This window comes from Streptomyces sp. H27-C3 (assembly GCF_030063415.1).
Classification (GTDB): domain Bacteria; phylum Actinomycetota; class Actinomycetes; order Streptomycetales; family Streptomycetaceae; genus Streptomyces.
Genome location: NZ_JASITA010000036.1, coordinates 1 through 56,445 on the forward strand (window position 1 = coordinate 1; position 56,445 = coordinate 56,445).

Genomic DNA, 56,445 nt, shown 5'->3' on the forward strand with positions numbered 1-56,445 from the left:
GGGTACCACATCGCTGCGCGATGTGCAAGCGAACACCCGGGCTGCGCCCGGGTGTTGCGCTCCCGCTCCGCGGGAGCGCTGGCGGGTGGCTGCGCCACCCGCTCACCCTGCCTGCTGCGCAGGCAGGGTGACGCTGCGTTTGCTGCGCTCCCGCAGCGGCGAGGCGTTGCCTCGCTCCCCAGGCTTTCGCTTCGCTCCAACCTGGGGCCGGCGGGTCCGCTGCGCTCCCCCGCCTCAACGGCCCTTCCGGCTGCGCCTCCAGAATCTTGGGCCCGCTGACGCGGGCCTGGCTGGCTACGAGGGGTGGGGGTCGCTCGTTCGTGTGGGTTCCGGTATAGCGTGTGCATCAGCTAGATGCAGCATGTAACGTTGGCGGAAAGATGGGACACTCCTCAACCATTCGGGAACGCTCCATAATTCCGAGAGGAACGGCCGTCGATGACCGGTCACCACGAATCTACCGGACCAGATCCCGTGCTGAGCAGCGATTCTCTGCGCAGGGTGACGCAGTATCAGACGGCGGGCACCAACGCCCGGTTGAGGGGGTTCGCCCTCCTCCAGGCCCAGGGCGTGCCCGCGAGCGAGGCGGACGGCCTGGTGGCCGCGCTGGAGGCCGGTGCGGTCGCCGGGGCTCGGAGCGAGGTGGTCGAACTGGACGGGATGGCGCCGGCCTCTCGGGGCCCGGTGTTCGAGGACGGCTGGGATGACGGCGTGACGGCGGTGAGCGAGGCCCTGGTGGGCATCGCGGACCGGGACTGGGTGCGGCGCGGCGGCCGGTCAGCCGGGGCCGCTGAGCTGGCCGTACATATCGCGGACGTGCGGCAGCGTGAACGGGCCGACCTGGTGCGGCTGGAGGCGTTCGTCCGCAAGACCGTGCTGCCGCGCACGCACCCGAACACTACGCAGCGGCGCCGGGTGCTGGAGGCACTGGGCGAGGCCGGCGGTCTGTGCACGGCGCGGACGGTGGAGATGTCCAGCGGTGACGTCATCCACTGCACCCGCGAGTCCGGGCACTACGACCCGGACGACCTGCCGGGGTTCAAGCATGGGAAGTCGGACGGGACGCCCGGCGGCTGGCACCTCACGGGCGGGTCGATCTGGAGTGACGCCGGTGCGGCCTGCTATCCGCACGCGGCCGTCTGAAAACCACAGGAATTAGGAATCGGGGAGGCAAGGAAATGTCAGCGATTCAGCTCAAGGAACACCAGGTCGACCAGAAGTCAGCGTTTCGTAAGTGGGTGGGATTCCCTGCAAGGTCATCCGTGCCCCCACAGGGTGCCCGAGGCACGATCGTGTCCGCGACCGGCTCGGGCAAGACGATCACGGCCGCCGCGAGCGCGCTGGAGTCGTTCGCGGACGGCCGGATCCTCGTGACCGTGCCGACCCTGGACCTGCTCGCGCAGACCGCCCAGGCGTGGCGCCTGGTCGGCCACCGGGCCCCGATGGTCGCGGTGTGCTCGCTGGAGAAGGACGCGGTCCTGAACGAGCTCGGGGTGCGCACCACCACCAACCCGATCCAGCTCGCCCTGTGGGCCGGGCACGGGCCGGTCGTCGTGTTCGCCACCTACGCCTCGCTGGTGGACCGCGAGGACATCGACGCACCCGTGAGCCAGCGCAAGGTTCGCGGGCCGCTGGAGACCGCTCTGGCGGGCGGGGAGCGACTGTACGGCCAGCGCATGGCGGGCTTCGACCTCGCGATCGTGGATGAGGCACATGGAACCGCTGGTGATCTTGGTCGGCCGTGGGCGGCGATCCACGACAACGCCCGCATCCCGGCGGACTTCCGGCTCTACCTGACCGCGACCCCGCGCATCCTGGCAGCGGCCCGGCCGCAGAGGGGCGCGGACGGCCAGGAGGCGGAGATCGCGACCATGGCCGACGACCCGGAGGGCACGTACGGCGCGTGGCTCGCCGAACTCGGGCTCTCGGAGGCGATCGAGCGCGAGATCCTCGCCGGGTTCGAGATCGACGTGCTGGAGATCCGCGACCCCTCGCCCGTCCTTGGGGAATCTGAGGAGGCCCGGCGGGGCCGGCGCCTGGCCCTGTTGCAGACCGCGCTCTTGGAGCACGCGGCGGCGTACAACCTGCGTACGGTCATGACGTTCCACCAGAAGGTGGAGGAGGCAGCCGCGTTCGCGGAGAAGCTGCCCCAGACCGCTGCCGCGCTGTACGTGAATGACGCCTCCGACGACGACCTGGCGGCCGCGGGCCGGCTGCCGAAGTCGTCGATCAACGCGGAGTTCTACGAACTCGAGGCCGGCCGCCACGTACCCCCGGACCGGGTCTGGTCGGCATGGCTGTGCGGCGACCACCTCGTAGCCGAGCGGCGCGAGGCCCTGCGCCAGTTCGCAGGCGGCATCGACGCCAACAACCGCCGGGTCCACCGGGCGTTCCTCGCGAGCGTTCGCGTCCTCGGGGAAGGCGTCGACATCACCGGCGCGCGGGGAGTCGAGGCGATCTGCTTCGCCGACACCCGCGGCTCCCAGGTCGAGATCGTGCAGAACATCGGCCGGGCGCTGCGCCTCAACCGCGACGGCAGCACCAAGGTGGCCAGGATCATCGTGCCGGTCTTCCTGAAGCCGGGCGAGGACCCGACCGACATGGTCGCCAGCGCCTCGTTCCGCCCTCTTGTAACGGTCCTCCAGGGCCTACGCTCGCACGATGAGCGCCTGGTAGAGCAGCTCGCTTCCCGCGCGCTCACCAGCGGGAAGCGCAAGGTCCACGTCAAGCGGGACGACGACGGGCGGATCGTCGGGGCCGGCGGCGAAGGCGAGGGGGACAGCGGGGACCAGGAGGAGCAGGCCGACACGCAGGCCGCCGCCGAGGCCGCCCTGCTGCACTTCTCCAGCCCGCGCGACGCCGCCACGATCGCGGCGTTCCTCCGTACGCGGGTCTACCGGCCCGAGTCGCTGGTGTGGCTGGAGGGCTACCAGGCCCTGCTCCGGTGGCGGAAGGAGAACGAGATCACCGGCCTGCACGCCCTCCCGTACGACGTGGAGACCGAAGTCGGTGTCACCAAGGACTTCCCGCTGGGCAGGTGGGTGCACCAGCAGAGGAAAGCGCTGCGGGCCGGAGAGCTGGAGGACCGGCGCAAGACCCTGCTCGACTTGCCAGAGGCCGGGATGGTCTGGGAACCCGGCGAGGAAGCCTGGGAGAACAAACTCGCCGCCCTCCGGTCCTACCACCGGGCCACCGGACACCTCGCACCCCGCCAGGACGCCGTATGGGGCGAGGGCGAGGGCGAGGCCATGGTGTCCATCGGGCAGCACCTCGCCAACCTCCGCCGCAAAGGCCAGAAGAACGGCCTGGGCAAAGACCCGGAACGGGCCGCCGTACGCGCGCAGCAGCTGACCGCGATCGACCCGGACTGGAACTGCCTCTGGCCGCTCGACTGGCAACGCCACCACCGCATCCTCGCCGACCTCCTCGACGCCGACGGCGTACTGCCCCACATCAAGCCCGGCGTGCTGATGGACCGCGACGACATCGGCAAATGGCTCCAGCAGCAGAAACAGCCCGGCACCTGGGCACAGCTCTCCACCGGGCAACAGGAGCGGCTGACCCGGCTGGGCATCAACGCCCCCGCGGCCCCCACTCCCGACCCGGCGGCAGTCGGTGCAGCGAAAGGGTCCGGAAAGGCGCAACAGGCGTTCCAACGGGGTCTGGCAGCCCTCACCCAATGGGTGGAACGGGAAAGCGCCCACCGGCCTGTACCCCGCGGCCACAGCGAAGAGATCATGGTTGACAGCGAGAGCCAGGCCGAGCCGGTGACCGTGAAACTCGGCGTATGGATCTCCAACACCAAAACCCGGCGCGACAAACTCACCCCCGAGCAGCTCGACGCACTACGGAAACTCGGCATCGACTGGGCATAGAGGTCACGTCCAGGCGGTAGTTGAACCAGCCGGTCAAGCGAAGTACAGGAAGGCCCCGGGGACGTCATGGCTGATCCTCCGGGGTCTCGCGCCGCTGACCGTCGGTGGGGCCGGCCGCCCCATCGGCGGTCAGCGGCAGGGATCCGCAGGTGCGCGGGGGCCCCGCACCGTGCCCGGTCCGGGCACGGTGCGGGCACGGTGCGGGCACGGTGCGGGCACGGTGCGGGCACGGTGCGGGCACGGTGCGGGCACGGTGCGGGCACGGTGCGGGCACGGTGCGGGCACGGTGCGGGCACGGTGCGGGGCGTGTTGTACAGCTCGCTCAGGGTTCGCGGCCCGGGCGGAAGGTGGCGCGGGTCAGCAGATGCGGATGTTGTTGGAACCCGCGACGCCGTCGGCACCCGGGGTTGACGCCTGCTACGCCCCGTGCACTGTTCAGCAGGGGAGAGTGGCGTGTCCGGCAGCGCCGGTGGAACCGGTGATGCCGTCCGCGGTCAGCGTGGCGGCGGTGCCATCGCCGCCACGCTGACCGGGACACACCGGGCTTGCCGCGCCGCCAGCGCCACCGGTGCCGCCCTTGTGGGTGCCGCCGGCCGTGGAGGCACCGCCCTGGCCACCCTGGCCGCCGGTGATGCCGGTACCGGCATCACCTACGCCGCCCACACCGCCCTTGCCGCCGGTGCCGCCCTGGTTGGCAGCACCCCCCGCGCCGCCCGCGCCGCCGTCGCCGTTGGCCCCGCCCGCGCCGCCCGCACCACCGGCTCCGCCGGTGCTTCCGATGCCGTCGCCGTTGCCACCGCCGCCACCGATACCACCGTTGCCGTTCGCACCGGCCGCTCCACCGGTGCCGCCCAGGCCGCCGAGGCCGCCGTTGCTCCCCACGCCGTTGGCGCCGTTACCACCGGGGACGCCAAGGGCGCCCAAGCTGATGGAGGTCCGGGAACTGCCCGGCTCGGGGTGGGCCGCCGCGGAAGCCAGGGTGGGGGCGGCGAGGCCGGCCACGGCGATCGCGCTGATCAGAAAGGTCCGGGCAAGAGCGTTGGTGCGCAGGATGCGCATGAGGTACGCCTTTCGGTTTGTGCGCTCGGAGATACTCCCCGACCGGCACACCCATCAACGTAGGCGGCGATGGCCCCACCCGCGCAGCACCAGATGATTAAATGTCTAGAAATAGAGAGATTCAATGAATTCTGGCTGTAATTGCCCGCTCCGAGAAGGTCGCCGCCTGGCCGACTAACGACCTCGGGGGCAATAGAGCGTGGATCGGCGAGCGGCGTCATGCGGCTTCGCATCCAAGGCGGAGGAGGGAGGCGACGCAGAGCGTCGTCGGCCGACGACAACGCCGGAGGCGGAGTCGCATGACGCCGGGAGCCCGCGCACTATTGCCCCCGAGGTCGTAAGCACGCTCCGCTACGGCCAAGCGGTAGCCAGCTCGAATCTGCCCCCTGCTCTGCAAGGGGGGCTGCCGGGGGATCTCGACCGATGCCTCGTCGTGCGGCCTCATCTGCGACCTAGGAAAAGCGGAAACTTGCCCAGAGCCGTGCCGGTTCGCCGAACGTGCGCAGGATGTTCGTCTTTTGAGTCCTCGTCATATGGCCGAATCTCATTCGGCCTGCGTGAGAGTGCGGAAGGGGTGCGCGTGTGGTCGGCTCTGGTGGGGCCGACCGTGGCCTGCCGTATGACAAGTAGCCATCGCCTGCCGCGTGGTGGTGGGCCCGCTCAACGAGGCATCGATCCGGCTCTGATTCTGCCCGGTGTTGGCGCGTCCCTTATGTGTGAGGAGTTCCCTGCATGAAGCTTCGTCGTTCAGTCGCTACGTCCATGATCGCTTCGGTCCTGGTAGTCAGCGGCGGGTTGTTGACCGCGCCGCCGGCCGCCGCCGACCCCGTTCCCCCCGATGCCGCAGCCTGCGTGGGCCTGCTCCAGGACGCGGCCACCAAGGCCGCAGCCCTCGCGGCCGCCAACGTCGCTGCGGCGGCCAGCATGGCCGCCGCCCTGGTCATCGCTGCCAACCCCGCCGCCGCCCAAGCCACGGCAGCGGAAGCCCTCAAGGCACAGAAGACGGCAAACGCTGCGGCTGCCGACGCCCTCAAAACCGCAGCCGCCGCAGCCGGCTGCGTAGTGCCCGCTCCTGTCCCGCCGCTCCCCACACCCTGACGCCCCCCCAGGAGCACGACGCCGCGCAGCACGCGACGCTCCGTATGAGAATTGGCCCCGCCGCGTGCGCTCGGACGCGCTGCGGGGCCGCTCCCGGCACTCATACGTTCCCGCAGCTGGCAACCGATTACTTTGCCGCGGATGCCAGCCCGGGTACACCCCCGCCACTGAGAGCCGGTGAACCGGCTCTCAGTGGGGGGGGTCAGGGTGCGGCCAGCACGTCCCGAGAGGTCACCAGGTGACCTTGCGGCGCGATGGGGTGGGGCGCCTGGTGGGGCAAGGTCACGGTGTTCCGTTGGCTCCGTTCGCGCAGGGGCTGCCGGCACCGAAGGTTCCGCCGGTGCCGCCGGTCCCTCCTTGGAAGAGCACGCCCCCGGTAGCGTTGCCGCCGGCGCCGCCGATACCGCAGGTGCCATCAGCGCTCGCACCCGACTTCACACCACCGTTGCCGCCGATGCCCCCGTTACCGCCCGAGTTGGCCATACCTCCGGAGCTCACACCACCGGCCCCCCCGATGCCCGCGGCACCACCCGGGTAAGCGCCACCGGAGCTGCCGTTGCCGCCGTTTCCGGCGTTACCGCCCTTGCCGCCGTTTCCGGAGGCGTTGATGCCGCCGGCGCCGCCGTTGCCGCCGGTGCCGCCGCCGTGGCCGATGCCGCCTTTGCCGGCGTTGCCGCCCGCACCGCCGGTGGATCCACCGACGCCACCCAGGCCCCCCTTGCCGCCGGCTCCGGCGCTGGCACCGGAGTTGCCTCCGGGACCACCGGTGCCGCCCGCAGCGACCTGGGTGCCCGCACCACCAGCACCGCCCGCACCGCCCGCACCGTTGAGGCCGCCGGTAGCACCGGTGCCACCGCTACCGCCCGCCGCACCGTTGGGGCCACCGTTACCACCGACAGCACCCGCTCCACCGGAGCCGCCGCCCAGCCCGAGCCCGCCGTTGCCGCCCGCACCCCCGACCCCGCCCAGCACACCGTTACCGCCCGGACCGCCCGCACCGCCGGCGCAGTTCCCGGTCCCGGTCGCGGCGCCACCCGCGGTCCCGGGAAACCCGGCAGGGTGGGCAGCGGTGCCGTTGGCACCCGCGACGCCCGCGGTGCCAGCGGTGCAGGCCAGGGCCGAGGCGCCGGCAGGAGCGCCGAGGAAGAGTGCAGCCCCGGCGAAGAGGGTGGGAAGGGCGAGGAGAGCGGTGGTCTGTTTCCTGTTCACAGGGTTCCTCTGGCTCAGGTGAAGCGAGGGTCGATCCGAAGCGCGAAACCAGGTGGCACGGCACCGAGAAAAGAATAATTCTCTCGAACAGCTCTCCGTGCCGCATGCACGGCAGTTCGCCAAGGCAGTCCGTGAAATTCCGCGCAGTTACATGGGACACGCATGTCCCGATATTTGTAATGGTACGAGGAGTGCGATCCTCATCAATATTTGCCCAACAGGGCCCTACATCACCTGCGGTAGAAGAACTCCCTTGAATTTAGGCGTTTAGCCACTATTCACTGATGCGGCTACCAAATATCGACGCGAATTAGCCAGTCCTCGAATTTCTGGAGCGCGTAGGCGCTGAGCTGCAGGTTCTGGCAGGCTGCGGCAGCCGAAGGGCACTTCTGGCCACCCGGCGCCCGGGGCCCGATGAGCGCGCCGGCGCAGCGCCAGGGCAGATGGGCTGCACAGCGGCGGCACACCGCGCCGATTGCTCGCCTTCTCCTTGCTTGAGCCGAGATGGCCGAATGCCGAGATTTTCGACATTTTCGGCCACCCGTGGTCAGCGGAAAATTAACGGCCTCAGTATCTCGTACGAAATCGCGATGGAAATACCGAGTCGGATCATCGGCACCCCACAAGCACCAGCCCACGAACCGTGTTCTGTCGGGCCCCTCCCCCTGTCGACACTGCTGGCGCCGTCACGGCTACTAGCGATGAAGAGGGGGGCACAGCGTGAACACCGAGCAGCCGGGCGCGAACGCGAACGGCCAGGAGCTGGCCCGCATCAGAACCCATCTCTGAGCCTCGAAGTTGATCGCCGTCTACTGGTAGGCCTGGTCCAGCGCCCAAATCGCCCAGACGATCACGACCAGCGGAATCACGACGGCCGCGGTGCCGAGCGCGACACCCGCCCGCGCCCGGAAGCGATCGGCTCCCTCCCAGCTCCGCATCCTGCGCAGAGCGACGATGCCTGAGACGACCGCAGAGATCCCCAAGGGCACGATGGAGCACACGAGAAGAAGGCGGACCCACATCGGGACCGGGGCGGGCAGCAAGGGGCAGACCATCATCGCGACGGCGACAGCACCCAGTACAAGCGACGTCGTGCCCCGCGACTGCTGCCGCGCCGCCACCTGTTCACTCGATCCGGCCATCTGCTCAACGGAACTCATGGTCGGAATGCTAGGCAGCAGGTACCGCGCTCCGCTTGGGCGCGAGTACCTAAGGGCTGTCCCGTAACTGCTGTTCACGGGTGAGATGATCTTGTGGTGGCTGGTGTGATCACGGCGTCGGAGCCGTCCTGGATAGCCCCGTTCACCGGGCTGAGCCCCCGCCTGTTCGGGAAGTTGGTGACGGTTCTGCGGCGAGAGGGCGCGGACACTGTCCGCAGGGGCCGGCCGTGGCGCCTGCCGCTGGAGGACCGGGCACTGCTGGTCGCGGCCTACTGGCGCACGAACCTGACCATGCGCCAACTGGCCCCGCTGTTCGGGGTTTCCAAGTCCGCGGCGGGCCGGATCATCGATCACCTCGGACCGATGCTGGCCCTCCAGCCCCGCAAGCGGTTCGCGAAGGACACCGTGCTGATCGTGGACGGCACCCTGGTGCCCACCCGCGATCACACCGTCGCCGAGCAGTCGAAGAACTACCGGTACTCCACCAACCACCAAGTCGTCATCGACGCCGACACCCGCCTCGTGGTGGTCGGCCGGCCTCTGCCCGGCAACCGCAACGACTGCAAGGCGTGGGAAGAGTCCGGCGCGAAGGCCGCTGTCGGCACGACCATGACCATCGCCGACGGTGGCTATCCGGGCACCGGGCTCGTGATGCCCCACCGGCGCCACAAGGGCGAGGAGCTGCCCGACTGGAAGCAGGCTCACAACAAGTCCCACAAGCAGGTCCGCGCCCGCGTCGAGCACGTCTTCGCCCGCATGAAGACCTGGAAGATCCTCCGCGACTGCCGCCTCAAAGGCGACGGCGCCCACCACGCCATTCGGCATCGCACGGATGCACAACCTCGCCCTCGCCGAATAACCCACCCACCGCACAGCAGCCCACCATGCCCGAGGCCACTCAGAGATCATTTACGGGACAACCCTTAGACACTCCCTCAACCCTCGAAGGGCTTCGGGCACATCAGGATGGTTGGGCGAGGGGAACGGTGACTTCAAGAACACTGTCCTGGTCCCCGCAGGTGAGGCTCCACGTGATGGTCACCGAACGAGCATCGTGCGAGGGCCCCGGTTGCAGTGAGAACGACCCCTCCGTGGCTGTGCCGTCAGTGTTCACGCCGTACGCGCCGCCGCCGTCGTCGTATTCGTTCCCCAGGTCATCGACGGCTTCGGCGCTCAGGAAGATGGAAGGGCCCGCGACGCCCAGCGTGTCGTCGGGTTCGTCCTGCCACTGCTCAGGCAGCGGGGGCGTGATCCGGTATGCCAGCTCGATGGAGTCCGTCGTCGCGCTGAACTCCAGGAAGGTCAGCGCGTGGCGCCCTCCAAAGATGGAGAACTTTTCATTCATTGGTCGCGCGCTCATCAGTTTCCCGATCTCCCGAAACCTCACCCGGCGACGCCGCACGTGGCACCGCCGGGTGAACTGTCTTCTCCACTGCAAACTCCGGTGCGGCGTTAGATCAGCTGCTGCCCTTGGCGGGGACCTTACAGGTGATGTATCGGGTGGCGCCGCTGCGGGGGTTGGATCCCTTGATCAACCAGGAGAACGTGACTTTGTTTCCCGTGGCAATGACACCACGGTAACTGCTTCCGACACGCTGGTACTTGTTCATGGAGCCGTGAAAGTTGTAGGTACTGAGCTTCCTGTGCAACTGGTAAGGCGGGTTGATCGCCTTGTCGTTCACGTAGGCGTACGGCATGGATACCGCAGCGACAGAGCCGAGAGCCGCACGAGCGCGCGCCGTCAGCTTGAAGCCCCAGCGGAGCGTGCCGCTCGGTGTCCGGTCATAGTCCACATTGGAGACGGCGTGCTTCCACACGCCCGTGCATTTCTTGTCCGCCGGGGTCCTGACATGAAGCACGGCGGATCGCGTGGCGACCCGCTTCACTGTGTCGGCCGTGCTCTCCCCTACGGGGATCGAAATGAATTCACCGGTGTTGGCGCTCTCAGCCGCATGAGCCGGAGTGGACAACCCGCCAACCAGAACAGCGAGGCTCAGTGCGGAACAGGCCGCGAGATAAGGACGCGCTGGCCGTTGCCTGCTGACCACGTATGGCCCTCCATTCATCTGCACAAGGACGATTGAGTGTTGAGGCGCCGTCAGCGCCACAACACACCCTGCTGCACCCGGGACGATCGGTCCAGGATGAACCCGTTGGAATCCCGTTAAGAACCCATCTCTTAACCTCTGGTGATCTCGTACCAGCGCCTCGTTGGGAGGCATGGTGCACACCGGGCCCTCCAGGCGGTGGAGTCTCAGCGGTACGGCAGAGGGCTTTACGGAGAGCTTTCGGGCGCTTCACACGCCGTGGCAGCACGCCTTTCGGCATTGGCCGACGGGCGGGTGAGCTGAGGGAGCGGCGCAAGATCCTGCTGGACGCGACGGAGGCCGGGAGGCTCTGGGAGCCGGGCGAGGAGGCGCGGGAGAACAAGCTCGCCGCGCTCCGTCAGGACGCGGTATGGGGCGAGGGCGAGGCGATGGTGCCGGTCGGGCAGCACATGGCCAACCTCCGCCGGAAGGGCCAGAAGAACGGCCTGGGCAAGGACCTGGAGCGGGCCGCCGTACGCGCGGCGCAGCTGACCGCGATCGACACGGACTGGGACTGCCCGTAGCCGCTGGACTGGCAGCGCCACTACCGCGTCCTCGCGGTCCTGGCCAACGCCGACGGCTGGGTAGAGCGGGAAGGCGCCGACCGACCGGTGCCGCGCGGTCACGGCGAGCCGATCGCGGTCGACGGCGAGCTGGAGCCGGTTACCGTGAAGCTGGGTGTGTGGGTCTCGGACACCAAGTCGAGGCGCGACAAGCTCGCCCAGGAGCAGTTGGACGACCTGCGAGAGCTCGGCATGGACTGGGCGTGACACAGGATGCGGTTGGTCGTTGAACCTGGCGGTCAAGTGAAGTGCACCAAGACCCCGGGATGTCAGGCTGATTCCTGGGGTCTCGTGCTGTCTCGCCACGCGGGCGAGGGAGTCAGTGAAGGCTGGGCGCAGGAGGCACACCAAGGCGAGGCGGGCCAACTTGACCGGCCTGCGGCGGGCCGCTCTCGCGGAGTGGGGAATGGAGTGGGCATGGGGCGTTGGGCGGGGAACGGTCCTGTCAGGCGTCAGCCTTGCGGCAGGAGGTGGGGGGCGGGCCGCGCAGTTCTTCGTTGATGCGCATGGCTTCACCGAGCTGGTCCTCGAGGATGACGATGCGGCAGGCCGCTTCGACCGAGACGCCCTGGTCGACGAGCTCACGGACCCGGGCCGCGATCTTCAGCTGATAGCGGGAGTAGCGGCGGTGTCCGCCCTGCGAGCGCAGTGGGGTGATGACGCGGGCATCGCCGATGGCGCGGAGGAAGCCGGGTGTGGTGCCGAGCATTTCGGCGGCCCGGCCCATCGTGTAGGCGGGGTAGTCGTCGTCATCGAGACGGCCGAGCGAATCGTCTGCTGTCATCGCACCTCTCTGTGGAACACGTGGAGGGGCCCCGGTGCCGTATGGCACCCGGGGCCCCGAAGGAACTGCTACACCACCTGCCGGCCCTGGAACTGCGCCGGCCTTCTGTGTCCGCACGACCGTCCGGGAGAGGACGGGGAATGCGGGGATCGCGGTTGCTTGACCGGAGACCACCTCACTATCGATGTCCTGCGGTACCCGGGCCCACATCGTTCACCCGGGCGATCCTGATGGCGCTCAACTCCTCCGTTTCTTCCCTCTTGATCAATTACCGGACTGCCTACTGCTGGCACTGCGCTTGTACTACTGGTGATGCGAACCACCGGTGACCTGATGAAGCATCACCCTCCGGCAGCCAGCCCCGTCGCCCGTCCTGCATCCGCTCTGGCTTAGAACCCCACTGCCGAACCTCCCGGTACGCGCGCCGCAGTCTGACGCCTTTTACCGAGGGACCACTGGTACTGCCGACTGCACTTGCGTACTGCTCACGGCGGCCCCTGAAAACTGCGGTCCGCCCGGTCCGGTTGTCAGTCCCGTCGCCGTCCTGCAACCGCTCTGGCTTCGGAACTCCACCACCGCACCGACCTGCACTTACATGTACTGCTTCCCGACAGTTCATCCCTGCCGGACCTGCTCGATCTCTTGGCTACGGGGAAAACAATAACCACAGCAACGCCCGGATGTCTACTTCCGCCGTGACAGGTTTCCTATGAAGGCTGACAGTGAAGTCCTGTCGTCCACATCGCTTGGAAACTGCACCGGAGCACACCCTCCGGGGTGTGAGGGCCGTCGGATCGGGCAGGTGGGCTGTCACGGCACAAGCGGCACAACCGATCACAGGTGGGGTGTACGCGCATGAACAGCACGACGATCACCATCACCTCGACACCCCCCGTACCGACCGTGGCAATGCCGTTGCTTTTGTGGAGTCTGGCCAGTTGAACCGGTGTGCTGATGTCCCGTCTGGAGCGTTTGGGGCTGGGAGAGTTGACCCGGTCGTGCCCGCCAGAGCTGGTGGACCGTGTGGTGGGTGAGGCGGGGCGCTCGGAGAAGCGTCGGCGTCTGTTGTCCGCCCGGTTCACGGTGTACTTCGTGCTGGCGATGTGCTTGTTCCCGCAGGCTGACTACCTGGAGGTCCTCCGGCTGGTGAAGACCGGCGACAAGGGGCTGCGGTCCTGGTCCGGGGTGAACAAGTCGTCGCTGACCAGGGCCCGGCAGCGGCTCGGCTGGCCGGTAATGCGGGAACTGTTTCGGTCCGTGGCCCGGCCGCTCGGCACCGACGGCGAGCTGTTCCGAGGGCTGCGTGTGCTGGCCCTGGACGGGATGCTGCTGGCCGTGCCCGACTCCGCGGGCAATAACGACGCCTTCGGCAAGTCCGGCTCCCAGCGCAGCCCGATGGGCTATCCGCAGGCCCGAGTCGTCGCGGTGGCCGAGTGTTCCTCTCACGCCGTTCTGGACGCCGTGATCGGCGGGTTCAAGGATTCTGAACGCATCGTCTCCGACGCTCTGGATGCCCATACCGGGACCGGCACGCTGTTGCTGGCCGACCGTGGATTGTGGGGTCTGGCCCGTTGGCACCGGCTCCGTGACCAGGGCACGCAGCTGCTGTGGCGGATCGAGCGGCGCAAGGCCCGCCGGGTCCAGGACGTCCTGCCCGACGGTAGCTATCTCGCCCGGATCGAGGCGAACAAGCACAGCAAGGCGGCCGGAACCCTCAAGGCGCCGCCGGCGCTGGTCCGGGTGATCGAGTACCGCGTCAACGGGCAGGCCGACGTCGTCCGGCTCATCACCAGCCTGACCGACCACGAGAAGTACCCGGCCGACGAACTCGCCGTCCTCTACGCCCGGCGCTGGGAGATCGAGCTCGTCTTCGATGAAATCAAGACTCACCAACGGGGACGGCCAGTCCTCAGGTCACAGACACCGGACGGCGTGCGCCAGGAGATCTACGCGCACCTGATCGTGCACCACGCCACCCGGGATCTGTTGGACGAGGCCGCCCGCCTGCACCGCAGCATCGCCGAGCGGACCTCGTTCACCCGGGCCCTGCACGTCGTCCGCCGCTCGGTGATCACACCGAGCGGCTTTTCCCCCCTCAGCTCGCAAGCGGGACCGCCGCCTCGGACTCTCTGAAATCGGGCGCAGTCTGCTGCCCCGCCGAAGATCCCGTGACTGCCCTCGCAAGGTCCGTTCCTCCATCACCGGCTATGCCAGCAAAGCCCCTGGCGAGCCCTCCAGCAGCCGTCGCCCACCGGTCACCGTGGCCTTGAACAACCGGTGGCACGACCACTAAAAGCAACGGCATTGCCGACCGTGGTCCGGGGCGACAGCCCGGCCGGCATCCACCAGGCCCACCAGGCCCGCCAGGCCGCCCGCGCCTTCACCGACAGCCTCACCCCCGCGCCCGGCCCGGACACGGCGGACACCCTCGTCCTGGTGGTCTCCGAGCTCGTCACCAACGCCCTGCGCCACGGCGGCGGCCACTACACCCTGAAACTGTCCGCCGGCCCCGGCACCGTGACCGCCGCGGTCAGCGACCCGAACCCGGCACACCCACGCGAGCGCACCCCCGACCTGGGCGGCGGCAGCGGCGGCTTCGGCTGGCACATGATCCGCCACCTCACCCACCACCTGACCATCACCCCCGGCCCCGGACAGGGCAAAATCATCCACGCCCAGCTCCCCCGCTGACAGCAACCGGACCCGCGATGCGCAACCACAGACGCCCCAGTCGAAGGACAGCACGGCGAGGAAGAAGCCAGCCCCGCTCGGGTGGCGGGGCTCGATATCTTCGGCGTCGATCCGTTACCCCTTGCTTGTTCCCGCGTTGAAGGGATGCGTAGGCCGCACGTCCTGCGACCGACCTTTCATCTTGCAAGGAGAACTGATGTCGCGAATCGCGAAGGCAGCCGCCGCCGTCGCCGGCACTGTTGCCATCATGGCCGGTGGAGCCGGCATGGCAGCCGCTGACGCCGGAGCCCAGGGCGTTGCCACTCACTCTCCCGGTGTCCTTTCGGGCAACCTCGTCCAGGTGCCCATCCACATCCCGGTCAACATCTGCGGCAACACCGTGAACGTGATCGGCCTGCTCAACCCCGCGTTCGGCAACACCTGCGTGAACAGCTCGAGCCACGAGAACCACCACGGCGGCTACGGCGGCTGATCCACACTCCCCAACGCCGCGGCCTCCCCCTCACGCCCGGGGGAGGCCGCAGTTACGTCCGTGCGCGAACGTGTCCGTGCCGACCGCCGCGGAGAATCTTCCAGGTCTTCATGCGCGCGAAGACATGCTCGACGCGGGCGCGGACCTGCTTGTGGGACTTGTTCTGTGCTTCCTTCCAGTCGGGCCGGTCTTCGCCCTGGCGTCGGCGGTGGGGCATGACGAGCCCGGTGCCGGGATAGCCGCCGCCGGCGATCGTAAGTGTTCTGCCGACGGCGGCTTTGGCGCCGGATTCCTCCCATGCCTTGCAGTCGCTGCGGTTGCCGGCCAAGGGCTGGCCGACCTCGACGACCAGGCGGGTTTCGGCGTCGATGACGACCTGGTGGTTGGTCGAGTACCGGTAGTTCCTGGACTGCTCCGCCACCGCGTGGTCCCGGGTTGGGACCAGGGTGCCGTCCACGATGAGCACAGCGTCCTTGGCCAACCGCTTGCGGGGCTGGAGAGCGAACAACGGGCCGAGGTGATCGATGATGCGGTCCGCTGCCGACTTGGAAACCCCGAACAGCGGCGCAAGCTGGCGCATCGTCAAGTTCGTGCGCCAGTAGGCCGCGACCAGCAGGGCCCGGTCCTCAAGCGGGAGGCTCCACGGCCCACCCTTACGCACCGCATCAGCGCCCTCGCGCCGCAGTACGGTCACCAGCTTGCCGAACAGGCGAGGGCTCAGCCCGGTGAACGGGGCTATCCAGGACGGCTCCGACGCCGTGATCACACCAGACACCGAGAGATCATTTCACTTGTCACCGGGTGTCCCCGTCCCGTACACGGACAGTTCTGGACGCTCTCACCAAACCGTGAGCGACGCTCCTCACCGGCCCCGGTGACCTGAGTCAGTCGAAGAGGGCAACGAGTCCATTCACCCAGATCGCGAGGAACATAAGGACCGCCACCATACAACCGACGCCCGCCAGCACACCGCCGACCGTCCACGGCTCGGAGGGCGCCACGTACTCCCTTTCCAGGCCGTCCCGGTAGGAGGCGAGGTCGTCCCAGTCGACGGGGTGCCCCAACTCCTCGGCGCAGGCGGTCCGCACCGCGATCAGCTGCCCCTCCGCGAAGGCGGTGGCGGCCTTCGCCTCGGGGCCGTGCCAGGCGAGGGCCTTCATCCGCCACCCGGGAGACCCGTACCGCGCCTCAAAGGCGGCCGTCTCCTCGGCGTTCCGGTCCTCTTCGAGGTACATCCAGCGTCCAGCCTCGGCGGCGTCGCCGTAGAGCCGATACACCTCGGCCACCCGTCGGCGGAGCGTCAGGTCGTACGGGAAGGACGAGACGAGACCGCGCAGGCGCTGGCGCGCGATGGGAACCCGGCAGGCGGCCAGGTCTGCATCAACTTGGGCAAGGGTCTCTCTCAGGGGCATGGACGCATGATCGGGTACCGCACTGGTCTACGTCGACCTGGTTTATTGCTCAGCACTCGCTCGCTCTCAGCGGCATCGGCTGAACCTCACTGGGACGGGAAACCGCCAGTTACGGCACAGCTCTTAGACGCTCTTAGACGGTGTCCTACATGGTCAGTTGATCGTAGTGGTGGGTATGGGGAGTGGGCGGTGGGGATGGATTGTTCCGGATGGCTTGTGGGAGATCGCCAGGCCGTTGCTGGCGGCGCCGCGAGTGCGGCCGCAGGGTGGCGGGGTGGCGAACATCGATGATGAGGCGGTCTTTGCCGCAGTCATCTATGTGCTGGTCAGCGGTTGCGCCTGGCGGGCGTTGCCGCCGTGTTTCGGTGCGTCGAAGTCGACGGTGCACCGGCGGTTCGTCATCTGGTCACGGGCCGGTGTGTGGGGTCGGCTGCACCAGAGAGTCCTCCAGCTCCTTGACGAGCGGGGCCTGGTCGAGCTGTCGAGGGCCGAACTCGACTCCGCCCACGTAAGGGCTAAAAAGGGGGCGAACACCCGGCAACTACCTGGCCTTTCTCGGACTCGGCGCAGCACTCTGCTGCTACAAGCGGTACCTCAAACTGACCATGTGGGCCAGCGTCTTAGTTGGACGTTCGTTCGCGAAGCAAGAACAGCAGGCCGCAGCGGGACCCTCCCGTCCTGCCCAGGGATCGCTCCCGCACCCGTGGACAGGACGGGACACGGCGTGCGCCCTGCGGCGCCTCCAGGGGAAGGGCGCAGCAGGGTGTGCACGTCCCTGCTGCCAGGTGCCCACCCTGACCTGAGCACCACCCTGGGCTGATCCTCACCAGCCTGTCATGCACCGCGTGGGTAAGCCTGCTGCTGTCACCAGCTTCCTGCGCGCTCGCCGTATTCCGCGAAACCCTGCGGGCAAGCACATGAAGCTCCCTGGCGGATACGGGTGATCTTGGTCGAGAACTCCTACCAGGGGCTTCTTCATGTCGTGCGGCACCCCAACTGGCCATTCCGCTGGGCGGGCCGCTCTGGTACTGGCGGCAGGCCTCAGGCGCTGCCCACGGTGCGGGGGCGCAGACGGTGGAGCAGGAGGCCGAGCCCGTATGCGAGGGGGTAGGTCATAGCGATCCAGATCAGGTACTGCCCCACCATCCTGTAGCCGAGCATCGGCAGCACGACCCAGGGCAGCGAGGCCACGAGTATTCCCGCCATCCGGTGGTCCCGCCCTCCTTGCGCCGCAACGGCAACGAGGAGCGCCCCCGCCAGCAGGAGCAGTGTCCAGGTCGTCTGCCCGAGCATCAGCGCCGGAGCCACGGCCCTGAGACCAGCCAGCGGAACGACCAAGAGCAGCGTCATCCCGGCCGCCCGCCTGCGGGCCGTGCCCGAATCGGGCGGCAGGTCCGGCGGGCAGCCCAGGATCAGGGCGACGACCAGAGCGACATGCAGCAGTCCCGGCATGACTGCGGCAGCCGGGTTCAGCAGCACGCCCGCCAGTGTCACCACCGCGGCGGCCGTTGCCAGCAGCCGCGCCCACTGCCAACGGCCGAGGACGGCGCCGATGGCCGTCAGCGCCATCAGGGCGGATGCCGCCAGTTCCACCTTCCCGTGGCCGAAGCGCCAGAGAGGGTCGGAGAAGTACACCTCGGTCTGTCCGGCCGTTGCCGCAGAGCGCTTCGGCTTGGCGCCACTCGCGTATTCCGGAACGCCGAAGTGTGGGGCCGTGAGCCGGGCACGGATCTCCGGGCAGCTGGAAGGAGCGCCGCGTGCCGTTGTGCTCACCGGCGGGCGTGGCGGCGGTGTGTGGGCGAGCGGCGGTGCTGCGCGGCGGGCCGTGGGGTGAAAAGGCGTTCTTCGTAACGGCCCAGGGCGAGAATGAGGCCGAGGAAAACAGCAGGAAGCAGGACTGCGAGCGCGACCACGGCGGGGCCTCCCCAAACGGACGTCAGGACGGCGCGCCGGCAGCAGTACCGGCGGCGTCGAGGACATCGGGCAGGGGCAGTGCCAGGGCCACGGCGAGTTCGGCCAGCTCTGACCCCGTGGGATGGACGGGGCCGTGTGCCCCGTCCTGGGCGAATACCCGGATGCGTGGAATACGGATGCCAGTGCGCTCGGCGAGTGCCTGAGCGGTCAGATGACGGCGGCGCCGCATGGTCTGCTGCAGCAACTGCGAAAGGTCAGCCATCTCATTCTCCTGCCCGGCCCACGCACACTCAGACATTCTCGAACAGCTCTGTCCGCTCCGGCGCACTGAAGCTGCCCGAATAGCGGTGGGTGACCGTTCAAGATGCGCGAGCGCCCTGGCGCTGATTCGCTGGCCGGGTCCTCTCCCCACACTTCCAGGAGTGATCATGAGTGTTGCAGGCGAATCCGGCGGGCGTGCCCAGCAGATGCGTGCCAAGGCACAGGAACTGACGGACGCGGCGGAGCGTGCCACCGACCCGCAGGAGCGCAAGCGGCTGACGGACAAGGCCCGCCGTCTGCAGGAGGAGAGCAAGCAGCAGGAGGGCGGCATGGGCGGCCAGGGCATCGACCCCATGTAGCAAACCCGCGCGTACACCGGCTGGTGGCCTCCCGCACCCCGACAGGGCCCAGGAGGCCACCAGCCACGCGCAGGGACCTCGGAACCCACCCTCGCCGCACGCCGCTACGCCCTCACCGGCGACCGCCGCGCCCTGGAAGGCACCCGGCTCTGACCACCTGCACCGCCCACTGGGTGAATACGGCGTCGCAAGCGTGACCCGACCGACGCCAGCTCAGTTACCCCGTGGCGTGCATGAAATCCGCCCCACGGATGCGCGCCCCGTGGGGCCCTGACCCGCCCGGCCAGGGCCCCACCCCGTGTCAGCGGCGGAGGAAGCCGAAGATGCCTACGGGGCGGCGACGGCGACAAGCTGTGGAACCATCCCGGCTGTCTCGCAGACGATCTCAAGCCGCACCGGTTGGCCCGGCCTGCCGGTCCAGCCGGTAGTCCAGCGCCGCCTGGCGCAGCCCGGCCCGGAAATCGTCGGGCCCGTCGTAGGCGACGGGTTCGGCGCGGATCTCGGTGTCGTCGCGCAGGGCCTCCCACGGGATACGGCCTGAGCGGCGGGCCATCCCAAGGAGTTCCACCGCTTGTTTGTAGGTGCGCTCCTCTTTGACCAGGACGCCGTCGGAGATCAGCGAGTACCAGACCTGCCGGATCGTGAGCGGCATCTGAGCCGCGTAGCGCGCGAGGACCCGGTCTACGGCAGCCAGCAGCTCGCACGTGCGGGCGCGGGGCTTCCACTGCGGCTGGTACCCGCGGGGCCGCCGCGCGGCGGGCTGGGGAATCGACGGCGGTCTGGAGATCGGCTTCTCCGTACCCTGGGCCGGGGACCTGCTGATGCGTACGGGAGAGGTGTTCCGTACCCGCTATCCCGCGAGCGCCGTGTACGTCTGCGAGGTGCCTGTCTCCGCCCCGTTCGCGTCGCTGGCGCAACGGCGTGTACGACGTCCAGCTCACCGAATTCCCGTTCGCGGAGCCCGACTTCTTGACCGGGCCCGTCCTGATGTCGGAGTCCCGGATGCTGGTGGTGCCGTCGAACCACCCCCTCGCGCGCCGGGAGTTCCTCTCGTACGAGGACCTGACCCGCATCACCCTGCTCGCCCCGCTCGGCGAAGTCCCGTCCTACTGGCTGGACGCCCACTTCCCGGATCACACCCCGAGCGGCGCGCCCATCCGCCGAGAACAGGCCTTCACCCACTGGCAGGAGGCCCTCGCGCTCGTCGCGAGCGGCAGGGGAGCGGTGATCTCGGCGGCGCAGGGCGCCCAGTACTACGACCGGCCCGGCGTCACCTACGTCCCGTTCGACGACGCGCCCCCGATCGAGTACGGCCTGGTCTGGCGCCGCGCCGGCAACACGGCGAGGGTGGCGGAGTTCACCAGGGCCGCGAGGGAAGTGGCGCTCGCCACGCCCCGGTGAGCGCGGTGCGGGAACCGGAGGGGTGCGGGGGCGCATCTTCACGGGAGTCGTCGGCCGGATAACGGGGGGATGCGGAATGTTCACTGGAAGTGGGGTCTTCGGGCTCGTGCTCGGGACGCTGGGACTGCTCATCGCGGCCTTCGGCATCGGAGCGTTCGTCTTCATGCGGCGGAAGGCCGCGGAGTACCAGCAGACGCTGCGAGCCGGTCTGATGGCGGAAGGCCGGTGCCTGGAGACGCATGTGGTGCACCGCCAGTCGTCGAACGGGTCCGGGAACAGCCAGCGGCGGCTGATCGTGGGCTTCCTGACCTATGACGGGCGTCAGATACGAGCCACAGTCGCCGCGCGGCAGCCTTATGTGGCGGGGGACCTGGTGCCGCTGCGGTATCTGCCGCACCGGCCCGAGCGGCCGGTGGTGGACGAGGCCCCTGTGCGGCTCGGGGTCGCGTCGTGCGTGGTGGGCGGGATGACGGTGATGCTCGTCGGCATGGGGTTGATCTTCGCCCTGATCGGCTTCGTGGGGGTCATCTTCGCGTCGCGCACGTGAGTGGTTAATCGGCTGCCGCTGACGTCGGCCTCTGCTGCACTGACCGGTGACAGCCGAGTGACCGAGGAGATACTGATGCGAACTGCGTTCATGCCCTACACGAAGGTAATTGCTGCCTATTCGGAGGACATGACACGTACTGCGTACGTTGAACTTGGGAATTCTGGCGCATGTCGACGCCGGTAAGACCAGCCTGGCCATCGGCGGGGGTGATCGTCCAAGGTGGGACGATGAGCGGACTCCGACCCGGTGACATCACTGACGAAATGATCCAGGCCATGGACACGGCCAAGCCGCAGGGACTGCAAAAAGACCTGCGCGCTCTCGCCGCCAACATCCGCGCCGACTCGGAAGGCCGGTACGACGGCGCGGAGCCCGGGTGGCAGGCCGGAGTCGAGTGGACGCTGCTGTGGATCGAGAACACCGCCAGCCAGTTGACCGAGGGCCGGTCGTAACACTCCAGGTGGCCTTTCACCGGCCGCGCCCCACGACCGTCCAGAAGACGGCGTGGGGCGCTGCGTTCTCTTGCGAGCCGCTCAGGCTTGCCCGGCCGCCGCGCCCCCCCACAGGGGGCGGGCGAGCCCGGTCCCCTCGCAGTGGAAGCAGCGGCCGCCCCCGGGCGTTGCGTGGGCGCCGATGGTGCCAAGGGCGTGGAGCAGGAGGCGGGTGAGTCCGTCGACGTGGCCGGTGTGCAGCGCCAGTTCGTGCCGCTTGCTGATGCGGACCTCCAGCGCGAAGCCGGAATCGTCGATGTCGTCCGTGGCGATGGCGATGCCGCGTGTCACGGTGTGGATGAGGTCGTGAACGTGGCCCAACGTCTCTGCCCCGGACATCTCCACCCGCGCCGTGAAGAGAGCGTCGTAGGGATGGGTGATCGACAGCAGCGCCTCCGGCGACTCGAACGGAATGAGGCGGCCGACCGGCTCGGGGTGCGCCGCGCGAAGGCGCGTCAGGGCGTGCCACAGGTCTCCCATGTCGCCGAACCCGGGCTGTACGTCTGCGCTCTCCTGCTTGCCGCGCCTCATGGCTTCCCTCCGGTTGATGACGCTCCGGAGAGCTGTCTACGCCAGGGCCGGGGCGCGAGCCGTCGTCCCGGCCACGGCGTCCCGCCCGATGGTGCGGCGACTTCGGAACCCGTCCCGCCGGGCGGTCACCCGTGGGCGCGGGGCCTGGGCAAGCCTCCGTCGGGGGAGGCTTGCCCAGGGTCGCCTTCGGCTTGCCCAGATCAGTTCCGCCAGCGGAGCAGGCTGCGGCGGGGCTTGCCCGGCTTCTGGTCGCGGTCGTCCTCCGGCTCCGGCTGTACGGGAGCCGGCTCCCATTCGGTTGCGGTCTCGGCTTCCTTCCGGGCGATGTCGTCGGCGCGGCACGTCCCGCACACGGACAGGTCGCCAACCTTCCAGGCGTTACCGCTCGCGGTGGTCTCCTTCCAGCGCTGGTCGGTAAACTTCGCCCCGCACCGCTTGCACACCGGACGGTGGGCCTCGCGCTCGGCGGCACGCTGCTGCTTCTCTTGTGCGTCGGCCTGCGCGACCTGGCGGTGGAACAGGGCGTCACCGTCGGGGTTGTCGAGCGCGTCGGCCAGCTTCTGGTCGTCGGCCCTGCCGAGACGGCGCCACACCGCCGCGTCCGCGCCGTGCTCCTGGAGCTGCTCCAGGGTGGTGAAGACGCCGGGCACGGCCTGGCTGTAGTCCCGGGCGGTGATGCGGCGCTGGTACACGTCGTACCGGCGCGGTGCCCAGTACCGGCGTCCGGCCTCCTGAAGCACCTTGACGGTGTTGGCGACCTTGACGTCCGTGGTGTCGGCGAACACGAACGCCAGTGGCGGCGTGCCCTCCCGGCCGGTCTGCGGGTAGTAGCGGCGCCACAGCCGCTGTTCATGGTCGACATGGTCGAAGCCGCCCGCACGAGCCAGGCGCTTGATCCGGTCCTCCGCGTCCGAGGGGAGGAGCCGGAACCAGTCGGCGTACCGGCGCAGCTTGTGCACCAGGTCGTCCGCGTCTTCGGTGCGGCGGTCGATCTCCAGCAGCATCACCGGCACCCCGGCCGCCGGCGCCCGCATCACCAGATCGGCCCGCTGGACGTAGCCGCCTGCGAGCCGGTGGGCGACCTCGGTCTGGAATCCGAGCCCGTGCCCGAAGCCCGCCTGGTGGCGTTCGGCGGCCGTCGAGGTGACCGCCGCGGCGTGGTCGCTGTAGCCGCCTCCCAGCAGCTCCCCCGTCACCGGGTCGTACTCCTCCTTGCGCAGCACCGAGACGCGTATCCCCTCCGGCTCCAGCAGCTGCTTCGCCTCTCGGTGTCCTCGATCGGTGAGCACCCATACCTGCCGCTGGTCTTCCCGGACCGACTCGATCCGCACCAGGCGGTGATCCTCCAGATCCAGCAGGTTGTCCCGCGTCAGCTTGTCGTGCCGGTTGTCGGGGCGAGTCAGCGGTGAGGCAGTACGTGTCCGGCCAACACCACCGTCGTTGTCACCGCCGTGATCAAGGTGACTCAGAAGTTGATGGCCAGCGCTGTCGCAGCCACGGCAGCCCTGTCCCAGGCCTCCACTTCTCCGTGTACCTGCCGCCCGGTGGGGTTTTCCGTGGAAAGGGGATGATATTTCCCCTGTGTGACGAGTCCCTGATCGCTCCACCGAATCCTGGCCGCGTCTCGCCGAAGAGTGGCATAAGCACGGTCCCATTTGTCCCTTCAGCGGCGGCAGTCAGGCCGTCGAGATGTAGAAGCTCATCACGTCGATGGTGTTGATCGCTCGCCACTGATCGTGGCTGCACCCGTCCCAGTCGCCCGATTTGCGGTCGGCGGGGAACTGGGCGGCCTGGTCACGGCCGACCAGCACCAGCATGTGGGTTTGCCCGATGCCCTTGACGCCGGGATAGCCGACCGGGCGGTTGGCGTCTTCCCAGCAGCCGGCGGAGGTGGGCGTCACGGGCGTGGCGGGATAGAAGCGGTTGTTCCCCGGATTGCCTTCCTGGTCCTTGGTTTTCGGGTCGGGCCGCCGGATGAGGTAGAGAACCTGACCAGCAGGTACGTCGAGGTTGAGCTGCCCCTTGACACTCACCTCCGGGTTACTGTCCGGGCTCACCACCGAATAGACCCTGGGCCTTAGGCCAAGGCCGTGAATTTAGGGCTTGCAGAGGATTAACTCGCTGTCTTGATCTTTGATGTCGGGGCGATGTCGAGGTGGGCGGCGAGGTCGTCGAGGGTGGCGAGTTGGGTGGCGGCGGGTTCGATGGTGTGCCTGATGTCGTGGAGGAGCCGGCGAGTCTGGCTGATGGCTCGGTTGAGGGTTACGGGTGTGACGGTGAAGAGCGGAGCGATAACGACCTGCGGGAGCTTGAACCGCTGGTAGAGGATGGTGGCCAGGAGCCGGTCGACGAGGGTGAGGCCGGGGCGCCGGCCCGTGTAGAGGCCAGCGGCGGGTACTTTCTGCCGGTCTCCGCCGCGTCGTTGGTGGAGGTCTTCTTCCCGCTGGAGTTCGCGGGCGGCTCTCAGCTGGGCGATCAGCTGGTCCCACTGGTCGGGCTGCAGGCCGGTCAGGTCCGGATGGACGAGCCAGGCGCGGTCGGGGCCGGGTAGGTCCTGGGGTGGGATGGGCGGGGTGCCGTCCCGACAGTATTCCTCGGGGCGGAGGGTGTAATTCCAGTCGCCGTGCCACTCATGGCGGGCCAGGGGAAGAGCGTCCAGTTGCCGGTCGACGATGCGGACTCCGGTGGCGTAGGTGGCAGTGTCGAGTTCGGCGTGGACTTTCAGGCCGGTTCGGGTGGTGGTCGCGGCGATGGACTGCACGATGACCTCGTGGCTGGCCAGAGGCCTGCCGCGCCAGTTCATCGTGATGTGGGAGAACAGCCGGTGCTCGATCCGGTTCCATTTGGACGTGCCCGGAGGAAAGTGACAGACAGTGATGTGCAGGCCTGTTTCCATGGCCAGGGCGGCGAGTTCGGCTTTCCAGGCGCGGGTGCGATAGCCATTGGATCCGCCGGCGTCGGCGGTGATGAGCAGGCGCCTGGCCTGCGGGTAGTCCTGCGTGCCGCGGGCTTTCCACCAGCGGCGGATGGATTCGACGGCGAAGGCCGCGGTGTCGTGGTCGGTGCCGACGCTGACCCAGCCGGTGTTCGTGGCCAGGTCGTAGATGCCGTACGGCACGGCCTTGCCGAGTTCCTTGTCGGGGAAGTCGTGGGTGCTCACTCGCACGGGGTCACCTGCGGGCCGCCACTCCTTTCCGCCGTTCTTCAACGGGCCCACGACCTCCTTCTTCTTCGTATCGACGCTGATCACGGGGTCGCCAGCCGCCTGGTGGGCCTTGGCCTGGTCGTTGATGTAGCGGAACTGCCCGTCCCGGTCGGGGTGTTGCCTTCCTTCGATGACCTTGGCGTTGCCCTGGAGACTGAAGCCTTCCTCGCGCAATACGTCGGCGACGGTGTCGGCGGATATCCGGTGGCCCTGGCGGGTGAGCTCGGCGGCCAGGTGACGGGTCGACTTCGTCGTCCAGCGCAAGGGCGACATCGGGTCACCCCGCACATCCGGTTCCACCAGGGCCAGCAGTGCCGGACGAAGTCCCGGGTCCAGGTCGACCACCCGTTTGCGGCCACCACCGACCCGGCGTACCCGCCCCAACGGGGCCTCACCACAGTCCAGTTCAGTGACGCCCAGTGACACCGTTGCCTCGCGCACACCCGCGGCTCGGGCGACCAGTCTGATCCCGCCGTGGCCCAGCGACCGGGCCTCGGCCGCCAGCAGTAGACGGCGCTGGCGCTCATCCAGATGTGGCAACAGCACTGTGAACTTCGCTGCAAGCGCCGCCGCTAGGTCTTCCGTCGCTTCCATACCACGCCAACGACCACCAAACCGGGAAGCTACGGGTAAATCATCTGCAAGCCCTTACGGCTCTGGGGATGTTGGCAAGAGCGGTCTGATCTGCGGGCTTCTGCGGACGTGAGAAGCGGAGCCCCGGTAGAACTGGCAGTCGACCAAGACAGCCGTTCACGACACCGGAGGCTCCGCTGTTCGATCAGTGTGTCATCACGCGTGAAATCACGGTAGCCAAGGGCCTGTTCGCCCCGGGCCATCTGGGGGAGCTCACCCGGATCGTCCCCTTCGAGATGGTCGATGCGGCCCTCGCCGAGACCGGTGCCGTCCAGCAACGGCTGCGGAAACTGCCCGCCCGGGTGGTGGTCTACCTGCTGCTGGCCGCCGCTCTGTTCGAGGAGTACGGCTACCTGGCCGTCTGGCACAGGCTCACCACCGCACTCGAGACGATACCGGTGGCGAAGGTCACCGGCACGGCGCTCTGGAACGCCCGGACCCGGCTCGGTGTCCGCCCCGTGCGAGCCCTGTTCGACCTGCTGCGCGGCCCCGCCTCGGCGATCCGCACCGGCGGGGCCCGCTGGAAGGGGATGCTGACGGTCGCGAGCGACGGCACCTACCTCGACGTCCCCGACAGCCCCCTGCACCGGGCCCGGCTGGGCAAGGGCTCCAACCAGTACGCCACCTCCGGCTACCCGCAGATATGCCTGACCACCCTCGTTGCCTGCGGCACCCGCGCGGTCATCGATGCCGCCTTCGGCCCCCGCAGCAGCGGAGAAACCGTCTACGGCAAGCGGCTGATGCGTTCGGTGCACACGGGCATGATCGTCCTGCTGGACCGGGGCTTCGCCAGCAACACGTCCCTGGCCGCCGTCGCCACCACCGAGGCCGCCTTCCTGGCCCGCGCCTCGGCCTTGGGCGTGAGGCCCGCCCAGTCGGCCGGGTCGGTGTGACCGGAAGCCACGGTCCCCGTGGTGGTCAAGTCGTCTAGGCAATCAGCCTGTTGGTGTTCGGACCCGGGAACCCGCAGGGATGTGTGGTGTCCGCAGTGGGTGTCTGTTCCCCCAGTCGCGGGCTGGGCTCCGGCGGGGGAAATGGCGGCCCCGATCAGAGCCGAGACGAGGAGGGCGATGCCGGCGAGCCCGGTCGGGGGTGAGAAGGCGCGAAGGGTCAGTGGCATGGGAAGGCCTCCGGTGAACTGGTGCGATGAGCTTGGCCGGAGGTTAGGGGTCGGACACCGCGTTCTGATACGGCCGCGCTCCCCATGCCGGCGGCCGCTCCGGTGGGGGCTGCCGCCATGGTGGACGAACAGCGTGCTGTGCCGCGACGTGCTGATCGCGCATCAGCTCACACTGCCATCAGCGCGGCCTCAGGGGCAGCTTCCGTCGGCGATGACGTAGTACCCGGCGGGCGACTCCTTCAGGGTGTGGGTGACGAAGGTGTTGTACAGACCCATGTTCTGGCCGGAGCCCTTGGCGTACGCGTAACTCCCGTCGGTGGTGGCCCGTCCGGCCTGCACCTGCTGGTAGTTGGTGGCCGTCCAGCATGCCGGGGCGGCCCCGGTGGTGCTCGCCGTGACTGCTGCGGACCGGGCTCCTGCCGTGCCGGCGCTGTCCCGGGGTGCCACTGTGTAGGTGTGGCTGGTGCCCGCCGCCAGGCCGGTATCGGGGTACTGGGTCGATCCCGGGGTGGCGACCTGGGTGCCGTCACGGAACACCGCGTAGTCGGCGACGCCGGCCACCGCGTTCCAGGTCAGGGAAATGCTTGTGTCAGTGGCGCCGGTCTTCGACAGCCCGGTGGGGGCCGGCAGGCTGCCCGGGCCCGGAGCGGACTTGTCCAAGCCGAAGAACTGTGTGATCCAGTGGCTTGAGCAGATCGAGTCAATGAAGTTGACCGTCCCCGTCCTGCCGCACTGCTCAGGCCCAGAACCCGGGTCGACCGGAGTGCCGTGCGCGATGTCGGGGACGCGATTGACCTTTACGGCCACGGTGCCGTCGTCGGCGAGATACTCCTGGTGCCGAGTGGCGTTCGGCCCGATGGTGGTGCTGCGGTCCGGGGTCTGGGACAGGCCGTGCAATGCCGTCCACTGGTCGCGCAGCTCGTCGGCGTTACGCGGAACCACCTTGGTGTCCTTGTCGCCGTGCCAGACGGACATCCGTGGCCAAGGCCCGTTCCAGGCCGGGTAGGCGTCGCGAACGAGCTGGGCCCATGCGGCGGGGCTCCTGTCCACACCAGGACTCATGCAGGTGAACGGACTGGTGTCCTTGGCGCAGTCGTACGGGAGACCTGCGACCACCGCCCCGGCGGAGAAAACGTCCGGGTAGGTGGCAAGCATCACCGAGGTCATCGCACCCCCGGCCGACAGACCGGTGACGAACGTACGAGAGGTATCAGTGCCGTACGCCGTGGCCGCGTGCGCCACCATCTGACGAATGGAGGCCGCTTCGCCCTGACCGCGCCGGTTGTCCAGCGCCTGAAACCAGTTGAAGCACTGGCTGAAGTTGTTCGCCGAAGTCGTCTCGGCGAAGACGACTATAAAGCCGTGCCGGTCGGCGAGTTCGGGCAGACCGGAGTTGTCCGCGTAGACCTGTGCGCTCTGGGTGCAGCCATGCAGCGCCACCACCACAGCAGGGTTGGCCGGGAGCGACGAGGGCCGGTAGACGTACATGTTCAACTGGCCCGGGTTGGCACCGAAGTTACTGACGCGCTGCAGCGTGACCGCGGCGTCGGCAGTGGCGGGAGCAGCCACGACGAGCGCCACGACAGTGAACAGCCGCACGAACATGGACCGCCACCCGCGCCGGAGCGAGGGTGGTTGAAGTATCTGGGGGGACGACAGCATGGTGACTCCCTGGATGACGGACGCGGGACACCCGGGCCGTTCCCTCGGCGTGGCAGGAGAGGAAACGGCCCGGGATGCCGGTCACCCTAGAAGCACCCTGGTCAGCGGCGGCATGGCAGGGAACACCACAATCCGGTCGGTGTCAGTCCGCTCCACGATGGTTGCGCGGGGCAGCCGCCGAGTGCTAGACGGCAGCCGAGTGCCGGGCAGCGGCGGCCGCATCAAGGTGTGCGGGCACCATCAGCTCGGCCGCCGTCGCCGTACGCACGTCATGGGCACTCACTCCAGGGGCGAGTTCCCTCAATAGGAAGCCCTCGGTCGTGATGTCGACGACCGCCAGGTCCGTGATGACGCGATGTACGACGGCCCGCCCCGTCAGCGGCAGGCTGCACTTGGTCACGAGCTTCGGTGTCCCGTCCTTCGCCGTGTGCTCCATGAGGACGATCACGCGGCGGGCACCGTGCACGAGGTCCATGGCACCGCCCATCCCCTTGACCATCTTTCCGGGGATCATCCAGTTGGCCAGATCTCCCGAGGCGGAGACCTACATCGCTCCCAGCACGGCGGCGTCGATGTGGCCGCCGCGGATCATGCCGAAGGACTGCGCGGAATCGAAGAACGAAGCACCCGCCAGGGTGGTGACGGTCTCCTTGCCCGCATTGATCAGATCGGCGTCGACCTCGTCGAAGGCCGGATACGGGCCCACACCGAGGACGCCGTTCTCCGACTGCAGGACCACCTCGATGCCCGGCGGCAGGTGGTTCGGGATGAGCGTGGGGAGCCTGATGCCGAGGTTCACGTACGTCCCGTCGGTCAGCTCCTGTGCGGCACGGGCTGCCATCTGCTCGCGGGTGAGGGCCATGTCAGACGCCGCCTTCCTGCTCGTTCCGCACTGTCCGGCGTTCGATACGCCGCTCGGCCGCGGGATCGTCGGGGAAGACCCGGACCACCCGCTGGACGAAGACACCCGGCAGGTCCACCTCGTCGGGATCCAGCTCGCCCGGCTCCACGAGATGCTCCACCTCGGCGATGGTTGTACGCCCTGCCATAGCCGCAAGCGGATTGAAATTGCGCGCCGAAGAACGGAAGACCAGGTTCCCGTGCCGGTCCCCGATGGTCGCCCGTACCAAGGCGAAATCGGTGGTGATGCCTTCCTCCAAGAGGAACTCGCTGCCGTTGAACACCCTGGTCTCCTTCGCCGGCGATGCCACAGCGACACTGCCGTCGGCATGATGCCGCCAGGGAAGCCCGCCCTCCGCGATCTGCGTACCGACACCCGCAGGCGTGTAGAAGGCCGGGATACCCGCGCCCCCGCCCGCAGCCGCTCCGCGAGCGTTCCCTGCGGCACCAGCTCCACCTCCAGCTCCCCGGTCAGATACTGCCGGGCGAACTCCCTGTTCTCCCCCACATAGGAACTGGTCATCCGGGAGACGCGGCCCTCACGCAGCAGCAGGCCCAGCCCCCAGTCCTCCACGCCGCAGTTGTTGGAGACCACCTGGAGACTGGTCAGCCTGCGCTCCAGCAGGGCACTGATCAGCACGCTCGGAATACCGCACAGTCCGAAGCCGCCGACGACCAACGATGCCTCGGCCGGTATATCCGCCACCGCCGCAGCCGCGTCTGCCACTACCTTGTCCATGCCCATCCGCTACTCCTACGCCCGACATCGAGCCATTGGTCCCGACCGGCCTCGTACCACCCGACCGACACACCGACCCTAGAAACGCGGCGGGGCCGCTGCCATGGCTGTGCCCTACACAGTTGGCCTCCCTCTTGTGTGAGTGAGATCCCCCCGAAGAAGAACCAGCAGTCCGTGTCCGATGAGGTGCAGTGGGGCCCCGACCCTGGAGTTTGGACACCGTAGACACTAGATCTTGAGGATCTGGGAGAACGGAGTCCCTGTGGGGATGAAGCACTATCCGCAGGAGTTCAAGGCGGACGCGGTCGCGTTGTACCAGTCACGGCCGGGAGCGACGACCAAGCCGGTCGCCGCCGATCTGGGAATGAACACGGAGACGCTGCGGAACTGGATCCGGGCGGCCGACGGACGGCGTCCAGGTGCGCACTCCGACCGCCCGGCCTCCCCGGCCCAGGCCACGACCGGGGCGGAGGCGGAGGTCGCCGCGCTGCGCAAGCGGGTCCGCGAGCTGGAGGAGGAACGCGACATCCTACGCAAGGCGGCCCGGTATTTCGCCGGGGAGACGCGCTGGTGAACCGCTGCCAGTTCGTTGACGATCACCAGCGCCGCTACGGCGCGAAGCGGCTGTGCGCCATCGTCGGGATCGCCCGCTCCAGCTTCCGCCAAGAAGTGGGACTACTCGGACCGCCGCAGCAACACCGGACGCCCACCAACCGCGTCGGCTGTCAAGAGACTTGTGCTACGCCTGGCCAAGGAGAATCCCCGCTGGGGCCACCGACGCATCCAGGGCGAACTGACCCAACTGGGTCATCCCATCGCACCGTCCACGGTCTGGGAGATCCTCACCGCCGCCGACGTCGACCCCACGCCGCTCCGGCCCCTGCTGGTGCGAGTTCTTGACCGCCCAGGCCGAAGGAATCATCGCCGCAGACTTCTTCCACCTCGACACTGTGCTCGGAAAGCGCCTGTGCGCGATGGCATTCCTGGAGCACGGCACCCGCGAACTCCACATCACCGACGTCACCTCCCGCCCGACCCGTGCCTGGACCGTGCAGCAGGCCCGCAATGTCGCGGGCGAACTCGAGACTCGGATGAAAATCCTGCGCTTCGTGCTACGCGACCGGGACGCCAAGTACGACGCCTCCTTCGACGCCGTCTTCCGATCCGAAGACGTGGACGTCCTCCTCAGCGCACCCCGGACACCGCGGATGAACGCACACTGCGAACGCGTGATCGGCACCGTCCGCCGCGAAGCCCTCGATCACGTCCTGATCATGAACGAGGCCCATGCTCGACGCGTTCTGGCCGAATATCAAGACCACTACAACGCGCGCCGCCCCCGTCAGTCCCGGAACCAACAGCCACCCGACGCCATAAGGGAGCCCACCCGAGCAAACGACCCCGACAGTCGCAGACTCCTCCGTACCCGGGTCCTCGGCGGAGCCAACAACGAGTACCGCTATGCCGCTTGAGCTGCAGCGATGACTTTTCGAGCAGTACAGGGACCGCGTGTCGTCCTCCCTGCTGCCGGGGGTGATTGACGGCTGGCCGGGCGCCGTCTCCCAGGGCACGCACAGCGATCGAGGGGGCCCGACGCAGGGGGCTGGACGGGGGTCTGGCAGGGCCTGGCCGCCTCCAGATAATGCCCAGGTGCCGGATGGATATCTCGCTATTTGAAGGGTAATTACCATCACTCGGCGCTGGCGAATCGTGTTTCTCATCATACTGTGCCCAGTGATCATGTGGGCTAGCTTGCGGATGTGACTGCCTCTCAGCTCTCCGGATCACCGGGCTCCTTCGCCGAGCTAACCGACGTCCTCTTCGCTGCTCAGCTGGAGCAGACTCACGGGCCGTGGAGAAGGCTGTTCAGCTCCGAGCCGTTCTCCTTCAGAGAGGGGCTGACCCACGAGGAGCGCATAGCACTCTCGTATGAACGTCTTCGCCTGGTCAACGCAACCGTGGGCAGCCCGCGAGGCCTCGCCACCGACGCCGTCGCGCTCACTGCGCTCCATGAATGGGCGGGTGTCGTGGACGCAGGTATGGCGACCATCGTCAGCATCCACTACAACCTGTTTCTGGGCAGCCTGCTGGACCATGACCATGGGGAGCGGGATCTGTCGGAGTATATTCACGCGAGCCGCCTCGGTACCTTCCTGTGTACCGAGCTCGCCCACGGCAACGCCGCTGCCCAGATGGAGACGACCGCGACACTGGATCGACTGGCGGGCGGATTCGCTCTGAACACCCCGACACCTGGGGCGGTCAAGTTCATGCCGAACACGGGCCCCGCAGGAGGAGCAAAGGACGCTCTTGTCGCGGCACGTCTGCTCATCGACGGAGCTGACTACGGTGTCTTCCTGTTTCTGTGCCCCCTCAGCGACGAGGCGGGAAACCCGCTGCCGGGCGTAGATGTGCGCCCACTGCCCCAGACGGCCAGCAGCCCCGTTGACCACTGCGCCACGGCCTTCCGAGACGTCCGGCTCCCTCTCAGTGCACTTCTGCAGGGCGACCACGGCCGCCTCACACCGGAAGGCGAGTTCATCAGCACTTTGGGCAGTCCGCGCAAGCGATTCCTGCAATCCATCGGCCGCGTCACGATGGGCAAGCTGTGCATGAGCGCGTACAGCCTGGGGGTCACGCGCCATGCCCTGGCCGTCGCCATGCGCCACGCCCACACCCGGTTCACGTCCGGCATGACCAGCGGGCAGCAGGTACCGCTGATCGCCCATCGCAGTCACCACGCCCCGCTGCTCCACGCCGTCGCGACCACATACGCCGCCACGCTTCTGCATCGGAACGTCGTTCAGCAACGTTACCGGGTAACGGACGCCAACCGCGACGAGTACGAACGCCTGACAGCCATCTCCAAGGGCTGGATCACTTGGCAGGCCCGCGCAGTCATGACCGAATGCCGCGAGAGGTGCGGCGCCCAGGGCCTGCTCCTGGCCAACGGCATAGCAGGCCAACAGCAGGCCAACGAGGGGACCATCACGGCCGAGGGCGACAACAAAGTGATCTGGGTGAAGGCCGCGGGCGAAATGCTCATGGGAGGCTTCACGCCGAAGCCGCCCAGCGAGATCCTGCCGGAGAGCCGCTCACTGGACGATTCTCAGTACCTGCAGGACCTCTTGGCCGATCTTGAGCGAATGTGGCACTCACGCGCGCGGAAACGGCTTCGAGACCGGGCCAGCTCCCCCATGGCACGGTGGAACGCCGCCGTCACACCCGCTCTGCAACTGGTCGATGCCCACGTCCACCGGCTGGCCGGCGAGGCACTGCTGACCGCCATCAGCCAGGTCGTCTCACCGCAGACCCGCGGGCTGCTCGGCGACCTGCACAGCCTCTTCGCCCTGCGGCAAATCGCTGCGCACAGCGGGGACCTGCTGGCCGACGGCCGGATGACAGCCGCCCAGGTTCAACAGCTCTCCGACAGGGTCGAGGCGGTCATCGGCGCCCTTGAACCGCATGCTCTGACCCTCACCGAAGCATTCGCGGTGCCCGACACGCTCCTGAACGCTCACCCGATGCTGCACCCCGATGCGGCACGCGTCTCGGCGCCGGCGGCCGGGATGGCCAGTCACGTATAGAGCGCCCGGTGCATGGCGTGGGTGAACGTGCCGCCCGCACTCAGGGCGTGCACAATTTGGCCGCAGAAGGATACGCAGCCTCCGAGGCTGCGGAATGTGTACCCCCCGCGCGAGCTCCTGCAGTTCTGTACTGATCACGAGTCTCCAGGACCAGACGCACGGCGCGCTCCTTGAACTCCTTCGGGTATTGCTTCGCCATAACGGACTCGATCCTTCCAAAAGATCGAGCCTCGATCAAACCTGGAACGGTGCACAAGAGATCGCACCGACGACCGGCGACTACGCGCAGTCGTCGACAGGGCAAACGTTGCCTGATCCGGCCCTAACTAAGCTAAGGGCTGTCCCGTAATCCCTGGTGGATCAGCGCACGGCGTCAGATGCGGTGCATCGCAAGGCGGAGGGACGTTCGCATACTGGACGTATTCGGGCGTTCCGGCAACGCGGCGAGGTGCCGTAGCTGTCGTCGTGCGCCTGCCAGGGATTGCGGGACAGCCCTTAGCCTTCCGCCGGCGGCCCGCAGAGCGTCTCGCGCAGCAGGGCCGCCTCGTGGTCGAGGTGGTGCAGCAAGGCCTGCAGGGCGGGGGTGCGCGTGCGGTGGGCCGCCTCGGTGGTGCCCACCGTGCGGCCCACCGAGGGCAGTTCGACCGGCAGGGCGGCGAGGTGCTCGTCGGCGCGCAGGACCAACTCGGGCAGCAGCGCCACCATGTCCGTCTGCAGGAGAAGTGCCCGCATGGTGAGGATGGACGTGCACTCGACCCGGTCCGCGGGCAGCGCGAGGCCCCGGTCCGCGAAGAGGGCGCCGAGCTCTTGGCGCAGAGCGGTCTGTTCGACGGGGAGGATCCACGGGAAGTCGAGGGTGTCCGTGAGCGTGACGTCGGCGGCCCCCAGGAGAGGGTGGCCGGACCGGACGGCGAGCCGGATGCGTTCCCGGTACAGCCGCCGCTGGCGCAGCCCGTCCCCCTCTTTGGGGGCTGGCCCCACCCGGCCGACGATGACGTCCAGTTCGCCTGCCAGCAGCGCCGGATGGAGGACGTCCGGCGTCCCCTCCCGTACGACGACCGTGACCCGGGGCCGTTCCCGCTTGAGCTGGGCGACGGCTCGGGGCAGCAGCACGTTGGTCCCGGCGAGGAGCGCGCCCACGGTCACCGTGCCCTCCCGGCCCTGCCGCAGCCCGGTGAGGTGTTCCCCGGCTCGCCTCATCTCGGCGATCACGGCCCGGGCGTGCTCCGCCAGTGCCTCTCCGTAGAGCGTCGTCCGCATGCCGCGCGGCAAACGGACGAAGAGCGGCAGGTCGGCGATGCCCTCCAACTCGCGAAGGGTGCGAGTGCCGGCGGGCTGGGTGAGGTGAAGTGTCTCGGCCGCCCGCACCACGCTGCCGTGGTCGACGATCGCGACGAGCAGCATGAGGTGCCGGAACTTGAGTCGGCCGTCCAGGAGGTTCATCGCCGGGGGTTCCTTCCGGGAGCGGGCGGGCCGAGCCACGACATACCCAATTCGGTATGAGGAGCATGCCTTTTGGCATTGGTTCGGCATAGCTCGGTGGGCGCATGATACCGGCACACGCCGGGGGACCAGATCCGAATCCCCGGCCTGGCAACGGAGGTCTGCAAGGTGCGCTCACCTGTGCGGCATTACGTAGGGGGCGGGTTCGACGCGTCGGGCATCCCGTTCCCGCTCATCGACCCATCCCGGGGGACCAGCGTCGGCGAAGCGCCGTCGGCTCCCCGGGAGTTGGTCGACCGCGCGGTGGGCGCGGCGCGGGAGGCACTTCGCGGCCCATGGGCTTCCTGGAGCCCGGCGGACCGTGCGCGGCTGCTGCACCGGATCGCGGACGGCATCGAGCAACGCTTCGAGGAGTTTGTCAGCGCCGAGTGCGCCGACACGGGAAAGCCCCACGAGCTGGCCTCGACGGTCGACATCCCGCGCGCGATCGCCAACTTCCGCTCGTACGCGGACCTCTTGGCCGGGCGCAGCGAGCGGTCCTGGCACACGAGCACCCCGGACGGCCGTGGCGCGCTGAACTACACAGTGCACAAGCCGCTCGGCGTGGTCGCGGTGATCTCGCCGTGGAACCTGCCATTGCTCCTGCTCACCTGGAAGGTTGCCCCTGCCCTCGCCACGGGCAACACGGTGGTCGCCAAGCCCTCCGAGCTGACCCCGGGCACGGCCTGCCTGCTGGCGGAGGTGATGGCCGAGGCGGACGTACCGGAGGGGGTCTTCAACCTCGTCCACGGCGGCGGTGCGGACGCCGCCGGGCAGTGGCTCACCGAGCACCCGGGGGTGGACGCGATCGCCTTCACCGGAGAGTCGCGCACCGGCGGAACGATCATGCGGGCCGCCGCCGCGCGGCTGGCTCCCGTCTCGTTCGAGCTGGGTGGCAAGAACGCCGGTCTGGTCTTCGCCGACACGGATCTGGAGCAGGCTGTGGCGGGCACCCTCCGCTCGTCCTTCACCCACAGCGGGCAGGTGTGCCTGTGCACCGAGCGGGTGTACGTGGAGCGGCCGGTCTTCGACGCGTTCGCCGAGGCGCTGGCCGCCGGTGCGCGGGCGCTGAGCGGATACGGCCCGATGATCTCGGCGGCGCACCGCGACAAGGTGCTGGGGTACATCGGCAAGGCCGCGGCCGACGGCGACGTGCTGGCTGGTGGTGGGGCGCCGCGCTTCTCCGACGACCGGGACGGCGGCTTCTGGGTGGAGCCGACCGTGCTGGCGGGGCTGTCGGAGGACCATCCGGCGGTACGGGAGGAGATCTTCGGGCCCGTCGTCCATCTGGCGCCGTTCGACACCGAGGAGGAGGCGCTGGCGCTCGCCAACGCCGGCCCGTACGGGCTGGCCGCCACGGTGTGGACGGGTGACGTGAGCCGGGCGCACCGCGTTGCCCCCGCCCTCGACGTCGGGATCGCCTGGGTCAATACCTGGAACCTGCGCGACCTCCGTACTCCCTTCGGAGGGGTGAGGGCCTCCGGGATCGGGCGTGAGGGCGGCGACCACTCCCTCGACTTCTTCTCCGAACCGATGAATGTGTGCGTGAAGCTGTGAACACGGTGGACGAAGCTGTGGCGAGGGCCGCCGAACGCCTCGACACGGCGCGCCGAACGGGCGTTCCGTGCGATCCCGTCCGCGACCTGCTCCCCTCCGGGGACCTGGCGGCCGCATACGCCGTCCAGGCTGTCCTCAGTGACCGCCGCCTCGCCGAGGGGCGTCGCGTCACCGGCTGGAAGATCGGTCTGACCTCGGCGGCCGTGCAGGCCCAGCTGGGCGTCGACACACCGGACTTCGGCCCCTTGATGGACGACACCGCCGTGCCGGACGGCGCCGAGATCCCCTGGGGCGCGGTGCTCCAGCCCCGGGCCGAGGCCGAGGTCGCCCTGGTTCTTGAGCACGACCTCAGACACGAGCGGCACACCGTGGCCGACGTGATCCGGGCGACCGCGTTCGCGCTGCCCGCCGTCGAGGTGGTGGGCAGCCGGATCCGCGACTGGGACATCTCGGCCGTCGACACCATCGCCGACAACGCCTCCAGCGGCGCGCACGTCCTGGGCACCCGTCCCGTTCCGCTGCGGGAGCTCGACCTGCGGACCGTCGGCATGGTGCTGGAACGCCGCGGTGAGCCCGTGTCCACCGGTGCGGGCGCCGCCTGTCTGGGAAATCCGCTGCACGCCGCCGTCTGGCTGGCCGACACGCTCGTACGGCTCGGCCGCCCGCTGCGGGCCGGGGACACCGTGCTCACCGGCGCGCTCGGCCCCATGACGACCGTCGAGCCCGGTGACGTGCTCGAAGCCCGTATCGACGGCCTCGGTTCGGTGCGTGCGGCCTTCAGGCGCACCGGACGGGAGGGAGACACTCGATGAACAGCACGGCACTGGCCGAGGCGCTCGACACCGCAGCACGCGACGGCCGTCCGCTGGCCGGCGGCGGAAGCGGCCTCAAGGGCGCCGAGGAGGCGTACGCCGTCCAGGAGGCTCTGGTCGCACGGCGGCTGGCCCGCGGCGAGCGGCTCACCGGTTTCAAGCTGGGCTTCACGAGCCTGGCCAAGATGCGGCAGATGGGTGTGTCCGACCTGATCCACGGGCGGCTGACGGACCGGATGGAGATTCCCGACGGGGGACGCTTCGACGCCTCCGCGCTGATCCATCCCCGTGTCGAGCCCGAGGTGGCCTTCCTCCTCGGCGACACACTGCGCCCCGGCACCAACCCCATGGCGGCGGTCGCGGCCGTGGCCCCGGCACTGGAGGTCATCGACTCCCGCTACAACGGCTTCCGGTTCTCCCTGCCCGAGGTGATCGCCGACAACACCTCCGCCGCCGGCTACACCGTGGGGCCTTGGAGCGCCCCGGGCGACCTGAGCAACCTAGGTGTTCTGTTGGAGCTCGACGGTCGTCTGGCCGAGGCCGGTTCCACTGCGGCGATCCTCGGGCACCCGCTGCGCGCCCTCGCCGCCGCGGCCCGGCTCGCCGGTTCGCTGGAGCCCGGCACGGTGATCCTCGCCGGCGCGGCGACGGCCGCCGTACCCCTGCCGCCCGGGACTCACGTGCGGGCCACCGTCGCGGGCCTCGGCACCGTCCGGTTCACCACCGAGGACGACGCGTGATGGTGCCCGGCGCCGCCCCGCCCCGCGGCCGCTTCCCCCACCTCAGGCGCGCGGGCGACCTGGTCTTTGTGTCCGGCACGAGTTCGCGCCGTCCCGACGGCACCTTCGTCGGCGCGAGCGCCGACGCGATGGGGGTGACGAACCTCGACATCCGCGCCCAGACCCGGGCCGTTCTCGACAACATCGCGCGCCTGCTGGCCGCGGTCGGCGGGGGCCTGAAGGACCTGGTCTCCGTCACCACATATCTGGTCGGCATGAACGACTTCGGCGGCTACAACGAGGTCTACGCCGAGTACTTCGACGAGAGCGGTCCGGCCCGCACCACCGTCGCCGTCCACCAGCTTCCCCACCCGCACCTGCTGATCGAGATCAGCGCCGTCGCCCACATCCCCCAGAGCAAGGAACCGCGCCGATGACCATGAGACCGTTCAACCTCCAGTCCTGGATCGAGGAACACCGCCACCTGCTCAAGCCGCCGGTCGGCAACGTCCAGATCTGGCAGGACGCCGATCTGATGGTGACGGTCGTGGGCGGCCCCAACCGCCGCACCGACTTCCACGACGACCCGATCGAGGAGTTCTTCTACCAGCTCAAGGGCGACATGGTGCTGCGCGTCATGGAGGAGGAGGGATGCCCGCCGCGCGACATCCACATCCGCGAGGGCGACGTCTTCCTCCTCCCGCGTCACGTGCGGCACTCCCCGCAGCGGCCGGAGGAGGACAGTGTCGGGCTGGTCGTCGAGTTCGCCCGGCCGCTGGGTCAGCGCGACGCCTTCGAGTGGCACTGCACGGAATGCCACCACCTGGTGCACCGCAGCGAGGTGCAGCTCACCTCGATCGTCGACGACCTGCCGCCGGTGTTCGACACGTTCTACGGCGACGAGGCCGCCCGCACCTGCGGGAACTGCGGCGCACTGCACCCGGGCAAGGACTGGCCGGAGGAGCTGCGTCCGCGCACCCGACGCGACGGGGCGGGCGGCGCATGACCGTCGTCGACATCCACGCCCACGTCTTCCCGGAGATCGGCCGCGCCGAGTCCCGGCTGCTCACCGGTTCCGACGACGGCCCCTGGCTGCGCACCACGGACGGCCCGGACGCCGGGATGATGATGGCCGGGGCCGCCGAGTACCGGCCCGTACGCCGCACCCTGTGGGACCCGGCGGAACGCGTCGCCGACCTGGACCGACTCGGCGTGGACATCCAGGTGCTCTCCAGCACCCCGCTGCTCTTCGGCTACGGGCTGGATTCCGAGCGCGCCACCGACTGGTGTCGGACGGTCAACTCCCACCTGCTGGAGTACAGCTCGTACGCTTCGCACCGGCTGGCCCCGCTGTGCCAGGTGCCGCTCCAGGACACCGAGGCGGCCTGCGCCACGCTCACCGAGGCGATGCGCCAGGGCTTCCACGGCGTCCACATCGGCAACCACCTCGGCGACCGCGACCTCGACCACGGCGCGCTGTTGGAGTTCCTCACGCACTGCGCCGAGAAGAACGCCGCCGTCCTGGTCCACCCCTGGGACCTGCCGGCCGGCCCTCGCTTCTCCCGGTACATGCTGGCCTGGCTGGCGGGCATGGCCGCCGAGACCCACCTCACCATCCTGTCGTTGATCCTTTCCGGCACCTTCGAACGTCTCCCGGCGTCGCTGCGGCTGCTGTTCGCCCACGGCGGCGGCAGCTTCCCGTACCTCTTGGGCCGGGCCGACAACGCCTGGCACCGCCGCGAACTCGTCCGCGCCGACAGCCCGCACCCGCCCTCGCACTACACCAACCGTTTCGCCGTCGACTCCGCGGTGTTCGACCCCGGCGCGCTGCGCCTGCTGGTGGACGTGATGGGCGCGGAACGGGTGCTGCTCGGCTCCGACCATCCCTTCCCGCTCGGCGAGGAGGAGATCGGCCGGCTGGTCCGGGAGAGCGCGCTCACCCCGGAGGAGACAGCGGCCGTCCTCGGCGGCAACGCCGTCCGTTTCTTCGGTCTGACCCCGTTGCTGAAGGAGGCCGTCCGATGAGGGCAGCCGTTATCGGATCGGGCAACATCGGCACCGATCTTCTCATCAAGATCGTCCGTGGCTCGGGGAGCGTCACCGCCGCCGCGATGATCGGCATCGACCCGGAGTCGGAGGGGCTCGCACGGGCCCGTCGGCTCGGAGTGCGGACCAGCGCGGACGGAGTGGCGGGGCTGCTGGCGCTCGATGACTTCGACGACATCGACATCGTCTTCGACGCCACCTCGGCAGCCGCCCACCACCGCAACGCGGCCACGCTCGCGCCGTATGGCAAGCGGATCGTCGACCTCACGCCGGCGGCCATCGGCCCGTACGTCGTCCCTCCCGTCAACCTCGACGAGCACCTCGACGCCCCCAACATCAACATGGTCACCTGCGGCGGCCAGGCCACCGTCCCGATCGTCGCCGCCGTCTCGGCGGTGGCAACGGTGCACTACGCGGAGGTCGTCGCCTCGATCGCCTCGCGGTCGGCGGGCCCGGGCACCCGGGCGAACATCGACGAGTTCACCGAGACCACCGCCCGCGCGCTGGAGCAGGTGGGCGGCGCGTCCCGAGGCAAGGCGATCATCGTTCTCAACCCGGCGGAGCCGGCGCTGCTGATGCGCGACACCGTGCACTGCGTCGTCGACGACTGCGACACGGAGCGGGTGGCCGCCTCCGTGCACGCGATGGCTGCGTCCGTCGCCGCGTACGTGCCCGGCTACCGGCTCAAGCAGGAGCCGCAGTTCCGCAGGCCGGCCGACGACGACCCGCTGGCGCGGCTCGCCGGGGTCGGCCGGCTGCTGGTCTCCGTGTACCTGGAGGTGGAGGGTGCCGCCCACTACCTCCCGGCCTATGCCGGAAACCTCGACATCATGACCTCCGCCGCGCTGCGCACCGCCGAGCGCCTGGCCGAACGGAGTCCGGCCCGATGACCTCGGTCTACGTCCAGGACGTCACCCTTCGCGACGGCATGCACGCCGTGTCACACCGCTACACCCTCGACCAGGTGCGGGCCATCGCGGCCGCCCTGGAGGCCGCGGGTGTCGACGCCGTCGAGGTCGCCCACGGCGACGGCCTCTCCGGCTCCTCCGTCACCTACGGCCCTGGCGCGCACACCGACTGGGAGTGGCTGGAGGCGGCGGCCGAGGTGCTGGACAGCGCAAGGCTCACCACCCTGCTGCTGCCCGGCGTCGGCACGTCCGAGGACCTGCGCCGCGCCCACGCCCTCGGTGTCACGTCCGTGCGCGTCGCCACGCACTGCACCGAGGCGGACATCGCCGCCCAGCACATCGGTCTGGCCCGGGAGCTGGGGATGGACGTGGCGGGCTTCCTGATGATGTCCCACATGGCCCCGCCGGTCGAACTGGCCGCCCAGGCCCGCCTCATGGAGTCGTACGGCGCGCACTGCGTCTATGTCACCGACTCGGGTGGCCGGCTGACCATGGACGGCGTACGGGAACGGGTCCGCGCCTACCGCGACGTCCTCGACCCCGACACCGAGATCGGCATCCACGCCCACCACAACCTCGGCCTGGGCGTGGCCAACAGCGTCACGGCGGTGGAGGCGGGCGCCTACCGCGTGGACGCCTCGCTCGCGGGACAGGGCGCCGGAGCCGGAAACGCGCCGCTGGAGCCGACGGTGGCGGTGTTCGACCTGATGGGCTGGGAGCACGGCTGCGACCTGTTCCCGCTGATGGACGCGGCGGAGGAGCTCGTACGGCCGACGCAGGACCGGCCCGTACGGGTGGACCGGGAGACGCTGACGCTGGGCTACGCCGGGGTGTACTCCAGCTTCCTGCGTCACGCGGAGGCCACCGCCCTGCGCCACGGTCTCGACACGCGGGACCTGCTGGTCACGGCCGGACGGCGGCGGCTCGTCGGCGGGCAGGAGGACCTGCTCACCGACATCGCGCTCGACCTCGTCCGGGACCGCGGTGCCGACGCCCCCGCACCCGCCGCCTCCGTGACCGCCGATCCCCTCACCGCCGCCTCTCACGCAACGACGGAGTGACCTTGTGCTGACCGAAACACCGACCGAGAAGCTGACCGAAACGCTCATCGACCGCGCCGCCGCCCTGGACTCCGCCGATCCGCTCGCGCATGTCCGGGACCGCTTCCTCCTCCCCGAGGGCGTCGTCTACCTCGACGGCAACTCCCTCGGCGCCCTTCCCGCAGCTGTTCCCCCGGCAGTCGAGGACGCGGTGCACCGCCAGTGGGGCACCGACCTGATCCGCTCCTGGAACACCAACGGCTGGTGGGAGGCGCCGGTACGGACGGGCGACGCCGTCGGCCGGCTGATCGGCGCGGCCCCCGGCCAGGTGGTGGCCGGAGACTCCACCAGCGTCCAGCTGTTCAACACCCTGCTCGCCGCCGCCCGGCTGCGCCCCGGCCGTCGACTGCTGCTGACCGACCCCGACCACTTCCCCACCGACCAGTACATCGCCGACTCGGTGGGGCGGCTGCTGGGTCTTGACGTCCGCCGGGTACCGGCGCGCCAGGCCGCCACGGTGCTGGCCGCCGAGGGGGCGGACATCGCGGTCGCCGCCTACGCCCCGGTGGACTACCGCACCGGCGAGCTGTACGACATGGCCGAGCTCACCGCCGCCGCGCACGACGTAGGGGCCCTGATGCACTGGGACCTGTGCCACGCCGCGGGCGCGATGCCCATCGGACTCGACTCCATGGAGGCGGACTTCGCGGTCGGCTGCGGCTACAAGTACCTCTCCGGCGGTCCCGGAGCCCCGGCGTTCGCATACGTCGCCCTCCGCCACCAGCAGGACTTCGACCACCCCGTCACCGGTTGGCACGGGCACGCGGAGCCGTTCGCCATGTCCGGTACGTACGCCCCTGCGCCCGGCATCACCCAGGCCCGCGTCGGCACACCGCCTCTCCTGTCGCTGGTCGCCCTGGAGGCCGCGCTGACGGCGTACGACGGCGTGGACATGGGGGACGTACGGGCCAAGAGCCTTTCCCTGACCGCGTTCTTGCAGGAATGCGCCGACTCCCTCCTCGACAGTCTGGGCTTCACCATGGCCACCCCGCGCGAGCCCGAGCGCCGCGGCAGCCAGGTCTCGCTGAGCCACCCGGAGGCGTACCCGCTGGTCGCCGCGCTCACCGCGCGCGGCGTCATCGGCGACATGCGCGCCCCGGACCTGCTGCGCTTCGGCTTCAACGCCCTGTACCTCACGCACGCGGACGTGCTGCACGGCGTACGGGAATTGCGGAACATCGTGTCCACGGGCGCCCACCGGGCCGCCCCGTACCAGCAGCGCCCGACGGTCACCTGACCGAATCGCACGACCGCCCGGTTCGCGCGATCCCCGAGGTCACCGCACCGCCTGACCGCCGCGCGACCGGGGTCCACGCCGGTCGGTCTCCTGCGGACCGGCACCGCTTCGCACTCCCGCCCGACCCACGGACCGCCCCTCCCGCACGCCCCGCCCCCGGACCGGCGCTCCTTCGCACGTCCACTCTCCACCGCCGAGACCCTAGGACAGTCCCATGCGATCCCTCCGCATCAGAGCGACCCTGGCCACGGCAGTTGCCGCCGCCACCGCCGCCGCGACCCTCCTCGTGCCGGGCACCTCCGGCGCCACCAACGCCGCCGCCAACCCGGACATCCCCGAGGTCTGCGCCGACCGCCGTCCCGAACAGGCCGACCCCGGCGCGTACGGCATGCAACTGGACGGCACCTTCCGCCACCCCGCCCTCACGCCGGTCGACGAGGAGCACGAGCACTCCTTCCCGGGCCGCAACAAGGAGTACGACACCCGCTCGTACATCAAGAACATGAAGATCGAAGCCGCCTACGAGGGCGCGGGCTTCACTCCTGACTACTTCCACACCTGGCAGAACGTCGTCGACTTCGGCGGTCGACGCTACATGTTCCAATACGACCGTTCAGAGGGCCGCGTCTACGACATCACCAACGTGAGGAAGGCGAAGGTCGTCGAGAGGATGAGCCGCCAGGACGTGGACGGCGACGAGACGAAGGCCAACGGCGCCTGGGCGGCCAACGACTACTGGGGTGCCTCCACCATCCAGTGGAACAAAAGGCTCAACGCCTATGTCATGGTCCAGAGCTTCGAGAACAAGCGCCAGATCCAGGAGCTCACGGACGACCCGGCGAACGACAAGTACAACAACCCGGAGGGCGTGAGGAAGCTGCGCGAGAAGCCGGGGCTCAAGGGCTTCAAGGTCTTCCGCCTGGACGGCCCCCGCAAGAAGGACTGGAAGCTCCTCGCGACCGTCTCCACCGACGCCACCCAGAAGGACCCCCTCACGAGCGACCCGAACAAGGCGCAGCAGGGTTCCGGCTCCCTCGACACGCCGTACTGGACCGGCCAGCGGTACATGTTCATCGCGACGGCGCCCGACGACACGTACTCCCGCACGGAGTACCCCACCAACCTGCACTCGGCCGGCTACCAGTCGTGGGACATGGCCGACCCGGCCCACCCGAAACTTCTCGACACCTGGCACCTGCCGGGCCAGCGCACCGGTGAGGACGTGGCGTACAGGAAGAACCCGCGCTGCGGCAACCGCACCAGCTGGATGGGCGCGCGCATGCCGCTGTTCATTCCCAAGCCCGTGGAAAAGGGCGGGCGTTACGCCTTCGCGGCCATGGGCGGTTACGGCCTGACCGTCCTCGACATCTCGGACCCGGCCGACATGAGGACGGTCAGCCACCTGGACCTGCCGCCGTCCGTCTCGGGCACCGAGGGCGACAACATCGACGTCTCGCAGTACGAGAAGACCGGGATCATCCACTACTCCGGCTACCCGCTCACCGAGGACTGTTACGAGCCGTACAAGGACGTCTACCAGATCGACGCCAAGGACCCGAAGAACCCCCGCGTCGTCGGCGCCCTGCCCCGTCCGACCCCGCCCCCGTTGGCCGGTATCACGGACTTCTGCCAGCGCCGCGGCAGCTTCGGCCCCAAGCGCACCGGCTCCTACACCAACCCGGGCCGGCGTACCCCGGGCGTGCTCGGCTACGGCTTCTACAACGCGGGCGTGCAGTTCTTCGACGTTTCCGACCCCGCCGCGCCGAAGATCGACGCCTATTTCGTCCCGAAGGCGTACGGCACCGATACCCCGGACTACGCGTACGGCAACCAGACCCACGGCGTGTACGTGGAGTGGGACCGCAACATCGCCTGGGTGCTGACCAACCACGGCATCTACGCACTGTCCTCGCCGAAGGTGCTGGGCAAGCCCGACCTGGACCGGCCCGAAAAGCCCTTCCGTAACAGCGATTTCTGAGTCGGAGAGCTCTCAGTCAGAGCTCTCCGAGCCGCCCGGGGGCGGCGACGCGAGCCGCCGCCGCCCCCTCCCCACTCCCGCCCGCCCCCGTACAGAAGGGCACCTGCCATGGCTGCTCCGGAAAGACCCGCCCAGGCTCCCGTCTCCCCTCGCACCGCGACCGGCGGACCGGCGAAGGGCGAAGGCCTCGTCCGCTCCCTCACTCACCGCCAGACCACCATGATCGGCCTGGGCTCCGCGCTCGGCACCGGCTTGTTCCTCGGTTCCGGGTCGGCGATATCCGCCGCGGGTCCCGCGGTGATCATCTCGTACGCGATCGGAGCCGTACTGGTCGCGATCATCGCGGTCCTGCTCGGCGAGATGTCCGCCGCGCATCCGGTGCAGGGCTCGTTCGGCGCCATCGCGCACACGTACCTCGGCCCTTGCGCCGGCTTCGTCACCCGCTGGATGTACTGGTTCAGCGCGGTCGTCGTCATCGGTACGGAGGTCGTCGCCTCCGCCCTCTACATCCGCTGGTGGTGGCCCGGCGTGCCGATGTCGGCGGCCATCCTCGCGATCGCGGTGGTCGTGCTCGCGGTCAACAGCATCAACGTGCAGTCCTTCGGCACCACCGAGTTCTGGCTCTCCACCATCAAGGTGACCGCGCTGTGCGCGTTCATCCTGTGCGCGGCGCTCCTCGTCTTCTTCGGCCTCCCGGACACCGAGGCCACCGGCCTCGCGCACCTCACCGACGACGGCGGGTTCGTGCCACACGGTGCGAAGTCCGTCTGGATAGCCATGTCCGTGGTGATGTTCGCGTACGCGGGGTTCGAGGTCGTCGCCATCGCGTCGGCCGAGGCCACCGACCCGCAGCGCAGCATCCGCACCGCAATGCGTCAGCTCGCCTGGCGGCTCAGCGTCTTCTACGTCCTGGCGATCACCCTGGTCGTGGCGCTGATCCCGTGGCGGGGCCTGGCCGTGGGTGACGGCAGCGTCGAGGCGAGCCCGTTCGTGCGAGTCTTCTCTGACGTCGGCGTGCCCGCCGCGGCGACCCTCACCAACCTCGTCGTGCTCATCGCGGCAGTCTCCGCCGCCAACGCCCACCTGTACGGGGCCTCCCGCCTCCTGCACTCCCTCGGCGACGACGGCCTCGCCCCGGCCCCACTGGCCCGCCTGACCTCCCGCGGCGTCCCGGCCACGGCCCTGGCTGCCTCCACCCTGGGCATCGCGGCCGCCGCACTGCTCGCCTTCTACGACTTCGGCGGCATCTTCAGCATCCTGATGTCTATCGCCCTCTTCGCGGTGCTGCTCGTCTGGCTGCTGATCCTCGCCTCGTACGTCGCCTTCCGCCGCCACCGGGACGCGCATCCCGCGGACTTCACGGGTTTCAGCATCCCGGGCGGCAGCAAGCTCGCACTGGTGGCCGGGCTCGGAGTGCTGGCCGTCGCCGCCACCGCAGCCGAGGTCCCGGACATGCGGCAGGCGGCAAGCATCGGTCTCGCCTTCACCGTCGTCCTGCTCGCCTGCTACGCACTGGCCACCTTCCGCCGTACACGCCGGACGTGAGGAGCAGCCGGGCGGAGGTCACGCCTCGCGCTTCGCCGAGGGGCACGCGGTAGAGGTCTTCGTACAGCTGCGGCATACCGGGCCCGGGAAAAGGGGGCGGAACCGGTGAGGCGGCCGGGGCCATCGCGCTCACAGTGGCGGAGGTTCGGCGACTCCTGGCAGCTTGTCATCCCCGGCCCCCGCACCTGCGCGGACACCGAGGCCGACGCCACGCGATGAGCTGGTCGAACTGGTGCCGACGACGCCAGGCAGTTGCCCGTCGCTGCCACTACCTGCGGCGTGGTCGCACGATCGAGGGGCGGCCTCCGTGAGACCGCCCCTGAACACTCCACGGCCCGCTACACTCCAGCCGCCCAGCGAAACCCGCAGCTCAGACAGCGAAATCCTGCTGGAGTCCTAGCAGGGCGCGTACACGGAGCTGATCTTGTCGTTGAAGCTCGCAGGGAGGTTGATCGGCGGACCGAATGCTCCGTAGCTTCCCAGCATGGTGTTCCCATTGTTTCCGTTGTAGACGTTCAAGGAGCTGCCCGCCCTGTTCCATAGGGAGCTGGACCGGTTGTTTATGCTGGAGTTGAGGTTGTACACGACACCGCAGCTGGGCACGACCCACATGGTCCCGCCGCCGTTGCTGTTCTGGAACAGACACGCCTGCCCGTGCAGGCAGTTGTCCCAGGCCTTGATCCCGGCGTCGACACCCTTGAAGTGAACCGGTTCGATCACTTGGGTGTCAGTGACCCCTGCGGGGGCAGCTGCCGAACTGCCCCCTGTCTGGGTCCGGTCCTGTGCGAATGCAGTGCCCATCGTCGATGCCAGCAGCAGGGTGGCGCCCACGGCGACCAGTGTGATCTTGTTGCTCATGATCGTGCCTCCTTCATGTGGATCTCTCTGGAACGCGGACCCTGCGCACCAGATCCGCCGTGACACGACCCTAGGTTGGTTAGGGCACGTCAAATGTGCTGCCCGTGCGGGATTACTTGACCAGTAGTGCAGGGCGGCCTCCGGAGCTCTGCGACTCCAGCGCGGGCGGGAGACTTGACCGGCGCGCTGTTCAAGATCCAGGAGGATTGCCCGCGGCAGGATCTGCGGTCGCGCGACGGCGGTGGTCTTGCGGTGTGCTTCCGTACGCGCGGCGGAACGCACGGCTGAACAAGCCGGCGTCGGTGAAGCCCCAGCGAGCGGCGATGGCGTGGACGGGTACCTTTCGCGAGCGCGGATCGGCGAGATCGGCGCGGGCGCCTTCCAGTCGCCGGTGACGGATCGTCGCGGAGACGGTCCGCTCCTGTTGCCGGAAGAGTGCGTGGAGTGTGCGGAGCGCCATGTGGTGGCGTGCGGCGACATCCGAGGGAGACAGCGTCGGGTCGGTGAGGTTGGCGTCAATGAAGTGATCGATGCGCGCCAGAAGCATCCGTGCGCGGGACTCCGGCTGTACCCGGCTCAGCAGGCCGAGCCGGTGGGCGAGGAAGGCGGCCGCCAGGTCCAGGGTCACAGGACCCAGCGCTGTGCAGTCCGGCTCCGTGAGTGCTGGGCCCTGTTCCATGACGCTGCACAGGTGGCGGGCCAGGATGGCACCCATGCCGTCGGCGGCCGGGAGCCCCCGGGCCAGCAACTCGTCGATCCTGGCGTGCGGCAGAGGGAGGAGCGCCCGCGGCAGATGCACGATGATGGCGCGCGAGGCGCTCACCGAAGCGCCGCTGAGAGCCCGGCCGGTGTAAGGACGCGAAGAGTTCCACATGAGGAACTCGCCGGCAGTCGCCTGGACCTCGTTGCGGTTCTGGGAGATCCACATCTGGCCGCCAAGGACCAGCGTCAGCTCGTACGTCTCCGGATCCGACTGCCGGATCAGGCCCGCGGTCCGCTGCGACTGCACGGCGGGGAAGGCGAGAGTGCTGGTCTGGACCGGCCCCATGGTCAAAAGGGCGAGACTGCCCGTGAAATCAGCCGCGTGACTGCTGGTCTGCCGGGTGGGTGACACGCTTTGGTTGACGGCCTCGCACCACCAGTCGAACCTTTGCTCTGTCGGCAACGTGGTGCTGTCGAAGAACGTGTACGCCATTCCGTTCGCCCTCCCAGGTCGCGTCTCCCGTTCACTGTCGGCACCGGTTGCGCGCGAGACAACACGCCCACCGGCCATGTCGCCCCCGCTTGGCAGAAGGGCACGGCTGAGAACGAGCGATGGGGCACCCGCCCGTGGGCCCCAGCTGTGACGGCGCACGGCGGGAACCTTGACCAGGACGGGGAGAGTCCCGCTGCCTCCGACAAGATCACCTTCTACTACGACGAGCGCCGCATCATCGCAGGAACGGGCTGTGAGGCACTGACCGAGGACACCCGGGACAACTGGCCCGACGTGCCGTTCGATGTCGCATGCAAGACCGACGCAAAGTGCACGGGCAATGTGAGCCCCAGCTTCTTCACGCGCAAACGCCTGACGCGCGTCACCACCTCCGCCCGGGACGCCAAAGCCGCCACCCCGGGCTTCTCCCCGGTTGACACGTAGCCCCTCAAGCAGCGCTACGTCGACCCCGGGGAGACCAGCGCGACCGGGGACGAGTCGCTGTGGCTCGACGAGATCAACCACACCGGACAGCACGGCAGCGACATCGCCCTCGCCCCCGTCACGGGGAACTCGTCGACTCGAGCCGGGGTAGCCGCAGCCGGTATGCAGGAGTGGCTGCCCCTTCCGTTTCTTGTAGGTGACGTCCATAGCCGTCGTGGGGATCTCTGTCCGTTCCGGATGGACCTGGCCCTGCTTCAGCCGGGCAGCAGTGAGCTGCCCGAGGTGGTCGAGTGGGTGAGATCACCCGGCTAGGGAGCGCCCTCATGGAGTCGGCTGGTACGCATCTTCTCCTCCGACGTCGACGAGGATGGCAGGGTGCAACTGGCCTCCGCAGCGGAGCTCAGGCCGCTGGAGGCCGGGCCGGGTGCCACGGCGGTCCCGCTTCGGGTGAGGCTCAACGCGCCGTGAACTGTCCATGAAGGCCGCCGGTTTCCGCACGGCGACCTGTTCGCCGGCGCCACCCCGGCGCGTCCGTGGGACTTCTCTTGGAGATCACCCCAGCCGAGCAGCGGCAGCTTGGGGCAGGCCCCTGTGAAGGGCTTGTCGCGATCGAGATGGACCGGACAGCGGGCCGCTGACGTCCGCCGAGGCACCGCCACCCGTCGGCAACGTCCTGTGGCTGCGGGACTTGCAGCGGTGCCTGACCTACTTGGAGCAGATCTGGTCGTGTGTGGGCAGCTTGCCGGTAGCGAGGTAGTGGTTGACCTTGCTGTCGACACACGCGTTCTCGTAGAGGCCGTAGATCGCGTGCCGGTTGGCGCCCTCGAGGGTGATCAGCTTAGAACTCGGCAGCAGTCCGTGCAGCGCGACGGCGCCCTTGTGCGGAGTGCGCGGGTCGCCGGTGGCCGACACGATCAACACCTTGGCGTCCTGCTTCACCTGGGTGGGTTCCTCTCGGGGACGGTCCCAGAATGCGCACGGGCCGATGTTGTCGGTCACCGCGCCGAAGCGGGGGTACGCGGCACGGCTGCGCTGGATGTCCCGCCAGTAGAACTCGGGGTCGCGCGGGGCCGCCCGGTCCCCGCAGATGATCGCGGACTGCACGCTGCCGTGGGACGACTGCTCGCCGGTCGTCGCGAGCCGCAGGATTCCCGTGAGCTGGGGCGACAGCCTGTTCGGCTGCCCGGCCGCGGCCTTGTTCAGCACGGACACCTGCTCACCGAGCGACGCCCGGGACGTATCGGTGTCGCTGTCGACCCCGGCGAGCAGGATGAACGGGATCTGGGTGTCGTCAAGTTGGAAGGTCTCGGGGGCGGTGCCGACGGTCAGCGGGCCGCGCGCGGACGCCCTGATGACGCGGTCGATGGTGGCGAGTACCTGGGCACGAGTGCGGCCGAGGCCGTAGGTCTCGTTGCGGGCGGCGGCCCAGGTGGCCCAGTCGGCGAGCGCCCGCTCGTTCGCTCCGACGGCCTCCCGGAGGAGCCGGGGGCCGAACTCGCGCGGGTCGATGGCACCGTCCAGGACCATGCGGTCGGTGCGGCCGGGGAACATCTGGGTGTAGACGGTGCCCAGGTAAGTACCGTACGAGTAGCCGAAGTAGGAGATCTTCTTCTCGCCGAGGGCACCGCGGATGATGTCCATGTCACGGGCCGTGTTGCGTGTGTTGACGTGCGGCAGCACGGAGGAGTTGGTGGCACGGCACTTGGCGGCCAGATCTTTCTGGAGGGCAACTTGACGCTCGAAACTCGCCCGGCTGAGACCGGCCGAGAAGAGATTGGTACCGACGGGCCAGCCACAGTCCAGCCGGGTACTGCGACCGACGAAGCGCGGGTCGAAGCCGACGATGTCGTACCGCGGGCCGGCCTTCTTCATCCACGTATGGAATTCGGGCGGGGACTCAAGGGCAGTACCGCCGGGACCGCCGTTGTTGAGCAGGATCGAGCCGATGCGGTGGCGCGTGTCGGTGGCCTTGAGCCGGGATATCGCGACGGTGAGCGTACGGCCCCGCGGGCCGGCGTAGTCGAGCGGCACGACGACGTCCGCGCACTGCACGCCGGCTTTGTCCAGGTCGCGGCCCATGGTGTCGCCCGGGTTCTTGGCACAGCTGCCCCAGCCCAGGTGCTGGTCGTAGTAGCGGTCGAGCCCGGCACCGGATTTCGATGTGGTGGAGGCCACCGCAGCCGTGACAGCGGGCACCGTGCCGAGGCAGGCGGCGAGGACAAGGCCGACGATCGAGGCGCGGCGCACGGCCCGGCTGGGGGTGATCACGAAGTCTCCTCGAGGTACTGCATGTTGCGGCCGGGAGCGCCTGTCACATGCGCCGTAGGTACGGCGGCCCCGTCACAGCGGACGCGGCAGCCAACGTCGGCGCGGACCGGACCGGTCGGCGTATGCCAGAAAGCGGGTCTCTTCCACCTGTTCCGCATAAGTCTCATACCGTCAGACGCTATGCGGAGTAGCCGTCCCCACTCACTACCACTGTCCCCCCAACCCCAGGGGGGCCACCCCCACCAGCGGCCCGTCGCACCTGGCTGCGACAGGCAACCGCCGCTCACCTCGATCAGCTGTGACGTCTCCACGATCAGGCGGGGAGGACCGCTGCACAGATCGAGACCCGAGATCAGCACTGAGGTGACCCCCGTGGTGTGGACACACCTGACAATGGATCTTGATGGTCCAGGAAGGTGTAGATCCATATGGCACGGCCCTCGAAGTACAGTGCGGAGTTCCGGTCCGACGCGATCGCGTTGTGGCGGGCTTCGGCCGGCAGACGGACGTTCAAGGACGTCGCAGCCGATTTGAACGTCACCCCCGAGACGCTTCGCACCTGAGTGCGTGATGCCGACGGTCGTCCAGTCGCCGCTGGCGCGTCGCAGGACACGGAGGCCGAGTTGGCCCGGCTTCGGGCGGAGAATGCTCGGCTGGCCAAGCCGGAGAAGGAATGCCAGCTGGAGCGGGAGATCCTGCGTCGGGCAGCGGCGATGTCAGGCGGGGACGTCGGCGTCGGCAACTTCGAGGCGCGGGTTGCCGATCGTCTCCAGAAGGGGCTGCATGTGGTCACGACCGAAGCGGAGGAATACCGGCGCACCGCCAAGGGCCGGAGGCACCTCCGCGTGCGCGGGCGGCTCCGGCCTCACGGCCGCGATTCCTTCGGCAAGGTCAGGATTTCGGCTCCGCCGGTGGTGATAGCGATCGTGTGCTCACTGTGTGCTGTCCGGCAGCCCGTCGCACTTCGGAGCGTCCACCCGTCGGCATCAGTGACGAGTTCAGCGGTGTCCGCCATGACCCACGGCTCCAGCGCCAGCAGCAGCCCAGGACGCAGTTTGTATCCACGGCCAGGCCGTCCGGTGTTCGAAACGTGCGGGTCCTGGTGCATCGTTGATCCGATGCCATGGCCTCCGAACTCAGTGTTGATCGGGTACCCCGCCTCGCTGAGGACCGTGCCGATGGCATGGGAGATGTCGCCGATGCGAGCCCCGGGCCCGGCAGCGTCGATCCCTGCGGCCAGCGCGCGTTCGGTTGCACTGATCATCGCGAGACTCTCCGAGTGCTTTGCGTCGCCCACGATGAAGCTGATGGCCGCATCTGCAGCGATGCCGCCTTTGGAGACGGCGAGGTCGAGTGTCAGCAGATCGCCGTTGGCAAGCGTGTAGTCGTATGGCCGCCCGTGGAGCACGGCGTCGTTGACGGCCGTGCAGATGTAGTGGCCGAACGGGCCGCGTCCAAAGGATGGCTCGTAGTCGACGTAACAGGACAGCGCTCCCGCCTCGACGATCATGGTCTCGGCCCACCGGTCGATGTCCAGAAGGTTCGCGCCGATCGCGCTACGGCTCTTCAGCGCCTGCAGGATGTCAGCGACCAGGGCGCCCGTGTCTTTCGCTCGGGCCAATAGGGTGGGGTTCAGGATCTCGATCATGCGGCGCCCTTCTCACGAAACCAATAACTATACCGTCCTTACTATACCGGTACTGGAAATCGATCAACCGCTCCAAGCGTTGCAGCCCCTCAGGAGAGACGACATCGGTGGCGGCTACGTCCCCCAAGCACAAGATCCTTTTCAGGGAGCCCCTCGTGGCGCAAGTCGCTGAGGACTCCACCGGCGTTGGTTCGGTCCCATTCATTGGTGTAGCCGTTTTTCCCATACAGCTTCAGTCTCTGCATCGCTGCCGCCACGCGCTCGTCGAGCGGCTCTGGTGACGCGTCAGGGGGTTCTCGCCGTGGGCGTCGTAGGCCCCCGCGACGGATGATGCAGCCCTGTCGGGGTGCGGCCGTGGAAGCGGGCGTTGCCCAGGCGCTGGCCTTCGGCGGGGGTGGGCATGACGGAGACGTACGAGCCGTCGGGCAGAATCCACAGTGGTGGCAGGACGAGGTTTTTCTTGATCCGCCAGGCGAGGTGGCTGCCGGTCGCTTCGACCAGGCCCCACAGTTCATGGCCGGCGAAGTTGCGGTCGGCCAGCAGTAGTATGCCTGGCCGCAAGGAGGCGAGCAGGCGGCGTGCGAGTTTGTGCTCACTGAATCCGGCGATCGAGTCGAAGACCGCGTCGATGACGGCGTGGGTGCCGCACTCGATCAGGGCCATTAGCCTGACCTGCGCATTTCCGCTCTTGTTGGTTCCGTCGGCGACTGGTGGGCAGACGCTGGACGAAGCCGGACGGCAGGTGCCGCAGTTTCTCGGTCAGGGTCCGCCGGACCGCCCGATATCCCGGCGGTCCGGCACTTCCGGAGCTACTGAACAGACATAGAGCCAGGACGAAGTAGACCACCGTGCGGGCCGGCAGAAGCCTGCGGCGGCGCTCGGTCCTTCCGGTCAACTCCAGTACCTCGTCCACCACTTCGGGGGTGATCTCCTCGGTGAGTACGCCGAGCCGGATCCGGTCGCCGAACTGCGGCTCCAACCCTCTTCGGGCGCTTCGAGGGGGTACCGCCCGGACCGTCGTGGTGACAGTTGAGGCATGGGCGATGGCAGACTGAGCGCCCAACGGGGCTCCCTCATAGACAGTCGGATCTTGGTCGACTTCCTGTCCTATCGGGAGCCCCGTTGCCCTGTCCCGAGATCATCTGGCGCATCATCAGATCGTGGCAGATTCCCCCATGCACCCCAGGGGCCAACTCGCCCGCAACGGCTATCAGCACACGCTCTACCTACACTGATGCACTAAATCACCGGCATTACTGCTCAGAGGCACCTTCTACTTTCTCGATCACCTACCGGACAGCGCCCCTCGTGAAAACCCGAGGTTCGTCACGGGCTCGTTGCGACTTTTCGAGATGGGCGACACCTGGTCATGGTGGTTGACACCACCACGGGGGGCCCGGTGACGGCCGCCCTGCCACTCGCGTAGACAACGATCGTCGTCTCTGTCCGCGTCGCGAGGCAGCGCGCTCCAGGAAATCACGCACCGCAAGAGTGTCTCTGTGCGGCGTGAGCGTCTCCAGGACGGTGTCCAAGCGCCGGACGGCCCGTGGTGAGTCCGATGCGGCGGCCAGGTCGTACACCCGTGAGGCGACTTGGGCGGCTTCGTCGATCTCGTTGGCGTCAACGTATGCCTGCGCCAGCCAAGGCGAGTACAGCGCTACTTCCCAGATGTGCGTGATGTCGTAGCGCTCCAGCGCGGCCGTCAGTAGGGGTACGGCCCTCAGTGGCCCGTGAGTCTCGGTAAGGACCCTGCCCGCCATCACGCTCGACTCGTCCCGTGAGCACGAGTGCAGCCAGTCGGGCTGCTCGGCGTCATCGTGTACCTGATCGTGGGATGCGTTGGACCGTGCGACCGCCAACTGCGCTTCCCGGGCGTCGCCCGCCATGGCAGCTGTCCAGGCGACTTTGTCCAGCAGGACGGTCAGCTCCAGAAGGATCGCGCTCCCCTCGCATCCCGCCAGGGTGGAGCGGGCCATCAGAAGTCCCTCGGCCGCCCGGCCGTTGTTGGCGTAGGCGCATCCCGCACACCCGTGGTTCAGTGCCGCCAGCGCGCGGCCCCCGGCAGCGTGCGCGGGGCCTTGACCCCTGCGAGATACAGGCTCACGCGCTGGTCCATGCGGCCCTCCAGCTGGGCCTGCCCCGCAGGGCCAGCAGAGGGCGCCCGATCTCCTCGGTGTAGGACGCTTCTTGGGCAGCTCCCGGTGTGCGGCGTCCCCGATCGCCCGCAGATGCAGCAGGGCGACCAGCGTCCGGAAGCCGAGCAGTTCCTGGTAGATGAGCGAGAGGCCGGGCTGGCGGGCCGTCTGAACGAGGAGCCGGGCGATGATGTCGTCGACGCACAGGACATGCCCGCCCGGCCCGGCGGCCAGCATGGCGGTGACATGGTTACGGGTGTCGCGGACGGCGGCGACCACCACCGCCTCACCGGGCTCGGGGACCGCCGCGTTGAGGGCAAGCAGGGTCTTCCCACGTGGGCGTCGCCCAAGTCCCCGTCGGGGGGCAGTACGAGCACGGCCTTCGCGGTCCGCGGACTCACCCGGCGTCGGCAGCGGCCCGCCGTCGGGCCCGGCGGGCGAGGCCCACTTCGGACCTCTGCAGGGGTTCACCCTGGGCAACGAAGGGCATCCGCTGGGGTGGGCGTCCCCTCGCCGACGCAGCCTGACCCGGATGTCGGTGAACCTATCCAGGCCCGGCACGGCCACCCCCCGAGCCAACGGGTCCACTCGCCGCCGCGGCCGGGCCCCGCCCCGGCCGACGACCTACTGGGGCTGTGTCGCGATCTGGATCAGGTTGCCGCAGGTGTCGTCGAAGACGGCGGTGGTGACGACGCCCATGTCCAGGGGTTCCTGGGTGAAGCGGACGCCGAGGCCGCGCAGGCGCTCGTA

At 68.8% G+C, this 56,445-nt stretch carries 51 protein-coding genes and 8 pseudogenes (1 of these 59 only partly in view); 30 read left to right on the forward strand and 29 right to left on the reverse strand.

Annotated elements, in window-relative coordinates:
- Positions 1-501 precede the first annotated feature (501 nt).
- Both QMK30_RS28885 and QMK30_RS28890 read left to right on the forward strand, forming a co-directional pair.
- Entirely contained in the window at positions 502-1,143 is a 642-nt protein-coding gene (locus QMK30_RS28885; RefSeq protein WP_283521281.1) for a hypothetical protein, read from the forward strand.
- Between the two features lie 35 nt (positions 1,144-1,178).
- Positions 1,179-3,875, forward strand: a complete 2,697-nt coding sequence (locus QMK30_RS28890) for a DEAD/DEAH box helicase (protein WP_283521282.1) — start codon at positions 1,179-1,181, stop codon at positions 3,873-3,875.
- 435 nt (positions 3,876-4,310) lie between these two features.
- Here the strand turns inward: QMK30_RS28890 and QMK30_RS28895 are convergent, their stop codons facing one another.
- Positions 4,311-4,934: a hypothetical protein gene (locus tag QMK30_RS28895; protein WP_283521283.1), complete on the reverse strand. Its 624-nt coding sequence runs from the start codon at positions 4,932-4,934 to the stop codon at positions 4,311-4,313.
- A gap of 732 nt (positions 4,935-5,666) precedes the next feature.
- On the opposite strand from QMK30_RS28895, the gene QMK30_RS28900 reads away from it, so the two are divergent.
- On the forward strand, positions 5,667-6,032 hold the full coding sequence (locus QMK30_RS28900; protein WP_283521284.1) for a hypothetical protein: 366 nt from the start codon (positions 5,667-5,669) through the stop codon (positions 6,030-6,032).
- Between the two features lie 282 nt (positions 6,033-6,314).
- Here the strand turns inward: QMK30_RS28900 and QMK30_RS28905 are convergent, their stop codons facing one another.
- Positions 6,315-7,241, reverse strand: a complete 927-nt coding sequence (locus QMK30_RS28905; RefSeq protein WP_283521285.1) for a hypothetical protein — start codon at positions 7,239-7,241, stop codon at positions 6,315-6,317.
- An 809-nt stretch (positions 7,242-8,050) separates the two neighbouring features.
- Positions 8,051-8,401 carry a hypothetical protein gene (locus QMK30_RS28910; RefSeq protein WP_283521286.1) on the reverse strand — a complete coding sequence of 117 codons (351 nt, stop codon included), beginning with the start codon at positions 8,399-8,401 and terminating at the stop codon, positions 8,051-8,053.
- A 96-nt stretch (positions 8,402-8,497) separates the two neighbouring features.
- Here QMK30_RS28910 and QMK30_RS28915 point away from each other — a divergent pair.
- Positions 8,498-9,260 (forward strand): annotated as a pseudogene (locus tag QMK30_RS28915) (transposase).
- 102 nt (positions 9,261-9,362) lie between these two features.
- Here QMK30_RS28915 and QMK30_RS28920 read toward each other — a convergent pair.
- Both QMK30_RS28920 and QMK30_RS28925 read right to left on the reverse strand, forming a co-directional pair.
- On the reverse strand, positions 9,363-9,746 hold the full coding sequence (locus QMK30_RS28920) for a hypothetical protein (RefSeq protein WP_283521287.1): 384 nt from the start codon (positions 9,744-9,746) through the stop codon (positions 9,363-9,365).
- Between the two features lie 112 nt (positions 9,747-9,858).
- On the reverse strand, positions 9,859-10,449 hold the full coding sequence (locus QMK30_RS28925; protein ID WP_283521288.1) for a hypothetical protein: 591 nt from the start codon (positions 10,447-10,449) through the stop codon (positions 9,859-9,861).
- A gap of 287 nt (positions 10,450-10,736) precedes the next feature.
- On the opposite strand from QMK30_RS28925, the pseudogene QMK30_RS28930 reads away from it, so the two are divergent.
- A pseudogene (locus QMK30_RS28930) lies at positions 10,737-11,258 on the forward strand (helicase associated domain-containing protein); the annotation flags it as partial.
- Between the two features lie 238 nt (positions 11,259-11,496).
- On the opposite strand, the gene QMK30_RS28935 reads toward QMK30_RS28930, so the two are convergent.
- Complete coding sequence (locus tag QMK30_RS28935; RefSeq protein WP_283521289.1) at positions 11,497-11,835, reverse strand: MerR family transcriptional regulator; 339 nt, start codon at positions 11,833-11,835, stop codon at positions 11,497-11,499.
- A 954-nt stretch (positions 11,836-12,789) separates the two neighbouring features.
- Here QMK30_RS28935 and QMK30_RS28940 point away from each other — a divergent pair.
- From QMK30_RS28940 to QMK30_RS28950, 3 genes are all read left to right on the forward strand, one after another.
- Entirely contained in the window at positions 12,790-13,968 is a 1,179-nt protein-coding gene (locus QMK30_RS28940) for an IS4 family transposase (RefSeq protein WP_283521290.1), read from the forward strand.
- Positions 13,969-14,148: 180 nt separating this feature from the next.
- Positions 14,149-14,526, forward strand: a complete 378-nt coding sequence (locus QMK30_RS28945) for an ATP-binding protein (protein WP_502963248.1) — start codon at positions 14,149-14,151, stop codon at positions 14,524-14,526.
- 196 nt (positions 14,527-14,722) lie between these two features.
- Positions 14,723-14,998 (forward strand): chaplin, encoded by a 276-nt coding sequence (locus QMK30_RS28950; RefSeq protein ID WP_283521292.1) that lies wholly within the window; start codon positions 14,723-14,725, stop codon positions 14,996-14,998.
- Between the two features lie 79 nt (positions 14,999-15,077).
- On the opposite strand, the pseudogene QMK30_RS28955 reads toward QMK30_RS28950, so the two are convergent.
- Together QMK30_RS28955 and QMK30_RS28960 are read right to left on the reverse strand one after the other, a co-directional pair.
- Positions 15,078-15,773 (reverse strand): annotated as a pseudogene (locus QMK30_RS28955) (transposase family protein); the annotation flags it as partial.
- A gap of 109 nt (positions 15,774-15,882) precedes the next feature.
- Complete coding sequence (locus QMK30_RS28960; RefSeq protein ID WP_283521293.1) at positions 15,883-16,410, reverse strand: DUF6584 family protein; 528 nt, start codon at positions 16,408-16,410, stop codon at positions 15,883-15,885.
- A 175-nt stretch (positions 16,411-16,585) separates the two neighbouring features.
- Between QMK30_RS28960 and QMK30_RS28965 the strand changes: the two are divergent.
- Positions 16,586-16,936 (forward strand): annotated as a pseudogene (locus QMK30_RS28965) (transposase); the annotation flags it as partial.
- Between the two features lie 515 nt (positions 16,937-17,451).
- On the opposite strand, the gene QMK30_RS28970 reads toward QMK30_RS28965, so the two are convergent.
- The 3 genes from QMK30_RS28970 to QMK30_RS28980 are packed head-to-tail and all read right to left on the reverse strand — an operon-like array spanning position 17,452 to position 18,586.
- Positions 17,452-18,183: a hypothetical protein gene (locus QMK30_RS28970; protein WP_283521294.1), complete on the reverse strand. Its 732-nt coding sequence runs from the start codon at positions 18,181-18,183 to the stop codon at positions 17,452-17,454.
- Positions 18,180-18,323, reverse strand: a complete 144-nt coding sequence (locus QMK30_RS28975) for a hypothetical protein (protein WP_283521295.1) — start codon at positions 18,321-18,323, stop codon at positions 18,180-18,182. Before QMK30_RS28975 ends, QMK30_RS28970 begins: the two co-directional genes overlap by 4 nt.
- Positions 18,324-18,346: 23 nt before the next feature.
- Positions 18,347-18,586: a helix-turn-helix domain-containing protein gene (locus tag QMK30_RS28980; protein WP_283521296.1), complete on the reverse strand. Its 240-nt coding sequence runs from the start codon at positions 18,584-18,586 to the stop codon at positions 18,347-18,349.
- Positions 18,587-18,752: 166 nt separating this feature from the next.
- On the opposite strand from QMK30_RS28980, the gene QMK30_RS28985 reads away from it, so the two are divergent.
- A complete protein-coding gene (locus QMK30_RS28985; protein WP_283521297.1) occupies positions 18,753-18,944 on the forward strand; it encodes a DUF6381 family protein in 192 nt (63 codons plus the stop codon).
- Positions 18,945-19,329: 385 nt separating this feature from the next.
- Here the strand turns inward: QMK30_RS28985 and QMK30_RS28990 are convergent, their stop codons facing one another.
- Positions 19,330-19,596 carry a hypothetical protein gene (locus QMK30_RS28990; RefSeq protein WP_283521298.1) on the reverse strand — a complete coding sequence of 89 codons (267 nt, stop codon included), beginning with the start codon at positions 19,594-19,596 and terminating at the stop codon, positions 19,330-19,332.
- Positions 19,597-19,865: 269 nt separating this feature from the next.
- Between QMK30_RS28990 and QMK30_RS28995 the strand changes: the two genes are divergently transcribed.
- The 3 genes from QMK30_RS28995 to QMK30_RS29005 all read left to right on the forward strand — a co-directional run bounded on the left by QMK30_RS28995 (position 19,866) and on the right by QMK30_RS29005 (position 21,347).
- On the forward strand, positions 19,866-20,345 hold the full coding sequence (locus tag QMK30_RS28995) for a LysR substrate-binding domain-containing protein (RefSeq protein WP_283521299.1): 480 nt from the start codon (positions 19,866-19,868) through the stop codon (positions 20,343-20,345).
- A gap of 76 nt (positions 20,346-20,421) precedes the next feature.
- Positions 20,422-20,892: a DUF3592 domain-containing protein gene (locus tag QMK30_RS29000; protein ID WP_283521300.1), complete on the forward strand. Its 471-nt coding sequence runs from the start codon at positions 20,422-20,424 to the stop codon at positions 20,890-20,892.
- Positions 20,893-21,122: 230 nt separating this feature from the next.
- On the forward strand, positions 21,123-21,347 hold the full coding sequence (locus tag QMK30_RS29005) for a hypothetical protein (RefSeq protein ID WP_283521301.1): 225 nt from the start codon (positions 21,123-21,125) through the stop codon (positions 21,345-21,347).
- A gap of 81 nt (positions 21,348-21,428) precedes the next feature.
- Here QMK30_RS29005 and QMK30_RS29010 read toward each other — a convergent pair whose 3' ends face one another.
- The 4 genes from QMK30_RS29010 to QMK30_RS29025 form a co-directional block, all read right to left on the reverse strand.
- Positions 21,429-21,917: a hypothetical protein gene (locus tag QMK30_RS29010; protein ID WP_283521302.1), complete on the reverse strand. Its 489-nt coding sequence runs from the start codon at positions 21,915-21,917 to the stop codon at positions 21,429-21,431.
- Between the two features lie 200 nt (positions 21,918-22,117).
- The gene (locus QMK30_RS29015) at positions 22,118-23,320 is read right to left on the reverse strand and encodes a replication-relaxation family protein (protein ID WP_283521341.1); all 1,203 of its coding nucleotides are present in this window, start codon (positions 23,318-23,320) and stop codon (positions 22,118-22,120) included.
- A 273-nt stretch (positions 23,321-23,593) separates the two neighbouring features.
- Positions 23,594-23,977 (reverse strand): hypothetical protein, encoded by a 384-nt coding sequence (locus QMK30_RS29020; protein WP_283521303.1) that lies wholly within the window; start codon positions 23,975-23,977, stop codon positions 23,594-23,596.
- A gap of 53 nt (positions 23,978-24,030) precedes the next feature.
- Positions 24,031-25,716, reverse strand: coding sequence for an ISAzo13 family transposase (locus QMK30_RS29025; protein ID WP_283521304.1), 1,686 nt, complete (start codon positions 25,714-25,716; stop codon positions 24,031-24,033).
- Positions 25,717-25,958: 242 nt separating this feature from the next.
- Between QMK30_RS29025 and QMK30_RS29030 the strand changes: the two genes are divergently transcribed.
- On the forward strand, positions 25,959-26,648 hold the full coding sequence (locus QMK30_RS29030; protein WP_283521342.1) for a transposase domain-containing protein: 690 nt from the start codon (positions 25,959-25,961) through the stop codon (positions 26,646-26,648).
- A 416-nt stretch (positions 26,649-27,064) separates the two neighbouring features.
- Here QMK30_RS29030 and QMK30_RS29040 read toward each other — a convergent pair whose 3' ends face one another.
- From QMK30_RS29040 to QMK30_RS29050, 3 genes and pseudogenes are all read right to left on the reverse strand, one after another.
- Entirely contained in the window at positions 27,065-28,537 is a 1,473-nt protein-coding gene (locus tag QMK30_RS29040) for an extracellular catalytic domain type 1 short-chain-length polyhydroxyalkanoate depolymerase (RefSeq protein ID WP_502963244.1), read from the reverse strand.
- Between the two features lie 184 nt (positions 28,538-28,721).
- Positions 28,722-29,399: pseudogene (locus QMK30_RS29045) on the reverse strand (CoA transferase subunit B).
- 1 nt (position 29,400) lies between these two features.
- Positions 29,401-30,182, reverse strand: a pseudogene (locus tag QMK30_RS29050) (CoA transferase subunit A).
- Between the two features lie 262 nt (positions 30,183-30,444).
- Here QMK30_RS29050 and QMK30_RS29055 point away from each other — a divergent pair.
- From QMK30_RS29055 to QMK30_RS29065, 3 genes and pseudogenes are all read left to right on the forward strand, one after another.
- Positions 30,445-30,750: a transposase gene (locus QMK30_RS29055; protein ID WP_283521305.1), complete on the forward strand. Its 306-nt coding sequence runs from the start codon at positions 30,445-30,447 to the stop codon at positions 30,748-30,750.
- Between the two features lie 87 nt (positions 30,751-30,837).
- Positions 30,838-31,648, forward strand: a pseudogene (locus QMK30_RS29060) (integrase core domain-containing protein); the annotation flags it as partial.
- Between the two features lie 288 nt (positions 31,649-31,936).
- Positions 31,937-33,763, forward strand: a complete 1,827-nt coding sequence (locus tag QMK30_RS29065; protein WP_283521306.1) for an acyl-CoA dehydrogenase — start codon at positions 31,937-31,939, stop codon at positions 33,761-33,763.
- 495 nt (positions 33,764-34,258) lie between these two features.
- On the opposite strand, the gene QMK30_RS29070 is transcribed toward QMK30_RS29065, so the two are convergent.
- Positions 34,259-35,206 carry a LysR substrate-binding domain-containing protein gene (locus QMK30_RS29070; RefSeq protein WP_283521307.1) on the reverse strand — a complete coding sequence of 316 codons (948 nt, stop codon included), beginning with the start codon at positions 35,204-35,206 and terminating at the stop codon, positions 34,259-34,261.
- Positions 35,207-35,386: 180 nt separating this feature from the next.
- On the opposite strand from QMK30_RS29070, the gene QMK30_RS29075 reads away from it, so the two are divergent.
- The 11 genes from QMK30_RS29075 to QMK30_RS29125 all read left to right on the forward strand — a co-directional run bounded on the left by QMK30_RS29075 (position 35,387) and on the right by QMK30_RS29125 (position 47,147).
- Positions 35,387-36,802: a 2-hydroxymuconic semialdehyde dehydrogenase gene (locus QMK30_RS29075; RefSeq protein WP_283521308.1), complete on the forward strand. Its 1,416-nt coding sequence runs from the start codon at positions 35,387-35,389 to the stop codon at positions 36,800-36,802.
- A complete protein-coding gene (locus tag QMK30_RS29080) occupies positions 36,787-37,614 on the forward strand; it encodes a 2-keto-4-pentenoate hydratase (protein WP_283521309.1) in 828 nt (275 codons plus the stop codon). Before QMK30_RS29075 ends, QMK30_RS29080 begins: the two co-directional genes overlap by 16 nt.
- Complete coding sequence (locus QMK30_RS29085) at positions 37,611-38,354, forward strand: 2-keto-4-pentenoate hydratase (RefSeq protein WP_283521310.1); 744 nt, start codon at positions 37,611-37,613, stop codon at positions 38,352-38,354. Before QMK30_RS29080 ends, QMK30_RS29085 begins: the two co-directional genes overlap by 4 nt.
- Positions 38,354-38,770: a RidA family protein gene (locus QMK30_RS29090; RefSeq protein WP_283521344.1), complete on the forward strand. Its 417-nt coding sequence runs from the start codon at positions 38,354-38,356 to the stop codon at positions 38,768-38,770. The genes QMK30_RS29085 and QMK30_RS29090 overlap by 1 nt, the downstream gene beginning before the upstream one ends.
- On the forward strand, positions 38,767-39,339 hold the full coding sequence (locus QMK30_RS29095) for a 3-hydroxyanthranilate 3,4-dioxygenase (RefSeq protein WP_283521311.1): 573 nt from the start codon (positions 38,767-38,769) through the stop codon (positions 39,337-39,339). Before QMK30_RS29090 ends, QMK30_RS29095 begins: the two co-directional genes overlap by 4 nt.
- Entirely contained in the window at positions 39,336-40,358 is a 1,023-nt protein-coding gene (locus tag QMK30_RS29100) for an amidohydrolase family protein (RefSeq protein ID WP_283521312.1), read from the forward strand. Before QMK30_RS29095 ends, QMK30_RS29100 begins: the two co-directional genes overlap by 4 nt.
- Positions 40,355-41,269: an acetaldehyde dehydrogenase (acetylating) gene (locus QMK30_RS29105; RefSeq protein ID WP_283521313.1), complete on the forward strand. Its 915-nt coding sequence runs from the start codon at positions 40,355-40,357 to the stop codon at positions 41,267-41,269. Before QMK30_RS29100 ends, QMK30_RS29105 begins: the two co-directional genes overlap by 4 nt.
- Positions 41,266-42,348 carry a 4-hydroxy-2-oxovalerate aldolase gene (gene dmpG, locus QMK30_RS29110; RefSeq protein ID WP_283521314.1) on the forward strand — a complete coding sequence of 361 codons (1,083 nt, stop codon included), beginning with the start codon at positions 41,266-41,268 and terminating at the stop codon, positions 42,346-42,348. The genes QMK30_RS29105 and dmpG overlap by 4 nt, the downstream gene beginning before the upstream one ends.
- A gap of 7 nt (positions 42,349-42,355) precedes the next feature.
- Positions 42,356-43,624, forward strand: coding sequence for a kynureninase (gene kynU / locus QMK30_RS29115; protein WP_502963249.1), 1,269 nt, complete (start codon positions 42,356-42,358; stop codon positions 43,622-43,624).
- Between the two features lie 214 nt (positions 43,625-43,838).
- Entirely contained in the window at positions 43,839-45,602 is a 1,764-nt protein-coding gene (locus tag QMK30_RS29120; protein ID WP_283521316.1) for an LVIVD repeat-containing protein, read from the forward strand.
- A 108-nt stretch (positions 45,603-45,710) separates the two neighbouring features.
- Positions 45,711-47,147, forward strand: a complete 1,437-nt coding sequence (locus QMK30_RS29125; RefSeq protein ID WP_283521317.1) for an amino acid permease — start codon at positions 45,711-45,713, stop codon at positions 47,145-47,147.
- 396 nt (positions 47,148-47,543) lie between these two features.
- Here QMK30_RS29125 and QMK30_RS29130 read toward each other — a convergent pair whose 3' ends face one another.
- Entirely contained in the window at positions 47,544-48,005 is a 462-nt protein-coding gene (locus QMK30_RS29130; RefSeq protein WP_283521318.1) for a peptidase inhibitor family I36 protein, read from the reverse strand.
- Positions 48,006-48,195: 190 nt separating this feature from the next.
- On the reverse strand, positions 48,196-49,200 hold the full coding sequence (locus QMK30_RS29135) for an AraC-like ligand-binding domain-containing protein (RefSeq protein WP_283521319.1): 1,005 nt from the start codon (positions 49,198-49,200) through the stop codon (positions 48,196-48,198).
- 147 nt (positions 49,201-49,347) lie between these two features.
- On the opposite strand from QMK30_RS29135, the gene QMK30_RS29140 reads away from it, so the two are divergent.
- Entirely contained in the window at positions 49,348-49,644 is a 297-nt protein-coding gene (locus QMK30_RS29140) for a hypothetical protein (protein WP_349362119.1), read from the forward strand.
- Between the two features lie 705 nt (positions 49,645-50,349).
- Here the strand turns inward: QMK30_RS29140 and QMK30_RS29145 are convergent.
- Entirely contained in the window at positions 50,350-51,912 is a 1,563-nt protein-coding gene (locus QMK30_RS29145) for an alpha/beta hydrolase (RefSeq protein WP_283521320.1), read from the reverse strand.
- Between the two features lie 428 nt (positions 51,913-52,340).
- Here QMK30_RS29145 and QMK30_RS38920 point away from each other — a divergent pair, with 428 nt between their 5' ends.
- On the forward strand, positions 52,341-52,475 hold the full coding sequence (locus QMK30_RS38920) for a transposase (protein ID WP_502963245.1): 135 nt from the start codon (positions 52,341-52,343) through the stop codon (positions 52,473-52,475).
- Between the two features lie 153 nt (positions 52,476-52,628).
- On the opposite strand, the gene QMK30_RS29150 is transcribed toward QMK30_RS38920, so the two are convergent.
- The 6 genes and pseudogenes from QMK30_RS29150 to QMK30_RS29175 all read right to left on the reverse strand — a co-directional run.
- Positions 52,629-52,781, reverse strand: coding sequence for a hypothetical protein (locus QMK30_RS29150; RefSeq protein ID WP_283521321.1), 153 nt, complete (start codon positions 52,779-52,781; stop codon positions 52,629-52,631).
- The gene (map, locus tag QMK30_RS29155; protein ID WP_283521322.1) at positions 52,778-53,560 is read right to left on the reverse strand and encodes a type I methionyl aminopeptidase; all 783 of its coding nucleotides are present in this window, start codon (positions 53,558-53,560) and stop codon (positions 52,778-52,780) included. The genes QMK30_RS29150 and map overlap by 4 nt, the downstream gene beginning before the upstream one ends.
- 285 nt (positions 53,561-53,845) lie before the next feature.
- Positions 53,846-54,232: pseudogene (locus QMK30_RS29160) on the reverse strand (IS4 family transposase); the annotation flags it as partial.
- Complete coding sequence (locus tag QMK30_RS29165) at positions 54,153-54,623, reverse strand: transposase domain-containing protein (RefSeq protein WP_349362120.1); 471 nt, start codon at positions 54,621-54,623, stop codon at positions 54,153-54,155. The pseudogene QMK30_RS29160 and the gene QMK30_RS29165, both read right to left, overlap by 80 nt.
- 304 nt (positions 54,624-54,927) lie before the next feature.
- Positions 54,928-55,977: an NsdA family TPR-like regulatory protein gene (locus QMK30_RS29170; RefSeq protein ID WP_283521325.1), complete on the reverse strand. Its 1,050-nt coding sequence runs from the start codon at positions 55,975-55,977 to the stop codon at positions 54,928-54,930.
- Positions 55,978-56,319: 342 nt separating this feature from the next.
- A protein-coding gene (locus QMK30_RS29175; protein ID WP_283521326.1) for a VOC family protein crosses the window boundary here: on the reverse strand, positions 56,320-56,445 show its 3' portion. 267 nt of this gene lie beyond the right edge of the window; only the last 126 of its 393 coding nucleotides appear in the window; its start codon lies off the right edge, out of view; it ends in the stop codon at positions 56,320-56,322.

Excerpts from the sequence above, each read along its gene's own strand:
- QMK30_RS29090 (WP_283521344.1), top strand. The coding sequence starts at position 38,354 with ATGGTGCCCGGCGCCGCCCCGCCCCGCGGCCGCTTCCCCCACCTCAGG.
- QMK30_RS29010 (WP_283521302.1), bottom strand. The coding sequence starts at position 21,917 with ATGAGGCGCGGCAAGCAGGAGAGCGCAGACGTACAGCCCGGGTTCGGC.
- QMK30_RS28920 (WP_283521287.1), bottom strand. The coding sequence starts at position 9,746 with ATGAATGAAAAGTTCTCCATCTTTGGAGGGCGCCACGCGCTGACCTTC.
- QMK30_RS28950 (WP_283521292.1), top strand. The coding sequence starts at position 14,723 with ATGTCGCGAATCGCGAAGGCAGCCGCCGCCGTCGCCGGCACTGTTGCC.
- QMK30_RS29100 (WP_283521312.1), top strand. The coding sequence starts at position 39,336 with ATGACCGTCGTCGACATCCACGCCCACGTCTTCCCGGAGATCGGCCGC.
- QMK30_RS28900 (WP_283521284.1), top strand. The coding sequence starts at position 5,667 with ATGAAGCTTCGTCGTTCAGTCGCTACGTCCATGATCGCTTCGGTCCTG.
- QMK30_RS28940 (WP_283521290.1), top strand. The coding sequence starts at position 12,790 with ATGTCCCGTCTGGAGCGTTTGGGGCTGGGAGAGTTGACCCGGTCGTGC.
- QMK30_RS28935 (WP_283521289.1), bottom strand. The coding sequence starts at position 11,835 with ATGACAGCAGACGATTCGCTCGGCCGTCTCGATGACGACGACTACCCC.
- QMK30_RS29120 (WP_283521316.1), top strand. The coding sequence starts at position 43,839 with ATGCGATCCCTCCGCATCAGAGCGACCCTGGCCACGGCAGTTGCCGCC.
- dmpG (WP_283521314.1), top strand. The coding sequence starts at position 41,266 with ATGACCTCGGTCTACGTCCAGGACGTCACCCTTCGCGACGGCATGCAC.
- QMK30_RS29130 (WP_283521318.1), bottom strand. The coding sequence starts at position 48,005 with ATGAGCAACAAGATCACACTGGTCGCCGTGGGCGCCACCCTGCTGCTG.
- QMK30_RS28990 (WP_283521298.1), bottom strand. The coding sequence starts at position 19,596 with ATGCCGCTCACGATCCGGCAGGTCTGGTACTCGCTGATCTCCGACGGC.
- QMK30_RS29125 (WP_283521317.1), top strand. The coding sequence starts at position 45,711 with ATGGCTGCTCCGGAAAGACCCGCCCAGGCTCCCGTCTCCCCTCGCACC.
- map (WP_283521322.1), bottom strand. The coding sequence starts at position 53,560 with ATGATCGAGATCCTGAACCCCACCCTATTGGCCCGAGCGAAAGACACG.
- QMK30_RS28890 (WP_283521282.1), top strand. The coding sequence starts at position 1,179 with ATGTCAGCGATTCAGCTCAAGGAACACCAGGTCGACCAGAAGTCAGCG.
- QMK30_RS29000 (WP_283521300.1), top strand. The coding sequence starts at position 20,422 with ATGTTCACTGGAAGTGGGGTCTTCGGGCTCGTGCTCGGGACGCTGGGA.
- QMK30_RS29105 (WP_283521313.1), top strand. The coding sequence starts at position 40,355 with ATGAGGGCAGCCGTTATCGGATCGGGCAACATCGGCACCGATCTTCTC.
- QMK30_RS28910 (WP_283521286.1), bottom strand. The coding sequence starts at position 8,401 with ATGAGTTCCGTTGAGCAGATGGCCGGATCGAGTGAACAGGTGGCGGCG.
- QMK30_RS29055 (WP_283521305.1), top strand. The coding sequence starts at position 30,445 with ATGAAGCACTATCCGCAGGAGTTCAAGGCGGACGCGGTCGCGTTGTAC.
- QMK30_RS28980 (WP_283521296.1), bottom strand. The coding sequence starts at position 18,586 with ATGGCTGACCTTTCGCAGTTGCTGCAGCAGACCATGCGGCGCCGCCGT.
- QMK30_RS29040 (WP_502963244.1), bottom strand. The coding sequence starts at position 28,537 with ATGCTGTCGTCCCCCCAGATACTTCAACCACCCTCGCTCCGGCGCGGG.
- QMK30_RS28985 (WP_283521297.1), top strand. The coding sequence starts at position 18,753 with ATGAGTGTTGCAGGCGAATCCGGCGGGCGTGCCCAGCAGATGCGTGCC.
- QMK30_RS29085 (WP_283521310.1), top strand. The coding sequence starts at position 37,611 with ATGAACAGCACGGCACTGGCCGAGGCGCTCGACACCGCAGCACGCGAC.
- QMK30_RS29025 (WP_283521304.1), bottom strand. The coding sequence starts at position 25,716 with ATGGAAGCGACGGAAGACCTAGCGGCGGCGCTTGCAGCGAAGTTCACA.
- QMK30_RS28960 (WP_283521293.1), bottom strand. The coding sequence starts at position 16,410 with ATGCCCCTGAGAGAGACCCTTGCCCAAGTTGATGCAGACCTGGCCGCC.
- QMK30_RS38920 (WP_502963245.1), top strand. The coding sequence starts at position 52,341 with ATGGCACGGCCCTCGAAGTACAGTGCGGAGTTCCGGTCCGACGCGATC.
- QMK30_RS29135 (WP_283521319.1), bottom strand. The coding sequence starts at position 49,200 with ATGGCGTACACGTTCTTCGACAGCACCACGTTGCCGACAGAGCAAAGG.
- QMK30_RS29070 (WP_283521307.1), bottom strand. The coding sequence starts at position 35,206 with ATGAACCTCCTGGACGGCCGACTCAAGTTCCGGCACCTCATGCTGCTC.
- QMK30_RS28895 (WP_283521283.1), bottom strand. The coding sequence starts at position 4,934 with ATGCGCATCCTGCGCACCAACGCTCTTGCCCGGACCTTTCTGATCAGC.
- QMK30_RS29095 (WP_283521311.1), top strand. The coding sequence starts at position 38,767 with ATGACCATGAGACCGTTCAACCTCCAGTCCTGGATCGAGGAACACCGC.
- QMK30_RS29005 (WP_283521301.1), top strand. The coding sequence starts at position 21,123 with ATGAGCGGACTCCGACCCGGTGACATCACTGACGAAATGATCCAGGCC.